The following is a 57,671-nucleotide window of genomic DNA, read 5'->3' as shown; positions in this document are numbered from 1 at the left end:
CTAAGGTCGACCAAGAAACGGTTTATTATTCCTGTGTTGGAAATACATCTTAACGAACGTCCAGTTGGCCCGAGTTCTGTTGTGGGACGAAACGTGGTTTGGGTTTTGGCAGATTGCCAAAGATGACCCATGCATATGGAACAAACCTTGCCGTCAATCCAACGACGATCCACGAAGCGATTAGAGCTACACCGAATCCTCCGGCATACCATAGATGCACTAACCAGGAGACTCCTGTTTGCGGTGGAAATTCACGATACACCAGCAGGAAGAAGGGATGGATCAGATAGATCCCAAACGACAGAGCTCCAAGCCGGTTTAGCGGCTTCACGATCAGTGATGGTCCTTTGCGATAGAGCAGATAAGCGACCTGGATCAGGACCAACGCACAAGCGAAGGTATGAACATTCCAGAAGAATTCATACCATAGTGTGTTATACGTTGCGATCTTCAGACGCAGCAGATAATAGATATACACATGGCCAAGTCCAGCAATAATCCATACCGCCCAGAGCAGAATCCATGAAGCTACGTGTCCTTTGGTTGCATTGGCCCGACTGATGACAAACCATTGCTTGATTTTAGGGAAATATACCCCGATAAAAGCACCCAGCATGAAATAAGAGAAGTACGAGAAAGCCCAGCTTCCCTTGTTGGGTACCTGGAATCCATATTTATTACTTACGATGAATGCCCATTGAATCAATAGCCCAATCGGAACAGACCATTTCACCACAGAAGGATATTTCTTAAGCAACCATAACACCAACGGGAATAACAGATAAAATTGCATGTTAATAAACACAAAGTACAGATGTGTATAGGCCTTACCTGTAAACAATTTCGTGATAAAACTTACTGCCGATTCGCCGAAAGGTCGGCCCTGATAATGCGTGAAATGCAGCAACACAAAATACATTAATGAAAACAGGAAATACGGGAGCAAAATATACACAAATCTTTTCTTGTAAAAATTACTTACGAGTTTCTTATCCAGCGGACGGGAATAATAGTTATAGAACAGTACAAAACTGCTCATAAAAATAAAGGTTGGCGTACCATATTTCATAAAGATATTAATAAAGTTGTACAGCCAGTAGTAGCCTGAACCCGTCATGTCCACCGTCGCATAGGACGTGGAATGCACGCACAGTACGCCGATAATTGCCATGGCACGCACCAGATTCAGCTCTGGGATTCGCTCTCTTTTCAGTGTTTCACTCATGTTTACGTTTCTCCTTAATGTGTTCGTCAATATGTCAGATATGACTTAATACAATAAAGCTCTCTATCTATTAAAAGCCATAATGCTTAAGATGGATAGTCCATTTTCTTAACAATTCCTAAATTTTCAACACATTTCACACTATTTTCATGTCTATATATGTAAAAAAGACCGCGAGTACGCGGTCTGTAGAACATCCTGCTCTCAACCAAATGAATATTGGATCAACCGGATGAGAATGGTAAATTTGGGTTTGGGCATGATCACGCCCCTGACTGAGTCTACTTTCCACGACTCGCCAGAATCTGTTTATACACGTCAATAGCTGCCTGTCTCGATGCCTTCAGATCAACAATGGCATCCTTGCGCGGCTGATGGATGTCCTTGCTGTGCAGATCCTTCAATTCGGGTAACCACTTGCGAATATAATCACCTTGCGGATCATATTTCTCGGATTGCGTTACTGGATTGTTCACCCGAAAATATGGAGCCGCATTCTCACCAAGCGAAGCACACCATAACCAGTTACCACGGTTTTGAATGTTATCATAGTCACTCAGCTTGCGCCTGAAATAAGCTTCACCCAAGGTGAATGGGCATTGCAGGTTTTTGGTGAGAAACATCGCCGTGAGAATCCGCAGCCGGTTTGGCATATGTCCGGTTTCATTCAGTTCCGTCATCGCTGCATCAATAATCGGAATGCCTGTCTCCGCCTTGCACCACCGTTCAAAGTGATCATTATGGAGAGCCGAGAGATCGTACACCTTTTCATATGTAAAATAGTGACTCTCATAAACTGCACGATACAGATAGAAGTCGCGGAAGCACAACTGCCTGATCCATTCCCCCGCTTCTGCCGTGCGACTCGCCGCATCATACATTTTGCGAATGGATACAGCCCCCACAGCCACGTAAGAACTGAGATGACTTGGCTCGTAAGCCTCATATTCGTCCCGATGATCCCCATATTCAGCAATTCGATCCGACAAAAATTGATCCAATAGCAGATGCGGGTCCTCGTCACTCGAACCACTGCCCTCCAGCAACTCCGGAGGTACCTCCATTGCATTCGGCCATTCAATCTGACGATCACTCACCTTCAGCTCTGCAACCGTTGTTGCCGAAGGAGGGTTGGGATGTTCATTCATGAAGTCCACCCACCGCCGATGAAAAGCCGCAAATACCTTATATGGCTCCGACTTGCCTGTAAAATTGGCAAATCCATTTAGATCCATCAGCAGATGATCCGTCAGTTTTGTGAACGCAATCTCGCGTGCCTCACTGACTTTGCGTATGGCCCTATCCCGCTCGATTGCATATGGCGTCATGTCCCGATGGACCACAATCTCGTCAATCTCACCTTTGAATTCGTTCAGGATGAATTCAACCACTTCAGCCGGATTGCCATAAGCAACATGCAGTTTTCGTTTGGCTTCAAGATAACGTCTGCCTAATTCCGCTGCATGCTGCCTGAAATTCACACCGCTGTGTTCCTTATCTCGGCCTTGCCGCAGGAGGAATGGATCATAGATGAGAACATGTACACTCTCTTCTTGGTGTTCCCGCAAATAATCGAATGCGGCCAGATCATCCGTACGCAAGTCTTTGCGGTGTATGAATAGCTTCATGCCTCACCCTCCTGTCTGAGCTTACGTTACATACATTTATTTGTCCGTCAGGTTCTGATATAACCTGCTTGTTTCGGGCTCCGGCTGATACCCCAGATCCTCATTTAATGTCAATGTAAATGAATGATACAAACGAAGTATGCCTTGCTGATCATCCATGGATGCATACACTTCCATCATGAGTCGGCAGATTTCTTCCGAATAAGGCTCCCGTTCCTGCAATATCGTTAATTGCTCAATCGCTTCCTTGCCACGCCCAAGTTCCATGTCCCATCTCGCGATATCCATAACCAGCGCTGTATACTTGCGTCTGAGTTCCCTTGCTTTGGCCTGTGCCCAACGATAGTCATGCTCTTCCAGATAATCGCCACGATAAAGCGGAATCATATGTCTCAAGTCTTCGATATTGTCTGATGTGATGACGTTGTAGACCATGGATTTTTCAAATTGATCCACATCACTTACCAGATTGCCTGATAACAGACGATAACGGTTCATATTGTACTCCAGCTTGCCTGTCATGTTCCATTCCCTAAGCAGCTTTCGAATCTGGTACACGGAAGTATGTAGATGGGTTAATCCCTTTTCCTGGGAAACATCACCCCATAGCTTATCCAGCAGAATCTCCTTGCTTACCCATTCTTCCCTGTGATGAAACAAAAAAGCAAACAATTCCTGTGATTTGGTTGTGCGCCACTTATGTTTCTTGGCACCCAGATCCAAACTTCTGTAGATATCCAGATGTTTGAACGTTAGCAGACCCGGAACTTCAGTATCCAACTCCACAGGTACAGGTTCCGATCCCTGTACCTCGGCGGTGGCTGCAACTTGGGAATTATGCGACATTATGCCCGCGATTTGATCAAAGGGCCATTCATCTCCGACATTCCAATGTCCAAAAATACAACATCTGTCGCCTTCGTCTTTCCTGGCAGGCCTTTGCCGCCAATCTCTTTACCATCGATAAATACCCGGTGAGCCATGCGTATATTCTTCGTGCGTATGCCATAATCGTTTTTCGTCGTTCGGGGTGTAAGCTGGACTTGCACATGATAGGTTCCATACCCATGTGCTTGCCCGAGAGATTTGTTCCATCGGGCCGGAACCTGAGTGCCAGACGTAGCCAGCAATGGCTTGCGACCAGATACACTTGCTTCAATATCTGCCGGGCTCAGTAACTGCCCAGGGTAGAAATCCCAGACTCCCTTTAAAGAAGCTGCACCTTTGCGATCAAAGTCCCATTCGGTCAGGTTAATTTTCCCATCCATAGCTTGGGGGTTACCCCGCTCGCTAATTAACGTCTGGGCAAGCCAGCCCAGCGGAACAATGACAATGCATATGAAACTTATGGTCAGCATAATCCAGTGTTTTCTCATCTATGTATTCCTTCCATCCACAATGGCGAGAGACGTCTAATTTTGTCGATTTATCACTATAATTCATGTTACACGTTTCTGGTGCTCACGGAAATAGTTTCCGTATCATAATCGGTCAACTTCTTTATAATTTGAAGGATTTCTATCTGTTTCCGCCAGCTCTTGGTACACCAAGAAACCCCAGGCCGAATTTCACCGGAATGAACGGGCGAAATGGCCTGGGGTTGATTGAATGAAGATTTATTTAACAACTTGGGCAAGCTTCTGAACGATTCCGGTCCATCCCTGTTCCATACGTTCGCGTACGATAGCGTGGGCCTGTCCAAACTCGGTCAGTTTATCCGCATCCCAACCGCTGTGAATCAGTGTGAAATCCGTACCTTCGGGCTGTTCATTCAGTTGGAACGTCAACGTCCAGTCCTTACCCCAGCGAAATGACAGCTTGTGCAGCGGTAGAACTTCCATCACCTGACATGGTGATTGACCGAAGGGGCCTGCTTCCAATATAAACTCGTGCCCTTCCACGGGTTCCAGATTGCCTGGCATGAACCAAGCCTCCAGTCCTTGCGCGGTCGAGACCATCTCCCATACCTTCTCTACAGGTGCATGGAGCACAAGTTCCTGCCGGATATCCGGCAGTGCACTTGATGAACTTGATGATGAATCCATTCGAATCACCTCCTTATACATTTCATTTCGTATAACTACCCGGATAGAAGTTGACCTCCGCTTTATACCCACCCTATAATTGGAACATATTACATAAAAGGTGCGTGATTCCTATGATAGTCTGCTCTGAAAATTCCAATTCCAACCGTTGCCGGAAGGGATAATCTTAACGAGTTCCCTTCCACGTTTGCAATTCATTATATCAAAATGTGGGGGACACCTATACTATGTCATTCAGTTATTACGGTCCATTATGCACCGCCGTTTATGATCTAACGAAACCTGTGGGTCACTCCTTGGGAGGAGACATTGAATTCTATCGCCATTATCTTCAGCGCTGCAAAGGACGTATCCTTGAAGCCATGTCGGGATCAGGCCGAGTGCTCATTCCTTTGCTTGAAGCAGGCTTGAAGGTGGATGGAATTGATTATTCAACCGATATGATCAACTCTTGCCGTTCTCGTTGTATGGAGCGGGCATTACCCATGCCTGAACTGTTCGTTGCCGATCTGGAGAAGCTTGACCTTCCATATCGATACGAGGCAATTATCATTCCCGGAGGTTCTTTGCTCCTCATCCAAGACAGACAGGCGTCGATTAACGTATTACGTAATCTATTTCAGCATTTAGAACCTGGCGGCAGGCTCGTTTTTGATCTGTTTCTGCCCGATGTGACACAACCCTCTTCTGTGGAAACATCAACCGTTTCATTACCCGATGGCGATACAATCACGGTAGAAGTGAAAACCATTGAAGTGAACCTTCTTCAACAGTACAAAGTGAGTCTGATCCGCTACGAACAATGGCATCAGGGTTCTCTTGTTGCTACGGAGCTGCAACAACTCACTCTACGTTGGTACGGCATAGAAGAGTTACGCCTAATTCTTGAAAACATTGGTTTCTCTGACATTAAAGTGTACGCCGACTTTAACCCTGATCAGCCACCCACACAGTCGAATCAAAAATTCGTATATGAAGCAACTCGAAGAGCGTAGCCATCCAAAATCAGGCCACAGCATGAGGTTTACCCCATGCTGTGGCCTTTTTTTACTTTATAAAATTTGCAATAACATTTACACGAAAACGAAGAGGACAGAAATAACATGAAGAAGCGAAGAGTTCGCCTTTATCCTCAGATTTTCACCTTTGAAAAAGTGAATCCAAAAATCTGGGGATAACAGCGATCGGAAGGTTATTCTGTCATCGGAGTGGTAAGTGTAAATATAAATTTAGAGCAAATTAGTATCCACGAGAATATTGCTCCGCAATGGCAGCTTGATCCTTGCTGACACCCAGTTCCAGAGCGGCATGGTTCGCCCAGTACGGATCACGCAGCATGCCTCTGCCCACGGCAACCAGATCCGCGTCGCCGTTTCCAATCACCGCCTGAGCCAATGCTGCATCCTCCAGCATACCCACTGCGATGACAGGAACGTTAAGTTCTTCACGGAAGCGACGGGCAAATGGTACCTGATACCCTGGATAGTTCCCCGGTTTCCGCTGTCCGGAAGGTCCTTCGCCACCTGAACTGATATGGAACATGTCCACGCCTGCCTCTTGGTAGGCACGAGCGATATTGATGGTGTGGTCGATATCATACCCGCCATCCGCGTATTCGACAGCTGAAACCCGCATAATCAGTGGCATGTCTGCTGGCATTTCTTTTTTCACTGCCCGAATGACTTCAACGCCGAAACGGGACAGATCCTGCCCATATACATCCTCACGATGGTTCATCAGCGGGGAATGGAACTGGTGGATCAGGTATCCGTGTGCGCCATGCAGCTCAATGGTATCCACTCCAGCCTGTACTGCGCGGCGAACACCGTCTGCGAACTTCTGCACCATAGCTTCTACCTCTTCCGTGCTTAACGCACGCGGCTCCTTGTACTTTTCTCCCGGGAATGTGACTACCGAAGGAGCAACCGGCTGCGCTGCATCCTCTGCTTTTCGTCCCGCATGTGCGATCTGAATGGCTACTTTGGAGCCGTAGGCATGAATTCCATCTACAAGTTTGGTGAAGGCAGGCACATGCTCATCTGACCATATACCCAAGTCATTATCCGTAATACGACCATCCGGATCTACATCGGTCATCTCGATCACGATGAGTCCTGTTCCTCCAACCGCACGGCTCACATAGTGAACCTGATGCCAATCGTTTGGAATACCATCCTTCGCAGTGACAGAATATTGGCACATCGGTGCCATGACGACACGGTTATTTAATTGCAGACTCTTGAATTGATAAGGGGAAAATAATTGTTCAGTCATTAATGTTACATCTCCTGTTCCATGATCATGATATATATAAAACCTTACTTATTTGTCTAAGTCCGAAAACAGTTTTCCGTTCTTGCCGTAATTGTCCTTCTCCAAATCCTCAATGAAGATAAAGACCTTGCTCGGATCAACATCCAGTGTCTCACAAGCCACCTGAGTCATACGTTCAATCAACTGACGTTTCTGCTCAGTCGACTTGCCTTCCAATACCTTAACAGTGATAAATGGCATGCCTAGAACCCATCCTTTCTTCATCATTTATTATGAACCTGACGTATGGAAACACAAGTACGTACATTTTTGTGCCTTGGTACCCTTTTTGATACCTAATCATCCTCATATTTCGGTTCTGCCCCATTCTGGAAATGACTGCAAAACATGATATGATAACCATAGAGAACCACAATAATTACTATACCCAATTTACATAAGTTGTGACTAACGGTTACACGATAACGGAGAGGGCAGAAATAACCTGTAGAAGCGGAGCGTTCGCCTTTATCCTCAGATTTTCACCTTTGTAAAAGTGGATCAAAAAATCTGGGGATAACAGGGATCAGAAGGTTATTCTGGCCTCGTAGTGGATCAGTGTAAAACAAGTAGTTCAACTTATATACTACTCAAGCTAGGGAGAGATTATAGATGAAAGATATATTAATTCAAAGACTGAGTACTTATGTTCAGATGGACACCCAATCCGATGAAAATAGTGAGACATGCCCTTCCACATCCGGCCAGCTGGAATTGGGCAAACTACTCGTGGAAGAATGTAACTCCATTGGTCTACAGGAAGTAACAATGGATGAGAACGGTTATGTCATGGCTACATTGCCGTCCAATACCGACAAGGATGTTCCCGTGATCGGTTTCCTGGCTCACCTTGATACAGCTACTGACTTTACAGGTAAAGATGTTAAACCGCAGGTTATCGATAACTATGACGGTGGTGACATTGTTCTGAATTCGGAACTGGAGGTTGTGCTGTCCAACAAGGATTTCCCGGAACTCCACGAATATAAAGGCCACACGCTGATTACAACGGACGGTACAACGCTGCTTGGGGCAGACAATAAAGCTGGCATTGCCGAGATTATGACGGCGATGGCCTATCTGATTGAGCACCCGGAAGTGAAACACGGTAAGATTCGGGTTGCATTCACCCCGGATGAAGAGATTGGCCGTGGACCCCACAAATTCGACGTAGCTGCTTTTGGAGCCAAATATGCTTACACGGTCGACGGTGGACCCCTTGGCGAGCTGGAATACGAAAGCTTTAACGCAGCTGCCGCTAAAATTACAGTACAAGGCACTAATGTGCATCCCGGAACAGCGAAGGACAAAATGGTGAACTCTCTGAAAATCGCGATGGAATTGAACCGACGCCTGCCTGCAGAGGAAGCTCCCGAATTCACGGATGGTTATGATGGGTTCTACCATCTGTTGTCCATGGAGGGTGACGTTGAGCTGACGAAGATGAGCTACATCATCCGTGATTTTGACCGGGAAAAGTTTGAAGAGCGCAAAACAAATCTATTGAATATCGCGAACGAACTGAAGACCAAGTATGGAGAGAAAAGCATCACGGTTGAATTGAATGACCAGTACTATAACATGCGTGAAAAAATTGAACCCGTACGCCAGATCGTCGACATTGCCCATGAAGCCATGACACGACTGGACATCGAACCTGTTATCCGCCCCATCCGGGGAGGAACAGACGGTTCCCAACTATCCTATATGGGCATGCCAACACCAAATATCTTCACTGGTGGTGAGAACTACCACGGCAAATTTGAATATGTATCGGTAGACAATATGGTGAAGGCCACCCGTGTCATTGTAGAGATCGCTCAATTGTTCGAGCAACGCGGAGATATCTAATTCACTTAAAGTGCAGAGCAAAAAGAGCACCCCTTGGTATATTCGGGAGGGTGCTCTTTGTTGTGCCGTATTGTATTTTGTTGTGTTGCGTTATGTCGCATAGATATGCAGGCTTGGTCTTTATTTTAAAATGCCATCACTCATATATATTGCCTCCTGCGATGACACGCAACTGTTCCAGATCACAGATCACTAGCTTTCGCTGCACTTTGCGAATAATATTTCGATTACACAGATCTTGAACAACTCTATTAAGATGTCTATAGCTGGTGCCCAGCATATCGGCCAGTTCGGTGAGCTTGGAAGTCTGGATCTCTTCCGAAGAAGACTCGTCCTGGCCCATTGTGGACAACAGATAGCTGGCAAATCGGCTCTCGACCGGATATAACATATTCAGACTCGACAGGTTGGAAAAGGTATACAATTTGTGCGTAACTTGACTCAGCATAAAGTGGAGAAATTTAGGGTTCTCTGCATACGAATTCTGGAGAGAGCGGTAGCTGATACCCAGCAGCAGGCTTTTGCTCACAGACTCTACCGTATTCATAGCCTCCTTGCCATTCACCAATTCCAAATCTCCCACAAGCGCAAGTGGTGTACTGAAACGAAGCAACAGAGACTTCCCGTTAGGCAAGGTGGTATAGATCTTGAGCTTGCCCTGCACGAGAAAATACAACCGCTCGGGTCGTTCACCTTTGGCACATATCATCTCGCCCTTCGCAGCCTCAAGCAGTCGCAACTCAGCGAGTGCAGGCTCGTCCAGCACCTGATCCAACCCATTCTCACGGGCGAGTTGCCGCACAAGTCCAAAGTCCATGATTTCTTTCATTCCGACTTCCCCTCCGTTGTCGTATATAACGTATGTAAAAGGACATATGTCCCATAATTAATATACATTCGTACAAATATCTTGATATAAAAATAGTTACAACTAACACTTATATCCAGTAAAACAGTTCAACTGGGAAATATTTTAAAATCTAATCATAAAATGTTCATTCTTTCATGCAAAATGCCGTTCACGAATAGCCATTTCCGTCCGATGAAAGATAGAGCATTCCATAGATCGTTTAAAATAATACATTCAAATATTGAAAGGATGGTCCTCTTCCATGAACGTTGTAGATGCCCTGCTTAAAGTAATGCCTTATATCAGCAAGATCCTTAGAGAACCAGCTAGTTTAACTGTATATGATCACGAAAAGGTATTGGAGGTTATTACCACCGACAAGTTTGACCTTGGTTTTGAAAAAGGAATGCCACTCTTGGAATCGTATCAAAACTTTGCCATCTTAAAAAACGGAAGAGAAGCTACCCTCGCTACTCTCTCTAAGGACGTTTATGGTATCGAACTGGATATTCTGAACATTCCGATCTTTGATGATCACCAGAAAGTTGTTGCTGTTTTCTGTGTATCTTACGACCAATCTAACCAGAACCAACTTGAGGATATTATACAAGAAAATCAAACCATCAATGGTAACCTCGTTGATATGGTGCAGCATGTCGCTGCTCATGCCGAAGAATTGCAAGCAACCAGTGAACAGATCTTGCAGAACACAAGACTTGCTGTTCAGAACTCTTCCCAAATCAACAAAGTAGCCGGGTTCATTCGTGAAATCTCTGAGCAAACCAACTTGCTTGGCCTGAATGCCGCTATTGAAGCCGCTCGTGTTGGTGAAGCTGGTGCCGGCTTCGGTGTGGTTGCTTCCGAAGTACGCAAACTCTCTGTGGATGCCAAACAAGCTACAAGTGATATCGATACCAGTCTGAGAGATGTACAACAGGTCATCAAACAAATGGAAGTTGAAGTCTCCCAGATTGCAGCCTCTTCACAGGAACAAGCAACGCTTGTATCCTCCTTTACGGATGTGATTGAGCAGCTTAATGAAACAGGCGAGCGAATGAAAGCTCTGTCCGAGCAACTGATTAGCTATTCGGTTAATAAATAAATTATATGTATATCCAGATGGACTTCAACTCGTGTGAAGATACATCTTATATGCAACAAACAGGACTCGGGTTGCCCATGATGGATAATCCAAGTCCTGTTTTTTTGTTATGTCCATTGTATATAACCAACGGTATTCAGATGAAATCTTAATTGGCTACATGTATTGATTTATCTCCAATAACTTCTTCTTCCGACTGCCAGCATTCCACTTCACCCGGAATATGAATCCGGTCACGCGTAAAGACGGGGTCACGTCCTTCAGCCTTCTGTTTCTTGTAGTCCTTCAGCGCTTCAAAGGTTACCTTGGATAACATCAGGATGGCAATCAGGTTCACTACAACCATCAGCCCCATGAACAAGTCAGCCAAATCCCACACTAGCTGAACTTTGGCAACTGCGCCAAACACCACCATCGCGATGACGCAAATGCGGTATACCCACAGCCAAACTTTGTTGGATTTGATAAACTCAATGTTGGTTTCTCCGTAGTAATAATTTCCGATTAGTGTACTGAAGGCAAACAGGAATACCATAACCGCTAGGAATCCCGATGCCCATGAACCAATATGTACACTTAATGCAGCCTGAGTTAACTCAATACCACCCAGACTGGAGCCTTTATACACTCCTGATAGCAAAATAATCATGGCGGTGCTTGTACATATCACCAAGGTATCTGTCAGCACGCCAAACGCCTGAATAAGTCCCTGTTTCACCGGATGTGTCGTATCCGCTGTTGCAGCAGCATTCGGGGCACTACCCATGCCTGCCTCATTGGAGAACAATCCGCGTTTCACACCGTTCATCAGTGCAGCGCCCAACGTTCCGCCAGCCACTTGTTCGATGCCGAAGGCACTTTTCACAATTAACGCAATCATGGCCGGAAACTGGGTAATGTTTGCCAGCACCACAAAAGCCGCCACCCCAATGTACAATACAGCAAGCACAACGACGATGTATTCCGACGCTTTTGCAATACGTTTGACACCGCCCATAATAATTCCTGCAAATACCACAGCCATAATGATACCCACCGTTAACCGATCCGTGCCAAATGAGTTCTCAAATGCAACGGTAATCGTGTTAGACTGCACCGCATTAAAGACCAAACCAAATGAAAGCGTAATGAGAACGGCAAATAAAATCCCCATCCAGCGTTTGCCCAACCCACGTTCCATATAATACGCCGGACCCCCACGGAATCCACCTTTATCCTTCACTTTATAGATCTGGGCCAACGTACTCTCCACAAAACTGGAGGCTGACCCGATAATTGCAATGATCCACATCCAGAATATAGCACCAGGTCCCCCCAGTGCGATAGCCAGTGCAATACCGGTAATATTCCCTGTACCTACACGGGCCGCCATACTAATACAGAACGCCTGAAAAGGTGAAATTTTGCCTGGTTCCTTGCTTTTCGGCTCTAGAAGCACCTTCACCATATCTCCAATCATGCGGAATTGCATGAACCGGGTCTTGGTGGTGAAGTATATACCACATACTACCAATAGTATAATTAACACTTTGGACCATAGAAAATCATTGAAAATGCCGACAATATCTTGTATTGTTTGCTCCATCGGTATGCCCCTTTTTATGATGAATTTCAAGTACAGAGATGAGTCACGTGAAAAGTTTGTACCATTCTGCACAACACTAGCCCCAGACTTCGGGATGTTACTTATACTACAAGGGCATCTACGGAAATCGACAGATACCTACATGCAATTTATACATTTATTTTAAAAATGGGCTTTGATCGCCCAATCATTGTCATTTAACCTGACATGTCAGGTTCTATGCAAGAAGGAAAGGAACGATTACACTGGAACGAGAGTTCATGGCGGACTTAACCGCCTTTACCATAGATTTATCAATCACACCATTCGCAGAGAAAGGGAATGACTGACATGCGTTATTTTATCGTGGATGATGATCCTGGCGTTCGTTCCATGTTGATGGATATTATTGAGGATGAAGGCCTTGGCGATATTGCCGGGGAAGCTGAGGACGGAGCACATATTCACGCGGAACTGTTGGAACTGCATAAGGTGGATGTACTGCTGATTGATCTGCTGATGCCCCAACGAGACGGGATTCAGACTGTGCGAGCGCTTGAAGGAAGGTTCGAGGGCAAGATCGTCATGATCTCCCAGATCGAGTCGAAAAATATGATCGGAGAAGCCTATTCACTAGGCATTGAATATTATATTACGAAGCCGATTAACCGGTTAGAGATTCTATCTGTTCTGCGGCTGGTGAGCGAAAGGCTTCGAATGCAGCAATCCATCGCAGATATTCAGCGGACGTTACAGGGCTTGTCCGGTTTGCATCCTAACGAGCGCACTGCTGCTCCGGTTCCGGACAAAACAATTACGACAGCAGGACACTTCCTGCTGTCTGAGATGGGCATGATCGGCGAAGCGGGCAGCAGGGATCTGCTGGACATGCTGGAATATCTGGAGCAGGTAGAGACAGATGAGCATAAGCTGTCCCCCTATACGTTCCCGTCTCTCAAAGACATCTTTCAGAACGTAGCGATACGCAAGCTGGGAGAGAACGCCACACTTGCAGAGATTAACAAGGAGATCAAGGCATCGGAACAACGTGTTCGCAGGGCCATCTTCCAGACGCTGAGCCATGTGGTTTCTCTGGGATTAACAGATTATACACATCCCAAGTTCGAGAACTATGCATCCAAATTTTTCGATTTTACCGAAATTCGCAAGAAAATGCTGGAGCTGCAAAACAATGTGGAGCCTTCCTTGTCCCAGACACGCATTAATACAAAAAAGTTCGTACAGGTATTATATTTGGAAGCCAAACGGTTGCTGCATTAAACAGATGCATGATGGATACGATGCAAAAACAAACGGGCATGAATATTACGCCGGTAGGATACCGCCTCTTTAACTGAGGCTGTCCATACCGGCTATATTCATGCCCGTCTGTACGATCAAGCGTTACAATCTATGTGATTTGTTCCATGTATAAAATTAAAATCGCTTTGGGTTCAGGCCCGTGAATGGTTTCGGCTAATTCGGTTATACTCATTAATCAATTCGTCCAATGCCATAGACTGCCGAATCACATCGGGATGCCCAAGACCACCCTTGTTATGCTCTACCAGCATATGAAGGTTATGTCTGGCCTTTTCTATTTTAATTTTCAAATCCAAACTCATAACCATGACCCCTGATACCTCCTTATTCTGTGAACCATTTTAGTTTTTCCTGTCAATCTATAGTTGGATTAACATATGGCATAGGAGACAAGGATGTTTTGTATTCTTCTCCAAATTTTGATAAAGATTATTTTATCACACAAGAGCTTATCCGAAAATGGCTGATATGACGCAATTTTAGTGGTATTATCGAGGGTTGGATTTTAGCGTCTGGCCCCATCATTCACTGCCAGAACGGATTGTGTCGTAAATGTGTATATTGAAAAAACCAAAAGTCTATTGGTTCAAAAGGTAATAAAATCCCTTTCCATAATGGGGTCATTCAGGTACAATAGGGCGATGTGTGTGTCCGGACCCGGCGGATACAAATGATGTAATTTAGAGGACGGCCAACGACGGCCATTGATCCTGATTTGATATTATTGGAGGCTTATCATCACCATGCAGACCGATTCACAGACTAAAGTCAAAATTGTTAACGCCGATCCCAGCGCAATGGGATTATTTGGGTTGGCTATCGTAACCCTGGTCGCTTCTTCCCAAAAGCTTGGCATTACAGAAGGACTTAGCTACGCTATTCCTTGGGCGATCTTCCTGGGTGCTTTTGCCCAGCTATTCGCATGTATTCAAGATTCCAAACGCAACAATACCTTTGGCACAACGGCTTTTGGCGCGTACGCATTCTTCTGGTTTGCCATGGCTGCCAACTGGATGATCAAAATGGGCGTATTTGGCTCCACTCTTGCTGAACAGGCCGATGGCAAGCAGCTCGGGTTTGCTTTTGCCGGATACCTTGTATTCACCCTGTTCATGACGATCGGTGCTATTGAAGCGAATAAAGTATTGCTTATCATCTTCATTCTGATAGACTTCCTGTTCCTTGGTTTGACCTTTGACGCTTTCGGCGTAGCTCCTCACTTTTTCCACACCATTGCAGCATACGCTGAAATGGCTATCGGAATTGTGTCCCTGTATGGTACAGGTGCTTCGGTACTGAACGCTCACTTCGGTTATGCGTTCTTGCCGATCGGCAAACCGTCCGGCATTTTCAAACCCAAGGCTTAATATACAGCAGTAAACCGCCAGCGCGCCGGTCCGCGCCTGGCGGTTTTTTTGCAGTCCAACTTCATTTGAATATGTATCTGACCGACACCTATACTAGGGATAATAGATCAGAAATAGACCCTGCAACACCTGAAATGAAATGTCACAGCAGCCATACTGTAAGGAGGAAAAAAGCATGAGAGAGATACCGAAACCAACGGAGATGGATCAGGTGGAGAAAAAATATGTACGCGAAACACGTTGTTTCAAGACGGCAAGGGTGTTCCCAACCGATGTCAACAATCATAATACGCTATTCGGCGGGAAGCTGATGTCCTACATCGATGATATTGCATCCATCGCCGCTTCCAAGCTATGCCGGGTCAATACTGTAACAGCTTCAACCGACTCGGTCGATTTCCTGTATCCGATTAACCCAACAGATTCCGTTACGCTTGAATCGTTCGCGTCCTGGACAGGACGAAGTTCCATGGAGATTTTTGTGAAAGTGATTCGAGAGGATCTGAAGACCGGAGAGAAGAAAATTGCAGCGACTGCATTTCTGACCTTTGTGGCCTTGGACGAAAATAATCGCAAACTGATCGTACCCCGCATTATCCCGGAGACGGAAGAAGAGAAGAAACTATACGAGACCGCTCCGGATCGGGCGGCCATGCGGAAAAGGCGGCGGGAAGAGAGCAAGAAATTCGCTGACTTCCTGACCGTTACTTATCCTTGGGAATAAAAACACGCTTAACCATAGCAAGATTGAACACCAGCATTACATTATCTGGACGATGCCGGATAGATGGACACTGCTCTGCTATCCGGCAGTTCACCACCCATGGAGACACACCACTGTTGATAGATGCGATACGCTGCACCACTCTCCAGCAAGCCCTGACACGTGTATATGCCCTCTTCGATGGAATTGACACGCCCCGCCGCATACAAGCGGAAACCTCCATTTAACAAGACCTGATTCACAAAAGCAATATGACCATCACCGCTTAACACACTTTCCGCCACTTCAAGCTGCTTCGCAGCCGTCCAGACCAGTTCCGGCACGGGCATATCCAGTTCATAGGCTGCCGGATCAACCAATTCCAGCTTCATATCGCCGTCTTCCACAGCGTATACGCGGGTTGGCCGATCAATATACAGGTCCTCAGAACCTTCCGTCCCTTGTACAACATAAGCACGACGATAGTTAAACCGGGTGAGCAACTTCGCAATCCGATCCAGAAAGGTATTATGAAACACACCAAACACCAAATACGGTGAATGGTTATAATCAATCAGTTTCTCTGCTGTGTTAAACACCGTTCGAAAACCCAACTCTTCCCGTAACGGACGAAGCTTACGAAGAGGTGCGCACCAATCCTCGGAGGACACGTACATGACACCCGAACGCAATGCAGCGCTCCGGGCATCTTCCCGATCCATCTTGTGTGTATCAATACCCACTTCCTTCAAAAGTACCGACAACGTGACGCCCCACTTGGGTGGTAAAGGATCACTCCCGTGCAAAGTCACCGGCAACCCGGCCGCCGCGAGTACAAATGCAACCGGAAACGTGGCCATGAACGACTTTGTCCGTCCATCATAAGGCCCCGCGCAGTCCAATCCATCCTGAAATATGGAGAAACGTTCCGCACTGTTACGACATGCATGAACAAAAGCTTCCAGTTCCTCAACGTTTTCCATTTTCATTCGTTCAGCCATTAGAAACGCAGCCGTCTGGGCAGGGGAAACCTCCTGTTTCAGGATTTTCTCTGCAACGGTCAGTGCTTCTGTATAATTCAGATCACGCGAGCCTCGTTTCCCACGTCCGACCTCTCGGAGTATCTGAGACATATCCATGGAGAATCCTCCTTCCAATTAAGACTGGAGCAGTTGATGGGCCTTCACAATCGCTGTGGCTACATCGACCATCCGTTTGCGTTCATCCATCGCTCTCTTGCGTAACAGGTCATAGGCTTCGGCCTCCGAGATCTGCTTCAGATCACTAAGGATAGCCTTCGCCATATCAATCCACTTCCGATCCTCCAGCCTGGATTGCAACTGCTTCCGTTCCTGCTCCCACTGTTTGCGTTCCATGTAGCGCCGGGCTGCAAAGTGAAGAGTCCAGTGAATCTCGGGCCCAGTCATGGATGGTGTAAGTATTCCATCAAATGAAGTTTCGACCTCGCAGGATTCTACGGAGGAAGAGGCTGTATCTGGCGCGCACCACCAAAGCAGCGGTGAATCCGACTTCCCCTTTCCCAGGCAGTTCACCCAGTACTCCACATCATCCAGCGACAGATGCAAGATGGACGCTTCGGCCGCACGAGCTAGCTTCACCGCTTCCGCTTCACTGCCCGCCACCTGTACATGGTACCCGTTTGCTCCCAGCAGCCTCTCCGGTGTCAGAGGGATTGCATCGGATGAGGCGGCTATCGTTGGTTGAACACGGATGACCAATAAAGATCGCATGACGGATCAATCCCTCCCTATTGCGTATAATCAGAGTTCACAAAATTCAATACGTTAATACATGAAAGCAATAAACATGTTATATTACCTAACAAAAATTAAGTAGTGACGATTATGCGTCTTATTTTTAACATTAGAATGATCTTTTCATGCCTCATCATGTTGCAATAAAAAAGGGTGAAGCACTATACATGGCACCTTTTCTACAATATTTATTGTATCTAGCGCGCTAAGTTTATCTAAATCCTTCAAACTAAGAAGATATACTCGTAAAACTTCGTCGTCTATTCGATATTCCAATAAACTCATGTAAACATAATTAACTTTAAATTTCAAATACTTTTTTATGTTAACTATCTTGACATGGTTAGATCGATCTTTTATAGTTAAGCCATAACAACTCCATATTTGAATCGATCACAGTTACAACGGCGTAGCTGGTTGAAACGGCAATGAAGCCTGTTTTGCAATCTCGGAGCAAGGGATGCGTATGTATATGCGCAGTCCTCCGAGGCATAACAGGCTTTTTCGATTTTAGAGACAAGGTTTTGAGACAGTTTGCAGAATGGACCTAAGGGGGCTAATCATAATGAGTACAACGAAAAAACTGGTGCTGGTCGGCAATGGCATGGCGGGAATCCGCACAATCGAACATATCCTTAAGCTTGCTCCACACGCTTATGAAATTACAGTCTTCGGCGCAGAGCCGCATCCCAACTACAACCGGATCATGTTATCTTCTGTACTGGCTGGCGGAACATCCATCGAAGATATCGTAATCAATGAGTGGAGCTGGTACGAAGATAACGGCATTCGGGTGTACCCGGGTGACCCGGTCGTTCAGATCGATCCCAAGCGCAAAGAAGTTGTATCTCAAAATGGTGTACGCGCAACCTATGATGAGCTGATTATGGCAACCGGTTCACAAGCGTTCATCCTCCCTCTTCCCGGCGCTAACAAGGAAGGCGTTATCGGATTCCGCGATATTAAAGACTGCGAGACCATGATGGCAGCATCACAAAAGTATCGCAAAGCTGCCGTTATTGGAGGCGGATTGCTAGGACTGGAAGCAGCGCGGGGGCTGCTCAATCTGGGCATGGATGTCACGGTCATCCATATTAACGGTCATCTGATGGACCGGAACCTGGATCTCCCGGCAGGACTGATGCTCCAGCGTGAGCTTGAAGAGCAAGGTATGAAGTTCCTTTTGAACAAACATACCGAAGAAATCACAGGCAAACATCGAGTAAAAGCCATTCGTTTCACTGATCAAACGGTACTTGAAGCGGATTTGGTTGTCATGGCTGTCGGGATTCGCCCTCAGATTGAACTGGCTCGCAATACCGGCCTCGATGTGAATCGTGGAGTCATTGTAGATGATTATATGCATACCAGCATCCCTAGTATATCTGCCGTCGGCGAATGTGCAGAACACCGCGGTATTGCCTACGGACTGGTTGCTCCATTATATGAACAAGGTATGGTGCTCGCAAAACGCCTGGCTGGTGCGGCAACCGAAGGATACGCAGGTTCGGTCACGTCCACGAAGCTCAAAGTATCTGGTGTGGACGTATTCTCTGCCGGACAATTCAAAGACGCTGCAGACACTCGCAGCATTCGCATTCAGGATGACGTTGATGGTGTGTACAAAAAGATGGTGATTAAGGATGGGCAACTCATTGGAGCTGTACTGTTCGGGGATACCACAGATGGCGCTTCTCTATTTTCCCTCATTAAGAGTGGAGAGAACATCAGCGGTCGGGAGAAAGAAATTTTGCTCGGTGTACCTTCCGGTGGTTCAGGCTCGGGTCCATCTGTCGCAGAACGCATGGCAAGTATGCCAGATGACGAGATCGTCTGTGGGTGTAACGGTGTTACCAAAGCTTCCATCGGGGACGCTGTTCTGAATAAAGGCTGTAATACACTCGGTGCAATCAAATCCTGTACCAAAGCTTCCGCTTCTTGCGGTGGATGTAAACCGATTATCGAAAACCTGCTCACGTATTATGCCGGTGATAATGTAGGTGAACAGACCAAAGAAGGCATATGTGGTTGTACATCCTATGATCGGGATGAGATTGTTGCACAGATCAAGGAAATGGGACTCAAAAGCGTCAAGGAAGTTATGAACGTTCTCGGTTGGGATGAGCCGGAAGGCTGCTCCAAGTGTCGCCCTTCCCTCAACTATTATCTCGGTATGATCTGGCCGGCAGAATACACGGATGAGCGTGTATCCAAATTCACCAATGAACGTTATCACGCCAATATCCAGAAGGACGGTACCTACTCCGTTATTCCACGGATCTATGGTGGTGTCACTTCCCCGGCGGAATTGATCAAGATTGCAACTGTCGCAGAGAAATATGATGTGCCGTTGGTGAAATTCACGGGTGGACAACGACTGGATCTGCTCGGTGTACAGAAGGAGAACCTGCCGAAGATCTGGGAGGAACTCGATATGCCTTCCGGTTTTGGTTATGGCAAGGCGCTTCGTACAGTGAAGACTTGTGTTGGTAATACATTCTGCCGATTCGGCACACAGGATTCCATTGAGATGGGTATTCGTCTGGAGAAAAAACTCGACAAGATGGTAGCTCCAGCCAAAGTGAAACTCGCTGTCTCCGGATGCCCGCGGAACTGTGCTGAAGCGACCATCAAGGATCTCGGTGTTGTTGCCATTGATGGTGCTTGGGAGATTCATGTTGGCGGTAACGCGGGAGTCAAGGTTCGTGCAGCCGAGTTGCTCTGTACGGTGAAGACCGATGCGGAAGTGGAAGAGTGGACTTACTCTTACCTGCAATATTATAGAGAGAATGCAAAATGGAATGAGAGAACAGCGGCATGGATTGAACGGGTAGGTCTGGATCATGTGAAGGAAGCATTGGCGGATCGGGATGTACGTCTCGCTCTGGTTGAACGTCTGGAAGTTACACTGGGTCACACGGTTGATCCTTGGAAAGAAATCATTCAAGACGAGAAATTGCGTAAAAACTTCACCCCACTGTCCGGTGCCGAGCCGGTAACCCACTAGAAGAGGAGGAACAGCGATGAACAAATTCCGGATTGGACACCTTACAGATATTGATGAAAAGGGAGCACGGACCTTCCTGATACAAGATACCGAAATTGCAGTCTTCAAACTGAGCGACGGAAGTCTGCACGCCGTCGAGAATCGCTGCCCTCACAAGGGCGGCAAGCTGTCGGAAGGCATGGTGTGCGGGACAGCGGTTCATTGTCCTTTGCATGATTGGAAGATTGATCTGCGTAACGGTAAGGTACAAGAGCCGGATGAAGGCTGCTTGAATACCTACAAAACAGAAGTGGACTGCAACAGCGGAGAAATCTACATCACAATTGCGGGTTAAAGGCTACAGATACCCTGACATCAAGGAGGCGTGCGCTATGGATTTTGTTAAACCTGCAGAAGTGCTGCAATCGATGGTCGAAGCTGGTGAGAGCAAAGCCAGAATGAATCGGGTACAGATGCTGATCCGCGGTTTTCTGGCGGGGGCTATCCTTGCCTTTGCAACCACACTGGCATATACCGCTGTATCTCAAACTTCCGTTGGTTTGGCAGGTGCACTGATATTCCCGGCTGGATTTGTCATCATTATTCTGCTGGGTCTCGAATTGGTGACAGGAAACTTTGCGATGCTTCCACTCGCAGTGTTGAAACGCAGAATTACATGGATGGATATGCTCCGAAATTATTTCTGGGTGATCACAGGACATCTGCTCGGATGTGCATTCTATGCTCTGTTATACGGCTTGACCATTACCAAGATGGGTACGGATATGAACAACCCTCTAATTCAAACGCTAATCCAGACCAGTGAAACCAAAACATTGGGATATCAGCACTTGGGCGGGGCTGGCATTGTACTGGTCATCATCAAAGCCATTCTATGTAACTGGATGGTCACACTCGGGGCAGTGATGGCAATGACGTCCACTTCTACACTGGGTAAAATCGTAGCGATGTGGCTGCCCATTACGATATTTTTCGCTCAGGGATTTGAGCATGCTGTGGTAAATATGTTCGTCATTCCGGCAGGCATGATGCTCGGCGCACAGGTGAGTGTGGCTGACTGGTGGCTGTGGAATCAGATCCCGGTGTTGGTGGGTAACCTCATTGGCGGAGCTATATTCACAGGTCTCGGTTTATATGCTGCCCACCACTGGGGAAATCCGGTAAAGCTCTCGTCCAAACTGGCAGCCATTCAGGGTGGTCGTTCAGGATTGGCAAGTACTGATGCTGCACCGAAATTGGGGACACGATCATGAGCCGGGGCCTGGTTAGTATTGTTGGCGCTGGTCCTGGAGACCCGGATCTGATTACGGTAAAAGCCCTGAAACGTATTCAGTCCGCAGATGTCATTATGTATGATCGGCTTGTGAATGATCAATTGCTCGCTGAGGCTCGCGAAGGAGCACTCCGCATCTACTGCGGCAAGGCCCCCGGCCTGCACTCCATGAGTCAGGAGATGATTGGACGGATGCTGGCTGCACATGCAGCGGAAGGCAAACAAGTTGTACGACTCAAGGGTGGTGATCCGTTTATCTTTGGCCGTGGTGGTGAGGAAGCGCTTGTGCTGGCGGAAGCAGGGATTGCATTTGAGATTATTCCTGGCATCACTTCAGCTGTAGGTACATCCGCTTCATCCCTTATTCCGTTAACCCATCGCGGGGTTGCTTCATCCTTCGCATGTGTCACTGGAACTGGCAGTGATGGAAGTGTATCTTCGGTCCGCTGGGACCTGCTCGCCCATAGCGTGGATACACTGGTCATCTACATGGGCATTAGCCAGCTCCCCCAGATACAACATGAATTGCTTCACCATGGCAAAAGTGGACACACCCCTGCGGCTCTAATCGAACGGGGAACCACTTCGGAGGAACGGATTATTACCGGCACACTTTCCGAACTCCATTCCCTCGCCCTGTCACATCAAGTGAATAACCCGGCATTAATTATGGTCGGCGAGTCCGTCCTGATCCGTGAACAGTTGCTTCAGATGCAACAGGCCGCGAACGCCTCCATGACCGGATAATCCGGGACTTTAATCCAACAGCATACGCTCGTGAATAGTCCGACCCTTCTGCCCTGGTTCAATCAGCAGACGGGTCGGTTTGATGTTAATCAGCGCCGTAAGTTGCTCTCCCATATAATGCGCAGAATATTTGAATCCAATCTCCGCCCAATGCATGATTACGCCTACCGTTGCAGATACCAGATAACTTAACATGATGTCGTAATTAATCGTCCACTCACTATCCTCGGTCACCAATACAAAATCTTCGGTTAGATACGTTCTAAACATATTGCACAGCCGGGAACCCATATCCGAGTGCATCGTTATTAATGCACGAAAGATATCCTGATGGGCTTCAATATATTCGAATACAGGCATCGTGGATGGCAGCAACACAGTCATGTCCACTTCCTTGAGCTGTGCGTATGGTTCTGCATAAGCTCGCCCCACTCCCTGCATGAAATCATCCAGAATGAACTGCAATAACTCCGGTTTGCCGGGAAAATGTAAATAGAAGGTTCCACGGTTGTAATCCGCCCGCTCCGTAATGTCCCGAATGGTTAAAGCGTCTGCTCCCTTCTCCAATATCAAAGAAACCGCCGCAGCGATGATCGCATCCTGTGTTCTTCGTGCTCTCCGGTCCTGAGGATGTTCAATGATCAACATTCTCGCCTCCTTTGTTCATTATTGTAATATAAATAAACACCGCTTACACCTCTGTCCGATAGCTGACATATGCGCTGTCAATGATTATTGTCACATTGCTATGTATATCTTAACATTGAGACAGGAAAGATAGACGACAGGTTGAAACTTTTTTTGAGAAATACCTGCCAATAATGAATAAGGAGCGAATATATCATGAGTACAACGTATACACATACAGCCGTAATTACAGGAGCAGCCGGAGGCATTGGTAAAGAATTGGCACGCCGCCTTGCTGAGCGCAAAATCAATCTGGTACTGGTCGACCTGAATGAAGAAGCCATTCAACAGACGATTACTGATCTGAACCTCGACAAAGAGCACGTAATCGCCGTAAAAGCGAACGTATCCCAAGAAGCAGACGTGAAAAACTATGTGCAAAAAGCATTGGATGCTTTTGGCCGAATCGATTATTTTGCCAACAATGCCGGAATTGAAGGTCCAACAGGACTAATCGAAGACCTGAGTGTTGAAGCACTCGACACCGTATATAACGTCAACATTCGCGGGGTATTCCTGGGTCTGCAAAATGTCATTCCAGTGATGAAAAAACAAAAATCCGGTGCAATTCTCAATACCTCTTCCCTCGCGGGTCTGATGGGCGCACCTGCCGTATCTCCATATATTATGTCCAAACATGCCGTAGTTGGTCTCACGCGTACCGCTGCGAATGAACTCGCACCTTATAATATTCGAGTTAACGCTGTATTGCCAGGCACAATCAACACACGTATGATGCGCCAGATCGAAGCTAATTCCGGCAACGTGGAAGATTATCAATCTGCTACGGTATCTGCCATTCCAATGGGCCGTTACGGTGAACCGGAAGAAGTCGCTGCGGTAATGAACTTCCTGTTGTCCGAAGAAGCATCCTATGTAACAGCTTCCCTCTACACTGTAGATGGCGGTATGATGGGTCAATAAGAAGCTAGTCGCTACAATCTAAAAAAGGCCTCAACACCACAGTATTGTGGAGTTGAGGTCTTTTTTATAATACAACACTTGCCATGCATAAGGCTGCATCTATGAGATTTCACTTTTAGAACAGCCATTTAATCCCTCGTTGCACTCTGTCATACTCTAACGAACCTAGGACACCTTATTTCGGCAAAAAGCGCTTATTTCCCGGACTAACGGATCTCAGACACGCTAATTCCGCGGAAATGCTTTAACTGCATGGGAAAGTCCTAAAATTCAGAGAATAACACGTCTCAGATTCGTTACATTCCCAAACGAGCGAGAAATACCCGTATAAGGCGTGTCAGGTTCGTTAGATTTTGCCTACGCTTAACTTAATCGACGTATCCCGCGTGACCCTTGTCCATCAAGTAGTCCATCTCAGCATCCAAAATGCTTTCCACGGTCAGCTCATCCAGCTTCACATCTTTGCGACTAAGGATGTAGTCAGCCAGATCATCGCCGTCAATATCCACATCGTTACCTTTGGCATTTTCGTGCGCCTTGTTGATGTACGCTTGCTCATGCTTCAACACAAGAGCGATGTTCGCTTGGCTTGCCTTCGTTTTATCTGCAATATATTGCATCATTTCTTGTTCATTAATTGCGTTTGCTTCTGTCACGTTCAGTCATCTCCTTGATTCATACATACTGTTGCCATTGTAGCATAGGTTAACCCATTACAGGCAGAACTTATGCCTGAAGAACGATTATATAGCGGTATTGAAGGTTAGTGAGGAGCCGGTTCATCGCTCTGCCCCTACGACAACCGCACGTAAAATGTAGCACCCTCTCCGACTACACTTCGAGCGTAAACCTCTCCTTTGTGCTGATCCACAATGGAACGAGCAATCGCCAGCCCCAGACCATGCCCACCATGTTTGCGTGCTCTTGACGAATCGGTACGGTAGAATCGATCGAAGATCCGATCCAGATGTTCCGGTGCAATGCCTTCCCCTGTGTTGGACACGGCCAGCATGACATCATTATTTTGTCTCTGGAGCGTAACGTTAACGGACCCTTTGGGACCGGAATACTTCACAGCATTATCGAGCAGGATCAGAATGACCTGTTTGATCTGCTCACTGTTCCCATGAACCGTAAGATTCGGCTCAATGTTGTAGTCGAGGGAAATGTTTTTCTCAAAAATAACGGCTTCCATCGGCAAAATAATACTCTCTACCGCATCGCTCATATTAAACTTCGCATGAATCATCGTGGAGCGTGAGTCATCCATCTGTGTCAGATAGAGCAGATCATTCGTAAGTCCGGTCATACGCTCGGTTTCCGACTTGATATAGTGAAGCCACTTCGCCTGGTTTGCTATGGTATCCTCCTGATTCGCAAGCAGTACGTCGGCATTGGTATTGATGATCGCCAGAGGTGTCTTCAGCTCATGTGAAGCATCACCGATGAATTGTTTTTGCTTCTCAAACGCTTCTCTGACTGGTGCAATGGAACGATTGGCAAAATAACGGCTCAGGAAGTAGATCACAATCAACATGACCAGTCCGACAATAGCAAATGTATAGATCAGATTCGTCAGAATACCCTGTTGTGCCGTCACATCAATAAATACGATCATGTGCCCGTCACCGCTCGGATCAACTACATAGGCCCAGTCCGTTCCATCCAGCGCAAATTGTCCAGTCTGCCGTTCCGAATCACCAACTTTATTCTGGTTAACCTTTTGCAACGCCTCGGTGTAGAACGTATCTTCCATATCAAATCGGGAATGCGTATCCGTAATCTTCCACTGGTCATCCGTCTTAATCATGAACGACACGGAACGGGCCGGAGGTGAGTTGGGATCACCTCCCGGGCCTCCATTATCACCATTCATGGCATCAGAGGGAAACGAATCTGAACCGGAACTAGAACCTGAGCCTGTACTACCACCTGTATTGGAACCCTGCCCTTCCCCGCGCGGCATTTTGGATGAATTATAAGGACTGTGATAGAAATCAGACACCTTGTACAACTCCATATTTGTCTCACGTTGCACATTCTGATACGTAATTGTATAGATCGTCGCAAATGCCACCAGCATCATAATAGATATGGACACCAGATTCACGATCAGGAATCGATTTCGGAGTCTCTTGAACATCAGGGCGTCACCTCAAGCACATACCCCACACCCCGAATCGTGTTAATGCGGACGGCAGAGTTCAGGAAAGTTAATTTTTTGCGTAAAAAAGAGATATATACTTCCACATTGTTATACTCCACTTCCGAATCAAATCCCCATAACTTTTCAATAATCTGCTCTTTGGAGGTAATCGCCTGTTTGCGGGCAATCAACAGCTCCAGCAGTTCATTCTCCTTCAGATTCAGCTTGATCTCCTTCCCCTGTACGCTCAGCTTCAACTGAGTTGTATTCAGCTCAATATCACCAAACTTCAGCCCATCCTCGGGAACCACTTCGCCCTTCCGCCTTAAGGCTGCACGAATACGGGCCAGCAGTTCCTCTGTGGCAAAAGGCTTGGCGATATAATCGTCGGCACCATAATCGAGGCCTGTGACTTTGTCCGATAGTTCACCCTTGGCAGTAAGCAGAATGACAGGCGTATGATTGCCTTCACTGCGAAGTTTCTTCAGGACGGTGATCCCGTCCATTTCCGGCATCATGATGTCGAGTAGTAACAGGTCGTAGATACCGCTCTGCGCATAATCGAGTCCTGATCTGCCGTCGTGGACCATGTCCACGGAGTAGTTGTTTTTTTTCAAAATCTGAGATACTGCCTCTGCCAAATGAACCTCATCTTCCGCAATTAATATTCTCATGCTCTATTCATTCCTCTGCTTGAATTATTCGTCTTCATGAACGCTGTATGGTATCACCCATTCTATCAATTAAACCTTGAATCAATCTTAATTCATTTTGTGTATGCCCACTATTATAGGAAGGTAAAAAAATGTTAACGCAATGTAAAACCATTTAAGATTCATTCAAGGTTGGCCCTCTAAGATACAGACATGGAAGCAATACACGATGCAACAAAACATACAACCCACAGACGAAAGGACTGAATTCCACATGGCAATTGAAGTATTCAACCGATATGAGAGCAAGTATCTTCTGACGGATGAGCAATACGCACACTTCTACAATGACCTGCTGAAATATATGGAGCTGGATGCCTACAACAAGAAACACGAGTACTACTCCATCAGCAACCTGTACTTCGACACTCCACAAGATTCGCTGATTCGCGCCAGTCTCTCCAAACCAAAATACAAGGAGAAGCTGAGACTGCGGGCTTATGGAATCCCTGAAGAGAATGCCAAAGTGTATCTGGAGATCAAAAAGAAAGTATTTGGCCTGGTGAACAAACGCAGAACAGCCTTGAAGCTGGATGAAGCTTACGAATTCGTTCGTTCGGGACAAGCACCGGAGCTCGCGGATTACATGAACAAACAGGTTGTCGAAGAGATCAAATATTTCCTCCGGGTATACGATCTGGAACCGAAAGTGTATCTGGCGTATGAGCGCAAAGCACTCTTTGACAAGAACAGCCGCGATCTCCGCATTACCTTTGACACCAACATCCGCAGCCGCAGAACCGATCTGAAGCTGGAACAGGGAGATTACGGTGAACCGCTGGTGAAGGACGGTCGATGGCTGATGGAAGTGAAAGCCGAGAAAACCGTTCCGATGTGGCTGTCACAACTGCTGTCCGAACATGGACTGTACCGTACCGGATTCTCCAAATACGGCAACGAGTACAGACATCTGGCGAGAACAACGAACCTGAATTACCAGACGGAACGCATTCTTGTACCAGGTACCGATTTCAACCCATCCATAGAACAAGATAAAACGATCATAGAAAGAGAGCGTGTCCTGTATGCTTGATTCCCTTTTCAGTTCAGCCCTAACCGATACCAACCTGACGTTTAACAACGCAGTCATTACCATTGGTCTTGCCATCATTCTGGGGTTGATCATCAGCCTCACCTATATGAAGACTAACCAAAGCACATACTCGCAAAGCTTTACCTTAACGATGGTTGTCCTGCCCGTCATTGTCGCCATCATCATCCTGCTTATCGGCAGCAACATCGCTCGAGCATTCAGCTTGGCAGGTGCCTTCTCGATCATCCGATTCCGAAGTGCCCCTGGTGATCCAAAGGACATTGCTTATGTATTGTTCACGATGGCTTCCGGTCTTGCCTGTGGTGTAGGCGCTTTTGGATACGCGGTGTTGTTCACCATTATCCTGTGTGTGCTGATGTTTGTCCTGAGTCGCTTCAACTTCGGTGGCAAGAAAAGTCAGCTGAAAACGCTGAAAGTCACCATCCCTGAGAACTTGAGCTATGAAGAAGCCCTTAATGAAGTGTTCCATACATTCAACGTACCTTTTGATCTAAAAAAAATCAGAACCACCGAACTCGGCAGTCTGTATGAGCTGGTCTACAGTGTAACCATTCACGAAAGTGTTAGCCAAAAGGAATTCCTCGATGCAATCCGTACCCGGAACGGCAACCTGGATATCTCATTAACCATGAGTCCAACAACGGAATATTAATTTTTAATTCGAAGGGAACGATCTAATATGAAGAAAAACATGATAACAGGCAGCAAACTGTGGTCCATCGCCATGATTACCAGCCTACTTGCAGCATGCAGTTCACCAGCAACGACAAGCACAACCGCCAATGCTGCAACGTCAACGACAGGAACAACCAAAACGGTATCTGTCAGCGAGCAAACCTCTGTGAAATATGCAGATCTGGTCTCTCTGGATGCGGACGATACCAACATTAGCTGGAGTGAGACAGATTCCACAGCGATTAAGTTGAACGGCACAACTGCAACGGTAACCGGTTCGGGAGCCAAAGCAGCCAATGGCTCAGTAACAATTACTGAAGCAGGTACTTATGTACTTAGCGGTGAGCTAACCGACGGTCAGATCGTGGTCAACGTTGCCGATAAAGGCACCGTACATCTCGTATTAAACGGAGCTACCATCCATGATAATGACAGTGCAGCGATTTATATTCAGAAGGCCGGTAAAGCGGTGATTACACTCGAAAAAGGAACCCAAAATACCGTTTCCGATGGTAAAACGTATGTGTACGCTGACGCTACAACAGACGAGCCGGATGCTGCGATCTTCAGCAAAGCGGATCTTACGTTCAACGGCGCAGGTCAATTGACCGTCACAGGTAACTATAATGAAGGGATTACGAGCAAGGATGATCTGAAAATCATTAGTGGTAACATCAGTGTCAAAGCAGCAGATGACGGCATCAAAGGTAAAGATATGGTCGCAATTCAAGCGGGTACGATTACCATTGAAGCCGAAGGTGACGGCATTAACTCGACCAATGACACGGATACCACTAAAGGCTACGTTGCTATCGCAGGAGGTACCTTCGATATCCAAAGTGGCAACGACGGTATTCAAGCCGAAACCGCACTTGTTACAGATGGCGGCACATACAACATTGTGACTGCTGGCGGTAGCGCCAATGCTCCAGCCAAAGTAGAAGAAGGTCCATTGGGTGGCGGTGGATGGGGTGGCGGAACACCTCTAACCGATATGGGCACACCACCAGATGGCGAGCCTCCTTCAGATATGCCGGAGATGCCTAATAACAACGATACGAATGCCGGAACTAACACGAACGGCGCAGCAGCATCCAGCTCTGCTAACACAACAACAACGGATAACAATGCTGATGCGGACACTGCAACAACAGCAACCGAGTCCACAAGTGCCAAAGCACTCAAAGCAGGTACAGACCTGACGGTTAATGGCGGTACGTATACCATTGATTCCATGGATGATTCCCTGCACAGCAACAATAACGTGACCGTCAACGATGGAACATTCAGCATTGAATCCGGTGATGACGGCATCCATGCCGATCAGGCCCTGACGTTTAACGGCGGAACCATCACGATTGCGAAGAGCTATGAAGGACTTGAAGGTGCAATCATCACCCTGAACGATGGGGATGTGGATGTAACTGCATCCGATGATGGCGTAAATGCTGCAGGTGGCGAGACAGAAACAGCTGCAAATACAACGGCAAGTACAGATAGCCCTACTACAGCAACCGACACCGACACGACTTCCAACATCTCTGTAACTGAAGCAACAGGTACAACATCAACTACCGATCAGGCATCCCAAGGTACAGCTGCTAATCAGCAAGGACGTGGACCAGGCGGTATGGGCGGTGCAGCAGCAAGCAATAACGAGTTCCACATTAACGGCGGCTCCCTCACGGTGAACGCAGGTGGTGACGGACTGGATTCCAATGGTTCCATTAACATGACTGGTGGAACGGTTATTGTGAACGGACCGACGGATAGCGGCAACGGAGCATTGGATTATGACGGCACATTTGAAATCAGCGGTGGGTACCTCGTGGCTGCCGGAAGCTCTGGCATGGCACAAGGAACATCCGATGCTTCTATGCAAAATACCATTGTGATGACATTCCCTGCAACGCAAAAAGCTGGAACACTTGTACATGTACAAGATAGCAAAGGCAACAATATTCTGACATTTGCTCCGGCAAAAGATTATCAAACCGTGGTTGTCAGCTCCCCGAATCTTGCGAAAGATGGTTCATACGTGATCTACTCTGGTGGTACGTCTACAGGTAAAGCCGTGGATGGACTCTATACAGACGGTACCTATAGTGGCGGAACTCAAGTGGTTGCCTTCCAATCGACTAGTAATGTAACTTGGGTCAATGAATCTGGTGTAACTACAGCCAATTCAGGTATGGGTGGTCCAGGAGGAGGTGGTCGACAAGGCGGATTCGGAGGCGGCAGAAACAGATCCCAATCCGGTACAACCACGGACACAGGCACTACGGATTCTGCAAAGTAATACGTGCGGTAAGCAATAATCAAGCAATCTCTTGCCCTAACTAAAGGCGAGACAAAAAGGCTCCGAATCACTTCATAGTGAGTTCGGGGCCTTTTTCGCATCCTCGTTCTTACGTGGTACCTGCATTACTATGATATGGAGCACACTCTTTCATCCATTAACGTTTATGGCAGAAGTTTTACAGCACTCCATCTGAGCAAAAACCTGGTGATCACTTTCCTGTTCTTTTCTTTAAAAGGAATACACATACACCTTGGTTCGCAAGGCATCCCTGCATGTAATGGTGCGTAGCGGTTCCTTGCCCGGCAGGGCAAAACAGACGCTAATCACCTTGGCACCCGGCGGAAGCTCCCGACTGAACTTGTCCAGAAGCCGGGTCATGGCTCCAGGGTACAGATAACAGATTACGCAGTCTGTATGTTCATAGGAACTGGTGTAGATATCCCCACGCATGAAGCGCAGCCTGCCCTTGAGAGAGTACTTGTTTCCCTTGGCTCGACGTAAGCGAACACTGAGATAGGCAATCAGTTGGGAAGACCATAAGGGAATGATAGAATTCTCAATCCCGGTCAGCCTTTTGCCAGGGCAATGCCTTACAACATCCAACCCCAGTGTGCCCCATCCGGAACCTGCTTCAAGCACATCCCCGTACCCGGGAATCCGGTTCACCTCTTGAATGACCACCTGCCTGACGCGGCCGGATGTGGGCATCGGGGAAATCCCGTTTTTCCAACTAACAAGTACGATGGATATGACACCTAGCAATGTCACCACGGCAATCAGCCATGGAATCAGGTAAATGATGATCATGAACTCATCCCTTTGTTATCACTCATTCATTCCGGCACATGAGACTTCATATATACACCCTTTTTATAAACGGACTTGATGGTAAAGTGTACACCCAGCTTGCGATTCGTCCGATAGATCAGCGAGTTAATCTCGTCGATCCCTACCGCTTCACTCTCCAGCATGCTCCGCTCCGGCCACACCTGAGCCACAATTTGCTCTCGGGTCACAAAATGGTCCAGTTGACTATACAGCAACTTGAACAGCTGATACTCCTTCTTGGACAGCGGAATCTCCACTTCACCGATCTGCACGGTTTGCAGGTGATCCTGCAAGCGTACGCCCTCACCCAGCAGATCCGACACCCGATATTCCCTGGTCTCTCCAAGATCTCCTTCAGCGCGAAGCTGGATCAAGCCGTTGACGAGCGTCAGGCTGTCTCCTTCACCAAACGGATATTTCTCATAGGGAACGAGGCGCTGCCCGTTCAGTTCGGTTCCATTTTTGCTATCCAGATCTTCGATCCATAGCTGTTGTTGTACATCATAATGAATGCGGCAATGCCGCTTCGATATCATCTGATTATAAACAGACAAGTCCAATTCACTACCGCCTGTGTAACGTCCCACCGTAATGGAGCGACCCTGGCTTACGTAAGCGAACGAGCCGTCACTTTCCTGCCCTGGCGTACGAATGACGATTTTTGCCGTCTCCCGCATATTATTCTCCCACCTTCAAACTCGGTCTCTATATACATCTCGTTAACAATAATGATAAATTCATCAGATTTGTTCCATTGTTTGCACCGCTATAGTTCAATATAGTGGTATACAGGAACGATTTATGTTCGGTTCTACTAACTCTACTATACCAGACGTTGTGCTTTTTTTCTCATGACGGCCGGATGTCTACTTTAGATCATTCAACAAGAGAGGTACCTTCCCATGAACAAAAAAAACATTTTCATATACGTATTGCTCGCCTTCGCTCTGTCCTTGACATTAACCGTGCTCTCCCGTATGAATGATGATGGCGGAGAACCACTGAAAGGTACCTCGGCTGCCGAAACCTCGTGGTTACAAATGAAGATCCAGCCCTAAGTCTACTCTATTATAACGTGATCTCCACGCAAAACGTTTCACGAATGTCATATTAGGCTAAGCCATAGACTCACATCAATAAGGCCCCAGATTGCTGATAACAGCAGCCCGGAGCCTCATTTTAATACAAAAAATCTATATTACACGACTTATTTCCCAAAGCGAAGTGAATTGGACAGCGGACATTCCCACCATCTCACCCACGGCAATGCCGTTTCTTTCTGGCACCCAATTTCCTCCACCCATATACAATGAGAGCTACAGGGCCAGCGAACCATAACAACTGCCAAAGCATAATTTTCAGGTCGAATCCCATTTCAAGAATCCCTCCTCCGATAATCGCAAAGGTAAATACAGTCGTTCAAAACCCAAATCAATCATGGTCTTCCTCCGGCACAGTCGGCTCATCGTCAAGCTTCACTGTCTCTCTGGACTGTATTTCCTCCATCCGACTCGACACCTTCTGATACAGGTAAGAGATGCCAAGCAGCAACACACCAAAGCTGAAGTAGGCAAAGATTTTGCTGCCCGAGGTAAGCATACCCACATCGTAGAACACCATTTTACCGGTGGCGAACAACGTTAGGCCAAGGCCCAAACGCCGAATCATGACATATTTTCTACGGAATCCATAGGCAATATAGAGAATCGCCAGCAGCAGATAGATCAGGCTGAACATCAGCCCCACATCACCCCACTGGAACTGGATCGTCAGGAATACGGTAATGACCCCTAGCAGATATACCCCTGCGATAACCGGGTACCATTCAATGCTCTTGAACTGCCCGCGGATGCCTGCAATCAGCAGATCCCTTCCTGCAAAGAATACCCCTACGTTAAAGATAATTAGTACCAGCAAACCCACAATCTCTGCCGCTGTATGCTGCTGAACTTCCGGCTGAAGCGCTGGCATGGTTAAGGTGACAGCCAGTGCAATACAGCAACCAATGGCATGCAGGAAAGTGGTGTACATCTGTACGTATTGATCACGCAACAACTTCACTTTGCTCAATCCATAGGCCAATGCAATGGTCAGCGCTGCAGACATGAGCATCTTGTAGAACATGTATAACAGGAACGTCCCATCCACAGCTCTGGTATATAATTCATTCGATTCATACAGCACGTATAACCACAGATTGGCGAGTGTCACATACTTGAATCCGTTCAGTAAGCCCAGCTCCAGCGGGCTGTAGTTGAATCTCTCCCTGGCAGATGAGCTGCTGTGAACTGCCCAGGCATAATACAGTGTAATCAGCAGGGTCCCCAGCGTGATGCTGGAGTATTTTAACATGAAGTAAGAACGTTCCCCGATGAAGAATAGCGCCAGCAGGTCATAGTACACGAAAGTGATTAGACATAGAAGCACAATACCCCATCCGGCACGTTCCACCGACTTGAACCGTTTCAGATGTCCAAGCGTAACCAGCAGAACCCCTTCAATTAACCAGCCCATCGATAACCACTTGGCCCCGAACTGGAACGGAATAATCAGAATGGCAAAGGTCAGGGAAGTGATATAGAAGAGCAGAATGGTCTGTTTCTCCTGAGCCATATTGCGCTGAACGAATCGTGCGAGGCCCAGATACACCGCGCAGAAGATTAACGCCAGCAAACCCTGAGCATCATTCCAACCCGCCACATCAAATAACACGTATAACATAAGACAACTAATGCTCGTATTCATGGCGAGTAGAGCGAAATCCCACCAGGTTAACTTCATTCGGTGTTTGAACGGATATGCCAGTGTAATGCCCAGATATAATGCAAACGTCACAATGGAATACAACATGCCAATCTTCTCACTTGGCGACAGCCACAAGAGGATAAGCATGGATGGTGTGTTGAACAGGAAACTGATATAGTGCACTACCGGCCACCGTTTGCCGAATGATATGAACACAATAATGCCGTTTAAGAGCAGCAGATAGATCATGGCTACATATACGGCAGGGCCCTCAAGCCCAAACGAGAACATATAGGAGAATAGCGGAAGATACCCGCCTACCAGACCCAATGAACAGATGGTCTTCGACTGATACCTTAGGGACAACAATACGGAGATTGCCGATACCAATACAGACAGGGCAAGTCCCGTATATAACCCGATAATATGCAGTAAGAAGTAACTATAGAAGATGGACCCGAATAACACGGAGATCCCACCACCGAGCAGGCCCATTGCAAACGTCTGCTTTTTGCGCCGGAACAGCAACTCTCCTCCAGCAAGCATCAGAGCACCGAGCAGGAAAAAGGCTCCGCTCTTCATCTCGTCATTAAACCAGGTCGAGTACGAGTATTGGAACGCTGCTCCAACCCCCAGAATGAGGAGTAGGATGGCTACTTTGTTGATCCAGCTAAGCCCAATCTTCATCTCCATGCGATTCTGCTTGATCCGGCGTTGAATAGTCTCTTCGCTTAATCCCTCCTCCGCCATCTGCTCATATCCACGCTCCATGTGCCCACGCAGAGCCTCTTCTCTCTCCTGTACGGCCCGCTTGTGCGATTCAATGCGCTCATTCATCTCTGCCGCAAGGTAAGCAATCCTTTCCTTCACCTCGTGGGAATCCTCTTGCAACTCCTGTGCTGCCTGGTTGTACAGCGCGTTCAGATTGGATTTGGTTCGATGTTCATGGAATGCAATTCGATCATTATGTACTGCTGTTTTCCCTTGAAAATAGGTCTCCATCTTCTCCCGCGATACCCGGATCAGATTCAGCTTCTCATCCAGCATCTGTTCAGATAACGCCATACGAAGACGTGCATTCTCTTCTTCCATCTTGCGCGAGCGAAGTTCGAGCTGTTGCAGCTTGAGTTTGTGAGCTTCATACTGTTCCTGTAACTTTTCATTCTGAACGATCAGATCATCGGATTGGTATTCCTGGAGCAGGGCATGATACTCCTTCGCCAGTTGATTTTGTTGCTCCTGAACCTGTTGAAGCCGATCCTTAAACTCCTTCATGAGCTTCCTCCGTTGGTTGATGTTTAATCTTTTCCCTATATTTTACTATATGTATGCCATAAAAAGAGGTTTAAACATTAGATATATCTGTGCAATATTTCAATCGAAGGATCTCAAACGCAAAAAAAGCCGGGAAGCAACCGCTTCTCCCGACTTATATTCATATGAGCATTTTGCACAAGAATGGATCTTATGCCGCATCACTCGTCTCCGATTGGTCGGCTGACTCGGGCTCAATTATCTCAGTCGCATCCGGGTCCAGCCAACTGGCGATCATGCCACGCACATACTGCAGATCGTCCTCCGACAGATCGTAGTACCATGTGCCACTGCGCGTTGCACCCTCACCCTTCAGCATGTAATTGCTGATCGTGGGTACACTGTCTTTCATATATAAGGACTCGGCAAATTTCACGATAAAGTCCGAGGTCATGTTGGTTGTAAAATTCGATCCGGCAATCTGGATTACGTCCGGGATCTTGGTCAGATTTTTGACCTCCAGCGCACGATTCATGAAGGCACTTAGGAAAATCCGGTGACGCATCGTACGATTGAAATCGGAATCTTCCCGGTAACGCACATAACCAAGCGCTTCTTCGCCGTTATAGATCGGTTTATTCGCTTCAACAAACAGCTTCTCATGAATTTTGAGCTTGTTCTCAATATTTTTTTTGATCGGCAGTTCCACACCACCAACCGCATCAACAATATCCTTGAGCCCGTTAAAATTAATCGCGGCATAAAAATCCACTTTGTTCCCCAGCAAATTCTCCACCGTATCCATCGCCATCTTGGCTTCACCGTGGGCATACGCTGAGTTGATCTTCGACTTCACATCCCGGCCGACTATCTCGGTATAGGAATCACGTGGAATGGACAGCAACAGCACTTTATTGTCTTCTGGACGCACGACAGAATAGATGATGGTATCCGAACGGCTTGGTTCGTTATCCCGTTGGTCAATACCCAGCAGCAACAATGAGAACGGGTCCGTATGTTCCACGACAGGGGCATCCTTATCGCCAGCTGGTACAAAGGAGTCATCCAAGGCTTCCTTCACCGTAGCTGAAGCGAACAAATTAAAGGCAAACACGACGAGTTGCTTTTGATAGATAAATCCGAGTCCTCCCAACACAAGCAGCACACTTAGGGTGATGATCAATGGCTTCTTCCATTTCTTCTTCGGTTTCTTCGGCTTCCGTCTTGTTAAATGTGCGGCACTGTTTTCCATCATATCTCCTTTAATAACGGGTTCTTAGAATCATTTAACTATATTAATAACACGTTTTCAATAGATTACGTTATAATCTGCTATACAAATACGTGTTCAAAAAGTTTGGTTTTCAGTACCAAGAAGATGGAATGAAGCTAGAAATGGAGTAGCGGAGCGTAGGGAAAACTACGTGAGCAACTAAAATGTTTCCGAAGGAAACATACTTCGTAAGCATATGCTTATTCGGCTGAATTTCATATTCGATGCTGATGATGCCGCCAGGCATCATTCGTAATCAAAAGTGGACTTTTTGAACTACCTCTACAAAAATGAACATAAAGGGAGCGATAAAGGATGGAATATCGACGTTTGGGCAATAGTGGTTTGCGTGTGTCGGCACTGGGGCTTGGCACCAATGCGTTTGGCAAACGCGCGGATGAAGCAGCTTCTACCCGCATTATTCATGCAGCGATGGATCAGGGAATCAACTTTATCGATACCGCCAATATCTACGCAGGCACGGAATCGGAACGCATCATTGGACAGGCTCTCACCGGTCGACGGGAAAACGCGGTGCTTGCTACCAAGGCCGGATTACCCCGGCATGATGGTCCTCATGGGTGGGGTTCCTCCCGCTACCACCTGCAACAAGAGCTGGAACATAGCCTGCGGCGCCTGCAAACGGATTATGTGGATCTGTACCAGATCCATACTTTTGATCCGCATACACCGCTGGATGAGACACTGCGCACACTGGATGATATGGTCACTTCCGGCAAAGTCCGTTACATCGGAGCCTCCAACTACGCAGCCTGGGAGCTGATGAAATCTTTAGGCATCAGTGAACAGAAAGATTATGTGCGCTACATCTCCACCCAAACCAGCTACTCTCTGGCTGACCGTACACCTGAGCTGGAACTGGTACCAATGTGTCTGGATCAGGGTGTGGGTATTATCCCGTATTTCCCGCTGGCAGGTGGTATTCTGACCGGTAAATATAACGGACAGACTAGTGTGCCTTCTGGTTCCAGAGCAGACACCGATCCGTCCTTCAACCGTTTCCTGCTGGAGCATAATATCCAACTGAGTGAACAAGTAAGCGCAAAAGCTGCTGCATATGGATGCTCCCCGAGTGTGCTGTCGCTTGCATGGTTACTGACACGCCCGGCTGTATCCACAGTCATTGTTGGCGCTACACACACCGATCAGTTGGAACATAATCTGGCTAGTCTGGACATGTCACTACCCGATGATTTGTTGGCCGAACTGGATCAGATCAGTGACTCTTTCCGTCGCCGCGAGCCGTTTGCGTCCTATCGAATCGATTGAATAACCGAAATAGACCTCCCGACAAGATGAAGTCAGGAGGTCTATTTGTATTTTGCAGAGGTGCTATAATTATTAATATTTAGAAAAACTTCCAATTACACTACATTCTGTAGTTTAATACATTAAAAAAAGATATATTACGGATTAACTCTCTGTTTTTTGGCGAAGAAACTCTTGCATAATCACCATATACTCTTCCTTACGATCATCCAAAGTTTCGAAAAATGCCTTGTCCGATTCCTCGACCAGATGAATTCCCTCCACAGCCAATCGGGTTCCTTCTTCCGTTGTTGTGATAATATTGGCACGCGTATCTGTCTGATGACGAGCGCGGGTGATTAATCCCCTTTTTTCAAGCGCACGTAGAACCTGAGAAGTCACGTTAACATCCACCTTGGCAAACTGAGCAATTTGAACCTGAGTAACTCCTTTGCCTTCCTCATCGTGTTCATTGAGCCACAAACAGGCGTGCAACAATACAAATTGAGGTTGTGTCAGTTCGAGGGGCTCCAGCACCCTGCGTACTTCCTTTTGCCACATGGCTGTAACTTGCCATAACAGATATCCCGGGCTTTCTTGTGCGTTTTTATACCGTGAGCTTGTCATCTCATACCTCCATGATGTGCGACCTTATGCAACAGAATATGTACCCGTCAGTCAATGAAGTAAATCCATTATTCATATAACGATGATGGAAACATATCCGTTGCAACTCTGTGTGTTCTTTCTCAAAAAAATAATTAGCGCGCAGGGATAAACTGCTTCACCCATTGTCCGAATCCTTGCGGATTGCGGCTCTGTATAAGAATGGTTCCTTCTCCCCGGAACCGACATACCAGTCCTTCTCCACTTGTAACACTGGATAACCAGCCCTGTGAAGCTTTCTCAATACGGTAATCTACATAATGAGGCCATGCCACCAAATGGGCGTTATCCACGATCATTTCTTCACCTGCTGCCAGATTAATCGCATGGATGGCACCATAGGAAGACAGAAATACGGTTCCACGTCCGCTGATCTCAATAATGAAGAAACCTTCTCCCGAAAAGAGACCTTTTTTCAGGTTTTGCATTTTGGTATTCACCTGAATGCCCTCGGTTCCTGCCAGAAATCCGTCTTTCTGCACATAGAGTGAATAGGAACCGTCCAATTCAACAGCTTCTACATCGCCCATACTGGAAGGTGAGAGCAGAATCTCTGCCGACCCGCCCGCAGCCGTCAGTTCCTGAAAGAAAAACTTCTCCCCGCTCAGCATCCTACCGAACCCGGCAAACATCCCACCTTCTGCTGAACCCTTTAGTTCAACCGTAGGAGTCATAGATACCATCGCACCACTCTCGGCCTTGAACCGCTCTCCACGCTGCAAATGTACCTTGAGCATCGCAAAAGCACCATCATATAAAATCTCATAGTTCACGGTTGCACCAGCTCCCTATTGTCAGAGTTAAAATCATTGAGTCCATTATCTTCCAGAACTGCTGATTTGTCTCCGTATTCCTTCACAATATGTTGGTCTCCCCAATTACAGAGCGCATTGAGAATTGGTTCAAGACTTCTCCCGTAATCACTCAATTCGTATTCTACTTTGGGAGGGACCTGATTATATACGATTCGATTCACGATCCCGTCGTTTTCAAGCTCTCTCAGTTGCTGTGTTAACATTTTCTGTGTAATTGCGGGCATAATACGCTTGAGATCACTGGTTCGTCTTTTCCCATGTGTCAGATGACAGAGAATGACGCATTTCCACTTGCCACCGATCACTTCTAAGGTAGCTTCAACCGAGATGTTATATTTTTTTCTAACCATAACTTGCTTCCTCCCTGATGAATTGGATTACATCCGTCGCATGCTGTATAGGCACCAAAAAGTACGTAGGGTACTAAAAAGTACGTACTATTCAATCTATACCGAATAACTCATAATAGCATTTGCCGGTACGTAAATCTACATTCGGGGGAGTTGAGCAAGAAATGTTACAAGATTCAAAACGCAGCACGTGGGCACTGCTAGCACTAGCCATTAGTGCATTCGCGATCGGTACCACTGAATTTATCAGCGTTGGGCTACTGCCCCTCATTGCAGATGACCTGGGCATTTCCGTAACTTCAGCGGGATTGACCGTTACTTTATATGCATTAGGCGTTACCTTTGGGGCTCCTGTTCTGACCTCACTGACGTCTACCATATCACGCAAAACGCTATTGCTTGCCATCATGATTGTCTTCATTGCGGGTAACACGATGGCTGCACTATCAACGGGCATCACCATGTTACTCATTGCACGAGTAGTATCCGCTCTGGCACACGGGGTGTTCATGTCCATTGGCTCCACGATTGCAGCCGATCTGGTACCTGCCAACCGCAGAGCAAGTGCCATTGCCATCATGTTCTCCGGTCTAACCATTGCCACAGTAACCGGTGTACCTCTCGGTACACTCATTGGCCAACATTGGGGCTGGCGCGCTGCCTTTATCCTAATTGTTGTGGTTGGCATCGTTGCGATGATCGGTAACCTGATACTCGTGCCATCCACGTTGAAGCGAGGAACACGGACAGCATTTCGGGATCAGCTGAAGCTTGTTACAGGTGGACGCTTGCTGCTTGCTTTTGCCATCACTGCTGTTGGGTACGGAGGAACATTTGTTGTGTTTACGTATCTGTCCCCGTTGTTACATGATATTAGCGGTTATTCTGAGAAAACAGTAGCGTTCATTCTGTTGTTGTACGGAATAGCCATCGCTGTTGGCAACATCATCGGCGGCAGAGCAGCCAATCGCAACCCGCTCAAGGCGCTCTTCTACATGTTCATCATTCAGACCATCATTCTGGGCATCATGTACTTTACGGTCCCATTCAAGTTGGCAGCACTACTTACCATTATGGGTATGGGTCTGCTCGCCTTCATGAATGTGCCTGGTCTTCAGATGTACGTTGTAACCTTGGCTGAACGATATGCACCACAGGCCAAGGATGTAGCCTCAGCCTTTAACATCGCCGCATTTAATGCAGGGATCGCTATAGGTGCCTATTTGGGTGGCGTGATCAATGACTCCATTGGTTTGATTCACACGACATGGGTCGGAGCCTTGATGGTTCTCGTAGCTGTAATCCTGACCGCATGGGCTAAAATGCTGGAAAGCAAGGATCAACATGCATCAGTCGAAATGGAGAAAGCTTCGTTCTAATTCCCATCCAACCATAGGTCCACTCTATATTTATCAGTTCCAGCCTTCAAGGGGAACCGGTTTCACATGGTATTTAATTATACTATATACTTTGAACCCAATTTGATCTACTATGATTTAATTTTGTATGATAAAACAACAAAAATTCAGCTTAATATGACTGATTTTTACACAATTTAAGGAGGAAATCTCATGACAACAGCTCAAACCGCACAACATTTACAATCCACAGTAACTCTGCATAACGGTGTTTCTATGCCTTGGTTCGGACTTGGTGTATTTAAGGTAGAAGAAGGATCTGAACTGATTGGAGCCGTGAAAAATGCGATTAAACATGGATACCGTAGCATTGATACTGCTGCAATATACGGCAATGAAGCCGGTGTGGGCCAAGCGATTGCAGAAGCTTTGCAAGAAAACAACCTGAAACGCGAAGAACTGTTTGTTACATCTAAAGTATGGAATGCAGACCTCGGATATGAAGAGACCCTTGCCGCTTTTGATACCACATTAAACAAACTGGGATTGGAATACCTGGATCTATATCTGATTCACTGGCCTAAGGCAGGCAAATACAAAGCAGCCTGGAAAGCAATCGAGGAGCTGTACACGGCAGGCCGCATTAAGGCCATTGGCGTAAGTAATTTCCAGATTCATCATCTCGAAGACCTGATGCAGGATGCCAAAGTGAAACCGATGGTCAATCAGGTGGAGTATCACCCTCGCCTGACTCAGGTTGAGCTTAAGGCTTTCTGTGAAAAGCATGGTATCCAGCTTGAAGCTTGGTCACCTCTGATGCAAGGTCAGCTGTTGGACAACCCAGTGCTCACGGCGATTGCTTCAGCCAAAGGCAAATCGGTTGCACAAGTCATCCTGCGTTGGGATCTGCAAAATGGAGTCATTACCATTCCAAAGTCCACCAAGGAAAACCGGATTATTGAGAATTCCTCCATCTTCGACTTTGAACTTTCAAATGAAGAGATGGATCAGATCAGTGCTCTGAACGAAAATGTACGCGTTGGACCTGATCCGGACAACTTCGATTTCTAATGAATAACCTTTTTGGAGCCTGCTTTGTTTGACATAGCATAACGAAAAACCACCGGACCAGGAGCCGGTGGTTTTTCGTTATATTCTCTTCCCTATAGCCAAGCCTCGCTAAAACTGCACGTTTCAATTCAAAATGTGGTAATCCATTTTTTAACTATTGGACCTGCCACAATGCAGGGACATTGGATGGTTCCCACCCAGGCAAGGAGGTGTGGGACTGCAAACATTTATACGTCTTGCCGCTATAGGTGACCAACTGTCCTACAGTATAGGCTGTATTCGCCTGCCAGGCGGAAACGCCCGGATTTGTCGTTCCTGCTGTTGTTTTCACGGTCACCGCATTGCTCGCAGCAGATACATTCCCCGCCGCATCCTTTGCTTTTACCGTAAATGTATACGAGGTATCCGCTTCAAGCCCGCTGATCGTTGCTGTTGTTCCAGTCACGGATGTCGCCAGAGCCGTTCCGTTGTACACATCATAACCCGTTACACCCACGTTATCCGTGGATGCCGCCCAGCTCAGCGTTATGCTGGATGTTGTTTGCGCCGTTGATGCCAGGTTCGTCGGTGCAGTTGGCGCTTGCGTATCACCTCCCGGTTGAGTCGTAGTGCTCACGGTTACAACATTACTGGCTGCAGACAGATTGCCTGCCGCATCTTTTGCTTTGATCGTGAAAGTATAAGAAGTACCTGCGGTAAGTCCACTGATCGTTGCTGTTGTTCCTGTGACGGATGTTGCAAGATTACTACCATGATAGACGTTATAACCGGTAACCCCTACATTATCCGTTGAAGCATTCCAAGCCAGTGTCACCGAGTTTGCCGTCACGCCTGTCGAACGGGCATTACCGGGTACGCTTGGCGCCGTCGTATCTGCTGGAGGCACTGTACCTCCGGTAGGCAGATCGGCTTTCAGTTTATTTTGGAGTGTTTTGTTCCGGTCACCGCTAAGTTCCCAGAACATCGCTCCGCCAAGTCCTTTGCTCTTGATATAAGCGGTTTTATATCCAATAGACTCCGCATCGTCATAGCTAATAAAACGCTTGTTGGTCGCATTATAGAGATATGGCACCTTAGCCGTGTCATTCCAGTAACGCGTATACCCGTTTTTGTTAATGTAATTGGTCTCCAGATCGTAGAAATCAAAGGAGCCTGCTTCCCAAGTTCCAACGGAAGAACCTCCCGCGCAGGTCTGATACTGGCCATTTCCCGTCTGTGCGCATCCATCCCAGCCGCGGCCGTAGAATGGAACACCAAGCACAAGTTTGGCGGCTGGTACGCCAGCATTCAAATGCCCTTGTGCTCCGGCAGCCACATTAAATGTATTGGCATCTGGCACCCCAGCAGCCGAAGCCGCTGGGTCATAGTTCAACGGCGCGTTATGCGCGCTGACTTTTTGCCAGGCCCCGTTAAAATCGTATGTCATAATATTAATCCAGTCGACGATGGCAGCTATATTGGCAAGCTCAGTATTCGCAGCATAGGTCGTCGATGCACCGCTTGCAATCGTAAGCAGATACTTCTTGCCGTCCACAGCTCCGGCAGCATCCAGCTTCTCACGGATTTTGCTCAGAAGCAGTGTGTAATTTTGCTTATCCTCAGGACGTTTGCTGTTACCATCAAGTCCGCCTGATACCGGATACTCCCAGTCCAGATCTACCCCGTCAAAATTGTATTTCCGCAGGAAGTCGACGGCAGAGTTTGCAAATACCTCTCGCGTTGCAGCAGTCGCAGCTACATCGGAGAAGCGGTTGGACCATGTCCATCCTCCCACGGAGATGATTGTCTTCAGACTAGGATTGATCTGTTTCAGCTTGTTAAGCTGATTGATATTGCCTGCAATGGGTTGATCCCATGTATCCCCTGCAAATGTCTTCCCCGTATCGATCCAAGGATCGCCAAGCACAATTGTTCCGTTGGGCACATTAATTGTCTGGCTCTTCTCATTCTGACACGTCCAGGTCACCGGGTTAGGGCCCGAAGGGTCCGGATTTCCATGCACACCATTCCAGCAAATATCGGCAAAAGCATAGTTGATATGCGTGACTTTGGTTGGGTCGATATCCGTTACATTATAGTTTCTCCCATACGCAGCCCAGGACGGGTAGTAACCAACAATTTTATAAGAATCTGCAGCTGCTGCCGTAGTTGGTTGGAGCACAAAAGAAGGAATAATGACGGATAAGAGCAGGGATAGACCCAAGAGAAACTTTGCGGTTTTCTTCAAAATAGTGTGTTTATTTACATTTGGCATTTAGTACACAACCTCCTTTGTTGTTTGCGTGCTAAAACCATTCAGGAATGAACGATGTGCATTTGAGAACTGGTTGTTTGTGTATGCATCCCAGTTGATGGACCAGGTCATAATCCCTTTTATCCCCGCATAGCCCGCAGGCTGGCGCAAAGTATAGGAACCGCCGTATGACACACCTTTGATTAGGTAATTCAACGCCTTCTGCAGATCGGCTGGCGTTGTATAACCGCCCCCGGCAGCCTGCTGGGAAGCCGGTACACCGATGGCAATCTGATCCGGTCGCAAGGGACTAAAGAAAGTGCCCGTGCTGCCGCCTACATGAAAGCCTTGAAGCAGCATCTCCGCCATGGCCACATGGAAATCAGCTGTCCCTTGGGCGTAAGAGCGTCCATCCAGCCCCACCATGGAGCCCGTGTTATAGTGCTGCACATGAAGCAGGGTCAGGTCATTACGCAAAGCATGGATGACTGGCAGGTAAGCTCCCCAAGGGCCGCCGTAGCTCAGATATCCACCCTGTACATAGGCCGTCTCCGGCGCAGCCGTCAGGATGAAATTGGCGCCGAAGTGTGACTTAACCGCTTTCACGCCTTGGATGAGGTTAACAATTTTCGGTGTAGTTGGACTACGGAAATCGGTATCCCCTGCATTCAGAGACAGGGAGCTTCCTTCCAGATCGATATCTAGACCATTGAAACCATACGTGGAAATGATTGATTTTAACGAATCTTCGAACTGCTGTCTCTTGGTCGCGTCGGTGAGCTCAATGGTACCGTTGGCTCCCCCCATGGAAAGCAGTACTTTTTTCCCCTGGCTTTGCAGATAGGCAATATCGGATTTGAATTCGGCTACCGTTGCATTGTATGGAGTAAAAGCAAGTGTTCCGCTGCCATGTGAAATCGGTTCGGCAAAGGAGACATTAATGACGTCATAGGCTGTTGATACATTACGAAGTCTGATATTCGTTGAACCATTATCGAAGTTGTGCCAGTAGCCGATCAGCCATTTGCTGCCGGTTGGCCCAGGATTGGAAGATCCGTTGGAAGTTGTTACACTGAGGGAGGTGCTCGCAGCGGATACATTGCCTGCGGCATCTTTGGCTTTTACCGTAAAAGCATAAGTCGTGCTGGCTGTCAGTCCAGTGACTACAGCTGTTGTAGTTGAAGTACTTGTCACAAGAACGCCGTTCCGGTACACCTCATACCCCGCTACGCCCACATTATCCGTGGATGCATTCCAGGAAAGACTCACGGAGGTGTTCGTGATGGAGGATGAAGTCAGACCCGCAGGAACAGAAGGTGGTGCCGTATCTGGCGTTGGCGTTTCCCCTCCCGAACCTTCCCCGACGTATTTCCACAACGCGGGCACAACAGAGGGCTCCCATCCGGTCAACGCCGTGTGGGCCTGAATACACTCATAATCTTTATTCTGATATGTTACGAGGTCTCCTTTCTTGTATGCAGTGCCTGCCTGCCACTGGACGGCGGCATCGGCTCTCGGTGCAAACCACGTAATAAGTAGAAGAAATGCCAAAGCAAATGTAATGACCGGGCGGAATCGAACAGCTTGATTCAAGCAAAATCCCTCCTGTACTAAGGATACGTTCACCTTGCAAACAAAAACTTTAATAGTCCACCTGCATCTGATCTGTGATCGATTAGAGCCAGCCTCGTTCAGCCATCTGATGTTGAGTGTCACTTCACTCCCTTCCCTTACCAAAATGGACCTTCCCTCTCGTGTTCTTTTTTTGCAGGCACCATCCAAATTTTACAGGGAATTTACAGATCCTCACCCTGTATTTAATCAGTAAAATGCAAAAGAGATAAGGGATAAAATAGTTCTATTGGGGGCGAAAAATGTAATATAGCGCAAAAAAAAGGTTTTCGTTCAAGTCCTTAGGAGACTTGAACGAAAACCTGTGTTAGATATTGCGCAGAGAAGAGGGCATATCTTACTGCCGCTGCTCCCCTCTCCCTTCAAAAGGCTGCCATCCATCCACGCCGGACAGAATCAGAGGTACAGTGTACTCGGCCGCTTCCTGTTCGGTCAGTATTTTGGCCCAAGGCACACGATCAGAAGCACATCCGGCACCAGGCCCGGCGCTGTTGTATTCCGCATACTGAACGGTCTGCTCTGCATCTGTCTTGTTCCAGTTGTGCCATCCCTCCCGCTTCACATGAGCGCCGATCCAGCAGTTCAGAAAACAGACTTTGGCATGATGACGCCACGGTCTGCCCAGATACACCGACTGCGGCGGAGCATTGCTGGTCAGATCACAGTCCAGAAACACATAGCCGTAACGCACATCCTCCGGCGTAGAGGCTGCGGTAATCCAACCGTTCACTTGTCCATCCGCAGCCTCCGCTTCAGTCAGACGATTCTTCGTAAAGATCTCGCAGCCCTTAAATACCACCGTAGCCGAGCCAAAAATAAAATCGATATCACCTTCGATGTAACAGTCCTCGAAATACTGCCGCAGTTTACGCCGCTCGGCACCATCGCGTGGCCCGCCAAAGTAACTGCGATCCATGGGCTGCTCCGGCAGCGGGCCGGTGAAGATCGTATCCTGGTGACCGATCAAACGACAGCGGCGAAAGGCCGCCCGGTCTCCATCCACATAAACGGCCAGCGCCTGACCAACCTGCTTGCCCGGCCCGGCAGCATTTACGAAGGAAATCCCCTCTGCCGTGAAATCATCAGCACCAATGAAAGCCGTATAGGAATGAAACGTATGAAATGGCGACCCATCCGGGAACTTCTTGAGTGCATGATCATCATACGTAATGATAGTCTGCTCCGCCCCCTCACCAATCAGGTGGATGCCCGGCTTCTCCATATGCAGCTTCTCATGATACACACCAGCCTTCACGCGAATCGGGACGTTTCCGATGCCATTCTCCGGCAGCGCATCAACTGCAGCCTGGATCGTCACATAATCCCCTGTCCCGTCTGAAGCAACAGTCAGACAGGGAGCTGATGATTCCATTGCTGTATTCGGCAATCTCTGCTGCGTCATGGCAATCGCTCCATTTCCAGCGCTGCCAGCAGAAGCGGAGCCACACCCATAAAGGAATCGCTTACAACTGCTTCGCTTACATAGTAGTTGTACGAGCCATCCCGATCCAGGCTTAGTCCTGCGCCACGACAGATCCCGTTTAACCGAACGCCGTCAGCCGTCTCCTCCACCAATCTGGAGGACAGTCCCTGCCATCCCTTCTCCGCCGCAGCTCTGAAATGCGGCTCCAGATATCTCAGCCGTACACCCTTCGCAAGTGCATATACAAACATGCTTGACCCGGATGCTTCCAGATAGTTGCCTTTGCGGAAGCCCTGATCCAGCACCTGAAACCATAACCCGCTCTCCTGCTGCTGCACACGTACCAAAGCATGACACATCCGTTCGAAGATACCGATGATGGTTCCGCGCTTTGGATGATTCACGGGAAAATGCTCCACGCTGTCTACAATCGCCATGGCATACCAGCCCATCGCCCGGCTCCAGAAGTGTGGCGAACACCCTGTCGATGAATCTGCCCAGACCTGTTCCTTCGATTCATCCCAGCCATGATAGAGCAGTCCGGTCCGCGGATCACGGGTCTGGCGTTCGATCAGCAGAATCTGATGTGCTACTTCATCCCATAAATCGGGATGATGAAATGTCTTCGCATACTCGGACAAAAAGGGAGAGGACATATACAGGCCGTCCAGCCACATCTGGAATGGATAAATTTTTTTGTGCCAGAAACCGCCCTCCGACGTGCGGGGTTGCCCTGCAAGTTGTGCTGCCAGGAGATGAGCCGCTTCTGCGTAACGCTGATCTTCAGCACCATCCAGTAATGCAAACAGGTTTTTCCCCTGATTAATCTGATCCAGATTATATTCTTCCAAAGTATAAGTGCCAATAGCGCCGTCCGGCTGGATATACAGGTCCATATGTTTTTTCATAAAATCAACATACTCTTGTTTGCCATAATACTGCCCGGTTCGTGCCATCGCCATCAAGGTCATGCCTTCCACGTATGCCCATCGTCCCGAAGGGAACGCATGATAACCGTCCCCGTCACATCGCTGGATAATTGTTGCTGCAATTCGCTCAGACCAGGATAACTGCGTCTGTACCTGCATAAGCAATTCCTCCTTGAATGTTGTACTTACCTAATACATGTATGACTAACGGATAACCGCTTCACTCTTGCTTATTGTCGGCACATTGCCGTTGAATTGCGAAGGTTCAACTTGGGCTGGATGACTACCGGAACGTCGACCTGTTCATCACGGATTAACGATACAATCAGCTCCGCTGCCTGCACGGCCAGTTCATCCAGAGACGGGCCAATTGTCGTCAAGGCCACTTCGGCATATTGCATATCCGGCAGATCATCATACCCGATTAACGAGATATCGCGTGGAACGCTGTAACCTGCCTCAAGCAAAGCCCGAAGTGCACCTCGGGTGACCAGGTTGTTCAGCCCAATAAAAGCTGTCGGGGACTCCGGCCCAAACGCATGATTACGTATGGCAAAATACCCGTCTTCCCAGGAGGAATACGCTGGCAGCACATGGTCTTCATTAAAAGCCAGACCCGTACGCTGCAACGCTTCCCGGTATCCCTCCAGTTTAATATTCTGCGAGTTGCCGATGAACCCGATTCGGCTGTGCCCCAGCGATTTCAGATGCTCCACTGCTTTGAACAGTCCTTCTTTGCGGTCAATCTTGATATAAGGAGAGTTCGGCGCTTCATCTGTACCCAGCACAAAACATGGCATGTTGAGTGTTGCAAACTTTTTCCAGAACATCTCCCGATTGTCCAGTGCATAGTCCCACAGAATACATCCGTCCACGCGCAGCTGGCTGAAGACATCCACGCCATCATCCGCTACAACCAGGATCATCTGATATCCCCGCTTCTTCAGCTCGGTGTGCAGACGGCCGGAGATGTTCGAGAATAACGGATTGCTCAGCTCATCCAGCACAAAACCGATGATGTTGCTCCTGCCGGTGGAGAGCTGCCGAGCCAACATATTTTTCCGATACTGGTGTTTCTCCGCGACCGCAAGTACCTTCTGCTTTGTTGCCGGTTTGATTCGGGGATCATCATTCAGCGCCTTCGATACCGTGCTATAGCTCACCCCCGCCAGTTTGGCAATGTCTTTAATGGTTATCAAAATCAATCAACACCTCTCATACGCCTGAAACCCTAATTTCCTATTTCTGTGCAGCCTTATAACGATCATATTGTGCCTGTCTGCCCGCAATAACCTGCTCTATATTCATCTTTTTCAACGTCTCAATATAACTGTCAAACTGATCCAGACTGGCATCACCGCTAATAAACTTGAAGTTCATCTCTTCCACATATGTGGTAATGTCAGGCATCGCCATGCTCTCCACGCTCGCTTCATCCGGCAGGGCATAGACAAACGGGAACGGTTCACGGACATACGGCTCCAGTTCCTTATCCATCTTCGCATGCCAAGGGGCCACGACGGAATCAGCAGAGTCGGTGGATTGGATGTTCGGCAGATTCACCGGACCAATGCCAAGCTTCTGGATGTATTCATTGTCCTTGCCTTTGTCCGTGAATGTCTTCACGCCATTCTCTTCCGTATACGTGTCATCCTTGATGCCCCACGTATAATACGTCTGTGCTTCCTCACTTACGGCATAGTCCAGGAAACGGAAAGCAAGTTCCGGATTTTTGCTATCGCGTGTGATGCCAAAGATGCCACTCACTGGTGTACGTCCTACATAGAACTGATCCCCATGCGGTCCTTTCAGTGGTAAAATGCCTTTGATGATTGGCTCTTCCGGATTGTAATCCTTGAACAGCGGGCTGTAGACCATCGACATGTACCAGCTAAAATTAAATGTTGCGCCGGTCACATCCTGAGAGATCCGCGATGTGACCTGATCACTCGTGGTACTCGCATAATCTACCCCAAGCAGACCTTCCTTGTACAGTCCATTTAAATAGGTCAGGTATTCCTTGTATGCCGGCTCATAATAGCTGAAATGCACCTTGCCCTGATCGTCTGCATAGAATTGATTGGACAGATCAAGTCCAAATGCAGGGCCAAAGGCCATGGACACAAATTTCGCTTCCATGGACAGCGGAATCTCATCGGCTTTTCCGTTGCCGTTCGGGTCGTCTGTCTTGAACTTGCGCAGCATCGCCGTAAATTCATCCAACGTGGTCGGCTCGCTTAATCCAAGCTTATCAAGCCAGCGCACATTGACCATAAATACCGGCATGTAGTTGCGGGTTAACGTCTGCTGCGGGACATAATACATTTTACCATCTGGCGTTGTTAAACTGGCTTTGACCGAAGGCGACTTTTCATATATTTTTTTGAGATTCACGCCGTATTTCTCCACCAGATCATTAATCGGAATGAATAGACCGCTGTTGATGTACTTCATCAGTTGATCCTGATCCGGCAGGTACACGATATCGGGCAAGCCGGTACCGGCAGCCAGCCTCGGATTTACGGCATCCGCATAGTTCTGCGGCGGTATGAGATCCCAATCGACCGTAACACCGGCGTTGCTCTCAATTTTCTTAACGATAGCTGCGGTGGAGAGATCCACGTTGGTCGTCCAGGCGTTAGTGCCGAGAATGGACAGCTTGGCATCCGGTTGATCCGTTACCGGTCCTGCCCCGGTATAATTGAAGGCCGGCTCCGAACTGGACGGAGTGCTCCCCGCATCGGTTCCTGCCCCTGTTCCACCGCTACATCCCGCCAGGCTGATTGCCAGTATCGCTGCGATTACACTTTTTCTTCCTGCCCCTTTAAATCTCATCCATCATTCCTCCTTGGTATGAACCATTTTGAACTCCCTTGAATGACATGACACTTAAGTAATAAAAGCTATCCTTTCACGGCTCCGAGGGTAATCCCCTTAACGAAGTACCGTTGGATAAACGGGTAGATCGTAACAATAGGCAGAATGCTGACCACAATGGATACATAACGGACCTGAAGCGTCGATACCGCAAGCGCACCGGATGTCATCGTACCGCCCATCTTCTGCATCACTTCCGGCGAAGCCATGATCAGCACTCTTCGCAGGAACATCTGTAAGGGCTGCATATCCTGTTTGCCCAGATATAATAGGGCCGAGAAAAAGTTGTTCCAGTGGAATACCGCATAGTACAGCGTGAGCACAGCCAGTGTTGGCTTGATGATCGGAACCGCCAGACGATACAGCATCGTCATCTCGTTAGCCCCGTCTATACTGGCACTTTCGAAAATTTCATTCGGAATGCCTTCGAACGCCGAGCGGCAGATCATGACGTTAAACGTAATCACCAGCACAGGCAGCACCATGACCCAGCGGGTGTTGTACAGCCCAAGCGAGGTAATCAGCATGTAGACCGGAATGAGTCCACCCGAGAAATACATGGTAAAGGCGATGAAAAAATTCAGCTTGCGACGTAAGAAAAACTGCTGTCTGGATAATGGAAACGCGGCAAGACATGTTGCCACAATGTTCAACAGTGTGCCTACCACGGTATACCAGAGGGTGTTGTAGAACGAAACCCACAATTCCTTGTATTGCAGTACCATTTGGTAGCCTGACAGGGTAAATCCAACGGGCCACAATACAACTTTTTGTTTGTCGATGGCATCCACCGAGCTGAATGAAATGCTAATGACGTACAGAAAGGGATACAGCGTGACAACAACCGCCAGTATGGTCAGCAGGTAGACACATCCGTAAAACAAACGGTCACTTCTCGATTTTTGCATACAGGTCTCCTTTGGTCCGGGTTATAGTCTTACCAGAGTGACATCTTGGTTAGGCGGCGGGTCATGGAATTGGCAGCAAAAACAAGGATAAAGGTGATGATGGAGTTGAACAGGCCAACCGCTGTGGCGAAGCCGTAATTCTGGCCCTCAATCCCCATCCGGTATACATAGGTGGACAAGACATCAGCCGTTTCGTAGGTGGCTCCGTTGTAGAGCAGATATACCTTCTCGAAGCCTACACTCATAATGCCGCCAAGCGACAGAAGCAGAAGAATGACAATGGTTGGTTTGATACTGGGAAGGGTCAGGTGCCATAGCTCCTGGAATTTGTTGACGCCGTCGATTTTGCCGGAATCATACATCTCGGGGTCGATCCCCATAATGGCTGCAATGTAGATGATGGAGCTGAAGCCAAAGCTCTGCCAAATGTCGGAACTTGTGAAGATGGTACGGAACCAGCTCGCATCCATCATGAAGTTCACTTTTTCCAAACCAAGACTGGCGATGAGGGTGTTCACAATACCGTCTGTTGGTGATAGGAAGTTAATGATCATGCCGGCTACAACAACAGTGGAGATGAAGTGAGGAAGGTAGGTAACCGTCTGGGCAAATCGTTTGAATGTCCGATTCTTGATCTCTACGATGCAGACCGCGAACAGAATGGGGATCGAGAAGCCAAACAGGAGCGGCAGAAATGCGAGCAAAAACGTGTTACGCAGCAGCCGCCAGAAGTAAATGGAATTCACGAACTGTTCGAACCAGCGCAGTCCCACCCACTCCCCGCTGAGCATCCCCTGCCCCGGCAGGAAATTGCGAAATGCCAACAGCACGCCAGGCATCGGAAGATACATGAAAATGAGGTAATACAGAAAAATAGGTGAAAACATCAGCAGCAAATATTTATCCCGTCTGATCAGGCTGAACAGCGTGGACATGCGTTTTTTCAACGTGAAACACTCCCCTTCGCTGCATAATTACAACGTTTGAATTTTTTAATAAAAAAAGAATTGTTATTTCACCGACGTATTTGTTATTCATTTCATTCACATTTTGTAACAACCTATATTATTCTGCATAATAAAAAGATATTAGCTTGGATTGGTCCTCCTCACACCATATTTCTTTCTTTTTAATACTTGCCATAAACATAATTACAACGTTGTAATTTTAACTTAAATGTATACGCTTACATAAACTTTTTCCCATCTTAGCAAAGTCTTCAATGTTTGGCAACACCAAAAATCAGTGGCATGCTGAAATGTAACAAAAAACAGTCTCGCACACGCGAGACTGCCCGTTAAAATCTACACGTGATTCCGATATTCCATCGGTGTCATAACATACACTCGCTGAAAGGCTCTGTAAAACTGACTGACGCTGGAAAATCCCAGTTCATAACTGATTGTGGTCACTGAATCCGTTGTATGGCGGAGCCTCCTGGACGCTTCTTCTACGCGCAAATTCAGCAAATATTGATACGGTGTTGTTCCCGTAAGAGCCTTGAAAGAACGCATAAAATGATACCGGCTCTGATGCGCGACCATCGCCATCGAATCAATATCCATTGGACCTGTGTAGGCACTGTGAATGTAATCCAGCACTCGTTGGAGATGGGGGTCAATGAATGTACCGGGATTTACAGTCCTTTTTCCATTTTCCTGCCCCGTCAACATACGTTTTAGATACGTCTCGATCGCCATTTCTGTTTCCTGCACTTGCAGCATTTCGGGCACATCATCTAACAAAATGGAATTCCAGCCACGAAACAGACTGCTGATCTCAGCAGGATCAAATGTCTGGGTAGGTCGAAAATCAGCTCGCCCCCCACTTAACTCCGCCCCTTCGAAACTGCCTAATGGCGGTTTACGGAACTTGATCACAATGACAGCCGAATCCGACCCTATCTCAAAATAATGCTCAGTCTGGGGATGAGCAATAATCCCTATGCCTGCTTTTAGCGGGTATGCATGCCGTTCCTGTACCAGATGACATTGGCCTCTAACCGGCAGCGTTAGCTGATACCAGTCGTCATGTACATGCGGCTCATTCGCAAACCCTCCGGTAGCTTTCCATAATTCCAACCCATTTAACGTCATGTTTAATTCCATCGTTTGCTCACCTGCTGACATTATAACAAATCGTGCTCACTTTCCAAGCACTTTTCACAAAGACATGATCTGCCCCCATCTTTTATCATAGAAAAAAATAATTCGAGGTGATCTCCCATGGCTCAGGCCACTTTAAGCAAAATGCAAATCAACTCCTCCGCCAATTGGGCGCTTGCCGGAGTCAGCTTCGCCCATCTGCTGAATGATGCGATGCAGACAGTTGTTCCGTCTGCATTCCCGCTATTCCAGCAGACCATGCAGCTCAGTTTCGCCCAGATGGGCTGGATTGCCTTCACCCTGAATATTACCGCATCCGTCCTTCAGCCACTGGTCGGTTATATGTCAGACCGCAAGCCCATGCCGATCCTGCTTCCCGGAGGCATGTTATTCTCCCTGATCGGTGTTCTCGGCTTAGCTTTGTCTTCCGAGTTATGGATGCTGCTTGTTGCGGCAGCATTGATTGGCATAGGCTCGTCCATCCTCCACCCCGAATCCTCACGCGTGGCCCATATGGCAGCTGGCCGCGGACGTGGAATGGCGCAGTCCATATTCCAGGTGGGAGGCAACACAGGGCAGGCCATTGCTCCATTACTGGTCGCCTTCATCCTGTTGCCACATGGGCAGCGTAGTTTTCTATGGCTGATGGGCTTTGCCCTGATCGGCATCTTCATTCAGTCTTTTGTCAGTCGTTGGTACAGAGATAAGCTTGCCGAGACTCGCATTCGTCAGCAACGCCCTCTAAAATCAAGCGGCGCAGAGCCAGCAGCTCGGCCTGTGAGCAGGGGATTCATCGCTTTTACAATGGGAATTCTCATCCTGCTGCTGTTTTCCAAATTCGTATATATTGCAGGCATGACCGGGTACTACGCCTTCTATTATGCCGATGCATATGACTTGCCTCTCTCCCAGGCACAGATCTGTCTGTTTATTTTGCAATTTGCAGGTATGGTCGGAACCTTGCTCGGCGGCCCACTCGCTGACCGCTACGGACGCAAACCGATGATCTGGTTCTCCATTGCAGGCACTGCACCGTTTTCCCTGATGCTACCTTATGCGGGCCCCGTCTTGTCCATGGTATTATGCGGGATGATTGGACTAATCCTGATGTCCGGCTTCAGCGTCATCATTGTTTATGCACAGGAATTGCTTCCTCGTCATATTGGAACGGTATCCGGATTGTTTTTTGGTCTGTCGTTCGGCATGGCTGGACTTGGCTCGGTTGTGTTAGGTTCCTTAATTGACGTGACCAGCATTTCGTTTGTTATCAAGTTATGTTCGTTTTTGCCACTGCTTGGTGTGTGTGCTGTATTTCTGCGCAAGGACCAACCAAGAACAGCGTGATAACCGTTGAAACCTCACTGATTTTGTGACTACAATACACCTAGGACACTCGAGGATAACAGAAGGAAGGAATAACGCATGATTATTGATGTACAGCATGTCACTTGGAAAAGGGGACCACTTACCCTGCTGAACGATGTGAGCTGGCAGGTTAATGATGGTGAACACTGGGCGTTGCTTGGCCTGAATGGCTCCGGCAAAACAACACTCCTGAACATGATCACCGGTTATCTCTGGCCGACCGAAGGCAAGATATCCGTGCTAGGCCATGAATATGGTGATGTGGATCTGCGACAGCTTCGCAAATCCATCGGCTGGGTCAGTTCATCTCTGCAAGAGAAACTGCATGGCACAGACCGCACGCAGTATGTCGTGATCAGCGGCAAACATGCCACCATTGGCCTGTATGACAAGCTGTCAGATGATGATCTGGATCAGGCACAGGAATTGATGCAGACGCTGGGCTGTCAGCACCTGTGGGATCGCGAATATCGCACCTGTTCTCAAGGGGAGAAACAGAAACTTCTCATTGCCCGAGCACTCATGGCCAATCCACGCGTACTCATTCTGGACGAGCCTTGCAATGGACTGGATCTGTTCTCAAGAGAGCGATTGCTGGATAGCATCCGTGAATTGTCCCAGCGACCGGATACCCCTTCGCTCATCTATGTCACCCATCACACGGAGGAAATATTGCCCGTATTCAGTCACAGCCTTTTGCTGCGCCGGGGCGAAGTCGTCCGTAGTGGATTAACTGGCGATCTGATGAATATGGAAGTGCTGAGCAACTTCTTCGAGGCACCTGTGGAAGTTGATCGGCACGGGGAACGTGTCTATGTCAGAGCTGCGGCGGATTCATAATTACGTGGTTATACACAGCACACGCAGCATAGGTGCAGAAACTTAACAGTAAAAGCCCAATATCTTATCCACATGTGGATAGATTTTGGGCTTTTCAATGCTATATCTAGTGTTATCCACCGTTTTCTGTGTAGAACTTTCTAATTTATGAGTATAACTTTACGGTTTCATCTATTTATCTATACGCTTTATCACTATCTACTTCCGGGCACTTAAAAACAGAAACAATGGAATACGCTGCCTTCGTAGATAGGTTTCCTCGTTTACAAAATAAGCACGTTGTGGTGCTGACTCGCGCAAATGTTCTACACGGAATCCTGCCCGCTGCAATGCTATAAAGTATGATTCAATGGAACGATGCATCTTTTTAACAGAACCGCCCAGCCACTGCTGCTCACGATATCCTTCTACAAAATACTGATCAACCACCCAATCCGTTCGAGTCCCGGAGGGTTG

53 protein-coding genes (1 of these 53 cut by a window edge) are annotated in these 57,671 nt (G+C 47.6%); 20 read left to right on the top strand and 33 right to left on the bottom strand.

Annotation, left to right across the window (positions count from 1 at the left end; genetic code table 11):
• Positions 1-49 precede the first annotated feature (49 nt).
• The 5 genes from QF049_RS24670 to QF049_RS24650 form a co-directional block, all read right to left on the bottom strand.
• On the bottom strand, positions 50-1,225 hold the full coding sequence (locus tag QF049_RS24670) for an acyltransferase (protein ID WP_307541318.1): 1,176 nt from the start codon (positions 1,223-1,225) through the stop codon (positions 50-52).
• A gap of 281 nt (positions 1,226-1,506) precedes the next feature.
• On the bottom strand, positions 1,507-2,853 hold the full coding sequence (locus QF049_RS24665; RefSeq protein ID WP_307541316.1) for a cryptochrome/photolyase family protein: 1,347 nt from the start codon (positions 2,851-2,853) through the stop codon (positions 1,507-1,509).
• A 36-nt stretch (positions 2,854-2,889) separates the two neighbouring features.
• Positions 2,890-3,699 (bottom strand): AfsR/SARP family transcriptional regulator, encoded by an 810-nt coding sequence (locus QF049_RS24660; RefSeq protein WP_307541314.1) that lies wholly within the window; start codon positions 3,697-3,699, stop codon positions 2,890-2,892.
• Positions 3,699-4,229: a hypothetical protein gene (locus tag QF049_RS24655; RefSeq protein WP_307541313.1), complete on the bottom strand. Its 531-nt coding sequence runs from the start codon at positions 4,227-4,229 to the stop codon at positions 3,699-3,701. Before QF049_RS24655 ends, QF049_RS24660 begins: the two co-directional genes overlap by 1 nt.
• A gap of 240 nt (positions 4,230-4,469) precedes the next feature.
• Positions 4,470-4,898: an SRPBCC family protein gene (locus tag QF049_RS24650; RefSeq protein ID WP_307541311.1), complete on the bottom strand. Its 429-nt coding sequence runs from the start codon at positions 4,896-4,898 to the stop codon at positions 4,470-4,472.
• A gap of 227 nt (positions 4,899-5,125) precedes the next feature.
• On the opposite strand from QF049_RS24650, the gene QF049_RS24645 reads away from it, so the two are divergent.
• Positions 5,126-5,893 (top strand): class I SAM-dependent methyltransferase, encoded by a 768-nt coding sequence (locus QF049_RS24645; RefSeq protein ID WP_307541309.1) that lies wholly within the window; start codon positions 5,126-5,128, stop codon positions 5,891-5,893.
• A 244-nt stretch (positions 5,894-6,137) separates the two neighbouring features.
• Here QF049_RS24645 and QF049_RS24640 read toward each other — a convergent pair whose 3' ends face one another.
• Both QF049_RS24640 and QF049_RS24635 read right to left on the bottom strand, forming a co-directional pair.
• On the bottom strand, positions 6,138-7,172 hold the full coding sequence (locus tag QF049_RS24640; protein ID WP_307541307.1) for an NADH:flavin oxidoreductase/NADH oxidase: 1,035 nt from the start codon (positions 7,170-7,172) through the stop codon (positions 6,138-6,140).
• A 48-nt stretch (positions 7,173-7,220) separates the two neighbouring features.
• Positions 7,221-7,412, bottom strand: a complete 192-nt coding sequence (locus QF049_RS24635; protein WP_307541305.1) for a tautomerase family protein — start codon at positions 7,410-7,412, stop codon at positions 7,221-7,223.
• Between the two features lie 411 nt (positions 7,413-7,823).
• Here QF049_RS24635 and pepT point away from each other — a divergent pair, with 411 nt between their 5' ends.
• Entirely contained in the window at positions 7,824-9,062 is a 1,239-nt protein-coding gene (gene pepT, locus QF049_RS24630) for a peptidase T (protein ID WP_307541303.1), read from the top strand.
• A gap of 136 nt (positions 9,063-9,198) precedes the next feature.
• Here the strand turns inward: pepT and QF049_RS24625 are convergent, their stop codons facing one another.
• Complete coding sequence (locus QF049_RS24625; protein ID WP_307541301.1) at positions 9,199-9,891, bottom strand: Crp/Fnr family transcriptional regulator; 693 nt, start codon at positions 9,889-9,891, stop codon at positions 9,199-9,201.
• Between the two features lie 283 nt (positions 9,892-10,174).
• Here QF049_RS24625 and QF049_RS24620 point away from each other — a divergent pair, with 283 nt between their 5' ends.
• Positions 10,175-11,014, top strand: coding sequence for a methyl-accepting chemotaxis protein (locus tag QF049_RS24620; protein WP_307541298.1), 840 nt, complete (start codon positions 10,175-10,177; stop codon positions 11,012-11,014).
• Positions 11,015-11,162: 148 nt separating this feature from the next.
• Here QF049_RS24620 and QF049_RS24615 read toward each other — a convergent pair whose 3' ends face one another.
• Positions 11,163-12,599 carry an alanine/glycine:cation symporter family protein gene (locus tag QF049_RS24615; protein WP_307541296.1) on the bottom strand — a complete coding sequence of 479 codons (1,437 nt, stop codon included), beginning with the start codon at positions 12,597-12,599 and terminating at the stop codon, positions 11,163-11,165.
• 330 nt (positions 12,600-12,929) lie between these two features.
• Here QF049_RS24615 and QF049_RS24610 point away from each other — a divergent pair, with 330 nt between their 5' ends.
• Positions 12,930-13,859 (top strand): response regulator, encoded by a 930-nt coding sequence (locus tag QF049_RS24610; protein ID WP_307543409.1) that lies wholly within the window; start codon positions 12,930-12,932, stop codon positions 13,857-13,859.
• 173 nt (positions 13,860-14,032) lie between these two features.
• Here the strand turns inward: QF049_RS24610 and QF049_RS24605 are convergent, their stop codons facing one another.
• The gene (locus tag QF049_RS24605; protein ID WP_091012492.1) at positions 14,033-14,209 is read right to left on the bottom strand and encodes an aspartyl-phosphate phosphatase Spo0E family protein; all 177 of its coding nucleotides are present in this window, start codon (positions 14,207-14,209) and stop codon (positions 14,033-14,035) included.
• Positions 14,210-14,644: 435 nt separating this feature from the next.
• On the opposite strand from QF049_RS24605, the gene QF049_RS24600 reads away from it, so the two are divergent.
• A complete protein-coding gene (locus QF049_RS24600; RefSeq protein WP_307541295.1) occupies positions 14,645-15,268 on the top strand; it encodes an acetate uptake transporter in 624 nt (207 codons plus the stop codon).
• 211 nt (positions 15,269-15,479) lie between these two features.
• Positions 15,480-15,992, top strand: coding sequence for an acyl-CoA thioesterase (locus QF049_RS24595; RefSeq protein ID WP_124116913.1), 513 nt, complete (start codon positions 15,480-15,482; stop codon positions 15,990-15,992).
• A 41-nt stretch (positions 15,993-16,033) separates the two neighbouring features.
• On the opposite strand, the gene QF049_RS24590 is transcribed toward QF049_RS24595, so the two are convergent.
• Together QF049_RS24590 and QF049_RS24585 are read right to left on the bottom strand one after the other, a co-directional pair.
• A complete protein-coding gene (locus QF049_RS24590) occupies positions 16,034-17,110 on the bottom strand; it encodes an anthranilate phosphoribosyltransferase (RefSeq protein ID WP_307541293.1) in 1,077 nt (358 codons plus the stop codon).
• Between the two features lie 18 nt (positions 17,111-17,128).
• A complete protein-coding gene (locus QF049_RS24585; RefSeq protein WP_307541291.1) occupies positions 17,129-17,722 on the bottom strand; it encodes an ANTAR domain-containing response regulator in 594 nt (197 codons plus the stop codon).
• Between the two features lie 589 nt (positions 17,723-18,311).
• Here QF049_RS24585 and nirB point away from each other — a divergent pair.
• From nirB to cobA, 4 genes are read left to right on the top strand one after another with little or no spacing between them, the layout of a single operon-like run.
• Positions 18,312-20,753: a nitrite reductase large subunit NirB gene (gene nirB / locus QF049_RS24580; protein WP_307541289.1), complete on the top strand. Its 2,442-nt coding sequence runs from the start codon at positions 18,312-18,314 to the stop codon at positions 20,751-20,753.
• A gap of 16 nt (positions 20,754-20,769) precedes the next feature.
• Positions 20,770-21,087 (top strand): nitrite reductase small subunit NirD, encoded by a 318-nt coding sequence (nirD, locus tag QF049_RS24575; protein WP_307541287.1) that lies wholly within the window; start codon positions 20,770-20,772, stop codon positions 21,085-21,087.
• 37 nt (positions 21,088-21,124) lie between these two features.
• Complete coding sequence (locus QF049_RS24570; RefSeq protein ID WP_307541285.1) at positions 21,125-22,006, top strand: formate/nitrite transporter family protein; 882 nt, start codon at positions 21,125-21,127, stop codon at positions 22,004-22,006.
• A complete protein-coding gene (cobA, locus tag QF049_RS24565) occupies positions 22,003-22,773 on the top strand; it encodes a uroporphyrinogen-III C-methyltransferase (protein ID WP_307541283.1) in 771 nt (256 codons plus the stop codon). The genes QF049_RS24570 and cobA overlap by 4 nt, the downstream gene beginning before the upstream one ends.
• Before the next feature lie 9 nt (positions 22,774-22,782).
• On the opposite strand, the gene QF049_RS24560 is transcribed toward cobA, so the two are convergent.
• On the bottom strand, positions 22,783-23,421 hold the full coding sequence (locus QF049_RS24560) for a TetR/AcrR family transcriptional regulator (RefSeq protein ID WP_091012478.1): 639 nt from the start codon (positions 23,419-23,421) through the stop codon (positions 22,783-22,785).
• A 195-nt stretch (positions 23,422-23,616) separates the two neighbouring features.
• On the opposite strand from QF049_RS24560, the gene QF049_RS24555 reads away from it, so the two are divergent.
• Complete coding sequence (locus QF049_RS24555; RefSeq protein ID WP_091012476.1) at positions 23,617-24,384, top strand: SDR family NAD(P)-dependent oxidoreductase; 768 nt, start codon at positions 23,617-23,619, stop codon at positions 24,382-24,384.
• Between the two features lie 368 nt (positions 24,385-24,752).
• Here the strand turns inward: QF049_RS24555 and QF049_RS24550 are convergent, their stop codons facing one another.
• From QF049_RS24550 to QF049_RS24540, 3 genes are all read right to left on the bottom strand, one after another.
• Positions 24,753-25,007 carry a hypothetical protein gene (locus QF049_RS24550; protein WP_124116914.1) on the bottom strand — a complete coding sequence of 85 codons (255 nt, stop codon included), beginning with the start codon at positions 25,005-25,007 and terminating at the stop codon, positions 24,753-24,755.
• A 170-nt stretch (positions 25,008-25,177) separates the two neighbouring features.
• On the bottom strand, positions 25,178-26,527 hold the full coding sequence (locus tag QF049_RS24545; protein ID WP_307541279.1) for a sensor histidine kinase: 1,350 nt from the start codon (positions 26,525-26,527) through the stop codon (positions 25,178-25,180).
• On the bottom strand, positions 26,527-27,204 hold the full coding sequence (locus QF049_RS24540; RefSeq protein WP_307541277.1) for a response regulator transcription factor: 678 nt from the start codon (positions 27,202-27,204) through the stop codon (positions 26,527-26,529). The genes QF049_RS24545 and QF049_RS24540 overlap by 1 nt, the downstream gene beginning before the upstream one ends.
• Before the next feature lie 253 nt (positions 27,205-27,457).
• Between QF049_RS24540 and QF049_RS24535 the strand changes: the two genes are divergently transcribed.
• The 3 genes from QF049_RS24535 to QF049_RS24525 are packed head-to-tail and all read left to right on the top strand — an operon-like array spanning position 27,458 to position 31,271.
• Positions 27,458-28,276 carry a polyphosphate polymerase domain-containing protein gene (locus QF049_RS24535; RefSeq protein WP_307541276.1) on the top strand — a complete coding sequence of 273 codons (819 nt, stop codon included), beginning with the start codon at positions 27,458-27,460 and terminating at the stop codon, positions 28,274-28,276.
• Positions 28,269-28,949: a DUF4956 domain-containing protein gene (locus QF049_RS24530; protein WP_100528189.1), complete on the top strand. Its 681-nt coding sequence runs from the start codon at positions 28,269-28,271 to the stop codon at positions 28,947-28,949. The genes QF049_RS24535 and QF049_RS24530 overlap by 8 nt, the downstream gene beginning before the upstream one ends.
• Positions 28,950-28,976: 27 nt before the next feature.
• Positions 28,977-31,271 (top strand): carbohydrate-binding domain-containing protein, encoded by a 2,295-nt coding sequence (locus tag QF049_RS24525; protein ID WP_307541273.1) that lies wholly within the window; start codon positions 28,977-28,979, stop codon positions 31,269-31,271.
• Positions 31,272-31,502: 231 nt separating this feature from the next.
• Here the strand turns inward: QF049_RS24525 and QF049_RS24520 are convergent, their stop codons facing one another.
• On the bottom strand, positions 31,503-32,081 hold the full coding sequence (locus tag QF049_RS24520; RefSeq protein WP_307541271.1) for a class I SAM-dependent methyltransferase: 579 nt from the start codon (positions 32,079-32,081) through the stop codon (positions 31,503-31,505).
• Positions 32,082-32,107: 26 nt separating this feature from the next.
• The gene (locus QF049_RS24515; RefSeq protein ID WP_062836698.1) at positions 32,108-32,779 is read right to left on the bottom strand and encodes an FHA domain-containing protein; all 672 of its coding nucleotides are present in this window, start codon (positions 32,777-32,779) and stop codon (positions 32,108-32,110) included.
• Positions 32,780-33,004: 225 nt separating this feature from the next.
• Here QF049_RS24515 and QF049_RS24510 point away from each other — a divergent pair, with 225 nt between their 5' ends.
• Entirely contained in the window at positions 33,005-33,160 is a 156-nt protein-coding gene (locus QF049_RS24510; protein ID WP_307541268.1) for a hypothetical protein, read from the top strand.
• A 373-nt stretch (positions 33,161-33,533) separates the two neighbouring features.
• On the opposite strand, the gene QF049_RS24505 is transcribed toward QF049_RS24510, so the two are convergent.
• Positions 33,534-36,122 (bottom strand): DUF2339 domain-containing protein, encoded by a 2,589-nt coding sequence (locus QF049_RS24505; protein WP_307541265.1) that lies wholly within the window; start codon positions 36,120-36,122, stop codon positions 33,534-33,536.
• 190 nt (positions 36,123-36,312) lie between these two features.
• Positions 36,313-37,356: an LCP family protein gene (locus QF049_RS24500; RefSeq protein ID WP_307541263.1), complete on the bottom strand. Its 1,044-nt coding sequence runs from the start codon at positions 37,354-37,356 to the stop codon at positions 36,313-36,315.
• 333 nt (positions 37,357-37,689) lie between these two features.
• Between QF049_RS24500 and QF049_RS24495 the strand changes: the two genes are divergently transcribed.
• The gene (locus QF049_RS24495; RefSeq protein WP_307541261.1) at positions 37,690-38,664 is read left to right on the top strand and encodes an aldo/keto reductase; all 975 of its coding nucleotides are present in this window, start codon (positions 37,690-37,692) and stop codon (positions 38,662-38,664) included.
• 144 nt (positions 38,665-38,808) lie between these two features.
• On the opposite strand, the gene QF049_RS24490 is transcribed toward QF049_RS24495, so the two are convergent.
• The 3 genes from QF049_RS24490 to QF049_RS24480 form a co-directional block, all read right to left on the bottom strand.
• Positions 38,809-39,270, bottom strand: a complete 462-nt coding sequence (locus tag QF049_RS24490) for a MarR family winged helix-turn-helix transcriptional regulator (RefSeq protein WP_307541259.1) — start codon at positions 39,268-39,270, stop codon at positions 38,809-38,811.
• Positions 39,271-39,404: 134 nt separating this feature from the next.
• Complete coding sequence (locus QF049_RS24485; RefSeq protein ID WP_017691614.1) at positions 39,405-40,082, bottom strand: TIGR00266 family protein; 678 nt, start codon at positions 40,080-40,082, stop codon at positions 39,405-39,407.
• Positions 40,079-40,474: a winged helix-turn-helix transcriptional regulator gene (locus QF049_RS24480; RefSeq protein WP_017691613.1), complete on the bottom strand. Its 396-nt coding sequence runs from the start codon at positions 40,472-40,474 to the stop codon at positions 40,079-40,081. The genes QF049_RS24485 and QF049_RS24480 overlap by 4 nt, the downstream gene beginning before the upstream one ends.
• Positions 40,475-40,638: 164 nt before the next feature.
• Here QF049_RS24480 and QF049_RS24475 point away from each other — a divergent pair, with 164 nt between their 5' ends.
• Entirely contained in the window at positions 40,639-41,853 is a 1,215-nt protein-coding gene (locus QF049_RS24475; RefSeq protein WP_307541257.1) for an MFS transporter, read from the top strand.
• A gap of 192 nt (positions 41,854-42,045) precedes the next feature.
• The gene (locus QF049_RS24470; protein WP_307541255.1) at positions 42,046-42,903 is read left to right on the top strand and encodes an aldo/keto reductase; all 858 of its coding nucleotides are present in this window, start codon (positions 42,046-42,048) and stop codon (positions 42,901-42,903) included.
• Between the two features lie 154 nt (positions 42,904-43,057).
• On the opposite strand, the gene QF049_RS24465 is transcribed toward QF049_RS24470, so the two are convergent.
• The 9 genes from QF049_RS24465 to QF049_RS24425 all read right to left on the bottom strand — a co-directional run bounded on the left by QF049_RS24465 (position 43,058) and on the right by QF049_RS24425 (position 55,013).
• Positions 43,058-45,157: a glycosyl hydrolase family 18 protein gene (locus QF049_RS24465; RefSeq protein WP_307541253.1), complete on the bottom strand. Its 2,100-nt coding sequence runs from the start codon at positions 45,155-45,157 to the stop codon at positions 43,058-43,060.
• Positions 45,158-46,729, bottom strand: a complete 1,572-nt coding sequence (locus QF049_RS24460) for a chitinase (RefSeq protein WP_373428294.1) — start codon at positions 46,727-46,729, stop codon at positions 45,158-45,160. It abuts the gene before it with no gap.
• Between the two features lie 376 nt (positions 46,730-47,105).
• Complete coding sequence (locus QF049_RS24455; protein ID WP_307541251.1) at positions 47,106-48,170, bottom strand: pectinesterase family protein; 1,065 nt, start codon at positions 48,168-48,170, stop codon at positions 47,106-47,108.
• Positions 48,167-49,279, bottom strand: a complete 1,113-nt coding sequence (locus tag QF049_RS24450; RefSeq protein WP_307541248.1) for a glycoside hydrolase family 88/105 protein — start codon at positions 49,277-49,279, stop codon at positions 48,167-48,169. The genes QF049_RS24455 and QF049_RS24450 overlap by 4 nt, the downstream gene beginning before the upstream one ends.
• A gap of 71 nt (positions 49,280-49,350) precedes the next feature.
• Positions 49,351-50,319, bottom strand: a complete 969-nt coding sequence (locus QF049_RS24445) for a LacI family DNA-binding transcriptional regulator (RefSeq protein ID WP_167483728.1) — start codon at positions 50,317-50,319, stop codon at positions 49,351-49,353.
• A 40-nt stretch (positions 50,320-50,359) separates the two neighbouring features.
• Positions 50,360-51,955 carry an extracellular solute-binding protein gene (locus QF049_RS24440; RefSeq protein WP_307541246.1) on the bottom strand — a complete coding sequence of 532 codons (1,596 nt, stop codon included), beginning with the start codon at positions 51,953-51,955 and terminating at the stop codon, positions 50,360-50,362.
• Positions 51,956-52,023: 68 nt separating this feature from the next.
• Positions 52,024-52,905 carry a carbohydrate ABC transporter permease gene (locus QF049_RS24435; protein ID WP_124116782.1) on the bottom strand — a complete coding sequence of 294 codons (882 nt, stop codon included), beginning with the start codon at positions 52,903-52,905 and terminating at the stop codon, positions 52,024-52,026.
• 29 nt (positions 52,906-52,934) lie between these two features.
• Positions 52,935-53,840 (bottom strand): ABC transporter permease, encoded by a 906-nt coding sequence (locus QF049_RS24430; protein ID WP_307543404.1) that lies wholly within the window; start codon positions 53,838-53,840, stop codon positions 52,935-52,937.
• A 369-nt stretch (positions 53,841-54,209) separates the two neighbouring features.
• Positions 54,210-55,013, bottom strand: coding sequence for an AraC family transcriptional regulator (locus QF049_RS24425; RefSeq protein WP_307541244.1), 804 nt, complete (start codon positions 55,011-55,013; stop codon positions 54,210-54,212).
• Between the two features lie 141 nt (positions 55,014-55,154).
• Between QF049_RS24425 and QF049_RS24420 the strand changes: the two genes are divergently transcribed.
• The gene (locus QF049_RS24420) at positions 55,155-56,354 is read left to right on the top strand and encodes an MFS transporter (RefSeq protein WP_307541242.1); all 1,200 of its coding nucleotides are present in this window, start codon (positions 55,155-55,157) and stop codon (positions 56,352-56,354) included.
• A 78-nt stretch (positions 56,355-56,432) separates the two neighbouring features.
• Positions 56,433-57,215 carry an ABC transporter ATP-binding protein gene (locus QF049_RS24415; protein WP_307541240.1) on the top strand — a complete coding sequence of 261 codons (783 nt, stop codon included), beginning with the start codon at positions 56,433-56,435 and terminating at the stop codon, positions 57,213-57,215.
• A gap of 198 nt (positions 57,216-57,413) precedes the next feature.
• On the opposite strand, the gene QF049_RS24410 is transcribed toward QF049_RS24415, so the two are convergent.
• Positions 57,414-57,671 carry the final stretch of a class I SAM-dependent methyltransferase gene (locus QF049_RS24410; RefSeq protein WP_307541238.1) on the bottom strand. It continues 471 nt past the right edge of the window, so only the last 258 of its 729 coding nucleotides appear in the window; its start codon lies beyond the right edge, outside the window — the gene reads right to left on this strand; the stop codon is at positions 57,414-57,416.

The organism is Paenibacillus sp. W4I10 (genome assembly GCF_030816325.1).
Lineage (GTDB): Bacteria > Bacillota > Bacilli > Paenibacillales > Paenibacillaceae > Paenibacillus > Paenibacillus amylolyticus_B.
Note: the sequence above shows the minus strand (reverse complement) of the source record. Positions and strands in the feature narration are given on the sequence as shown.

Coding starts and splice junctions, on each gene's coding strand:
- QF049_RS24670 (WP_307541318.1), bottom strand. CDS start 1,225: ATGAGTGAAACACTGAAAAGAGAGCGAATCCCAGAGCTGAATCTGGTG.
- QF049_RS24665 (WP_307541316.1), bottom strand. CDS start 2,853: ATGAAGCTATTCATACACCGCAAAGACTTGCGTACGGATGATCTGGCC.
- QF049_RS24660 (WP_307541314.1), bottom strand. CDS start 3,699: ATGTCGCATAATTCCCAAGTTGCAGCCACCGCCGAGGTACAGGGATCG.
- QF049_RS24655 (WP_307541313.1), bottom strand. CDS start 4,229: ATGAGAAAACACTGGATTATGCTGACCATAAGTTTCATATGCATTGTC.
- QF049_RS24650 (WP_307541311.1), bottom strand. CDS start 4,898: ATGGATTCATCATCAAGTTCATCAAGTGCACTGCCGGATATCCGGCAG.
- QF049_RS24645 (WP_307541309.1), top strand. CDS start 5,126: ATGTCATTCAGTTATTACGGTCCATTATGCACCGCCGTTTATGATCTA.
- QF049_RS24640 (WP_307541307.1), bottom strand. CDS start 7,172: ATGACTGAACAATTATTTTCCCCTTATCAATTCAAGAGTCTGCAATTA.
- QF049_RS24635 (WP_307541305.1), bottom strand. CDS start 7,412: ATGCCATTTATCACTGTTAAGGTATTGGAAGGCAAGTCGACTGAGCAG.
- pepT (WP_307541303.1), top strand. CDS start 7,824: ATGAAAGATATATTAATTCAAAGACTGAGTACTTATGTTCAGATGGAC.
- QF049_RS24625 (WP_307541301.1), bottom strand. CDS start 9,891: ATGAAAGAAATCATGGACTTTGGACTTGTGCGGCAACTCGCCCGTGAG.
- QF049_RS24620 (WP_307541298.1), top strand. CDS start 10,175: ATGAACGTTGTAGATGCCCTGCTTAAAGTAATGCCTTATATCAGCAAG.
- QF049_RS24615 (WP_307541296.1), bottom strand. CDS start 12,599: ATGGAGCAAACAATACAAGATATTGTCGGCATTTTCAATGATTTTCTA.
- QF049_RS24610 (WP_307543409.1), top strand. CDS start 12,930: ATGCGTTATTTTATCGTGGATGATGATCCTGGCGTTCGTTCCATGTTG.
- QF049_RS24605 (WP_091012492.1), bottom strand. CDS start 14,209: ATGGTTATGAGTTTGGATTTGAAAATTAAAATAGAAAAGGCCAGACAT.
- QF049_RS24600 (WP_307541295.1), top strand. CDS start 14,645: ATGCAGACCGATTCACAGACTAAAGTCAAAATTGTTAACGCCGATCCC.
- QF049_RS24590 (WP_307541293.1), bottom strand. CDS start 17,110: ATGGATATGTCTCAGATACTCCGAGAGGTCGGACGTGGGAAACGAGGC.
- QF049_RS24585 (WP_307541291.1), bottom strand. CDS start 17,722: ATGCGATCTTTATTGGTCATCCGTGTTCAACCAACGATAGCCGCCTCA.
- nirB (WP_307541289.1), top strand. CDS start 18,312: ATGAGTACAACGAAAAAACTGGTGCTGGTCGGCAATGGCATGGCGGGA.
- nirD (WP_307541287.1), top strand. CDS start 20,770: ATGAACAAATTCCGGATTGGACACCTTACAGATATTGATGAAAAGGGA.
- QF049_RS24570 (WP_307541285.1), top strand. CDS start 21,125: ATGGATTTTGTTAAACCTGCAGAAGTGCTGCAATCGATGGTCGAAGCT.
- cobA (WP_307541283.1), top strand. CDS start 22,003: ATGAGCCGGGGCCTGGTTAGTATTGTTGGCGCTGGTCCTGGAGACCCG.
- QF049_RS24560 (WP_091012478.1), bottom strand. CDS start 23,421: ATGTTGATCATTGAACATCCTCAGGACCGGAGAGCACGAAGAACACAG.
- QF049_RS24555 (WP_091012476.1), top strand. CDS start 23,617: ATGAGTACAACGTATACACATACAGCCGTAATTACAGGAGCAGCCGGA.
- QF049_RS24550 (WP_124116914.1), bottom strand. CDS start 25,007: ATGATGCAATATATTGCAGATAAAACGAAGGCAAGCCAAGCGAACATC.
- QF049_RS24545 (WP_307541279.1), bottom strand. CDS start 26,527: ATGTTCAAGAGACTCCGAAATCGATTCCTGATCGTGAATCTGGTGTCC.
- QF049_RS24540 (WP_307541277.1), bottom strand. CDS start 27,204: ATGAGAATATTAATTGCGGAAGATGAGGTTCATTTGGCAGAGGCAGTA.
- QF049_RS24535 (WP_307541276.1), top strand. CDS start 27,458: ATGGCAATTGAAGTATTCAACCGATATGAGAGCAAGTATCTTCTGACG.
- QF049_RS24530 (WP_100528189.1), top strand. CDS start 28,269: ATGCTTGATTCCCTTTTCAGTTCAGCCCTAACCGATACCAACCTGACG.
- QF049_RS24525 (WP_307541273.1), top strand. CDS start 28,977: ATGAAGAAAAACATGATAACAGGCAGCAAACTGTGGTCCATCGCCATG.
- QF049_RS24520 (WP_307541271.1), bottom strand. CDS start 32,081: ATGATCATCATTTACCTGATTCCATGGCTGATTGCCGTGGTGACATTG.
- QF049_RS24515 (WP_062836698.1), bottom strand. CDS start 32,779: ATGCGGGAGACGGCAAAAATCGTCATTCGTACGCCAGGGCAGGAAAGT.
- QF049_RS24510 (WP_307541268.1), top strand. CDS start 33,005: ATGAACAAAAAAAACATTTTCATATACGTATTGCTCGCCTTCGCTCTG.
- QF049_RS24505 (WP_307541265.1), bottom strand. CDS start 36,122: ATGAAGGAGTTTAAGGATCGGCTTCAACAGGTTCAGGAGCAACAAAAT.
- QF049_RS24500 (WP_307541263.1), bottom strand. CDS start 37,356: ATGATGGAAAACAGTGCCGCACATTTAACAAGACGGAAGCCGAAGAAA.
- QF049_RS24495 (WP_307541261.1), top strand. CDS start 37,690: ATGGAATATCGACGTTTGGGCAATAGTGGTTTGCGTGTGTCGGCACTG.
- QF049_RS24490 (WP_307541259.1), bottom strand. CDS start 39,270: ATGACAAGCTCACGGTATAAAAACGCACAAGAAAGCCCGGGATATCTG.
- QF049_RS24480 (WP_017691613.1), bottom strand. CDS start 40,474: ATGGTTAGAAAAAAATATAACATCTCGGTTGAAGCTACCTTAGAAGTG.
- QF049_RS24475 (WP_307541257.1), top strand. CDS start 40,639: ATGTTACAAGATTCAAAACGCAGCACGTGGGCACTGCTAGCACTAGCC.
- QF049_RS24470 (WP_307541255.1), top strand. CDS start 42,046: ATGACAACAGCTCAAACCGCACAACATTTACAATCCACAGTAACTCTG.
- QF049_RS24465 (WP_307541253.1), bottom strand. CDS start 45,157: ATGCCAAATGTAAATAAACACACTATTTTGAAGAAAACCGCAAAGTTT.
- QF049_RS24455 (WP_307541251.1), bottom strand. CDS start 48,170: ATGACGCAGCAGAGATTGCCGAATACAGCAATGGAATCATCAGCTCCC.
- QF049_RS24450 (WP_307541248.1), bottom strand. CDS start 49,279: ATGCAGGTACAGACGCAGTTATCCTGGTCTGAGCGAATTGCAGCAACA.
- QF049_RS24440 (WP_307541246.1), bottom strand. CDS start 51,955: ATGAGATTTAAAGGGGCAGGAAGAAAAAGTGTAATCGCAGCGATACTG.
- QF049_RS24435 (WP_124116782.1), bottom strand. CDS start 52,905: ATGCAAAAATCGAGAAGTGACCGTTTGTTTTACGGATGTGTCTACCTG.
- QF049_RS24430 (WP_307543404.1), bottom strand. CDS start 53,840: ATGTCCACGCTGTTCAGCCTGATCAGACGGGATAAATATTTGCTGCTG.
- QF049_RS24425 (WP_307541244.1), bottom strand. CDS start 55,013: ATGGAATTAAACATGACGTTAAATGGGTTGGAATTATGGAAAGCTACC.
- QF049_RS24420 (WP_307541242.1), top strand. CDS start 55,155: ATGCAAATCAACTCCTCCGCCAATTGGGCGCTTGCCGGAGTCAGCTTC.
- QF049_RS24415 (WP_307541240.1), top strand. CDS start 56,433: ATGATTATTGATGTACAGCATGTCACTTGGAAAAGGGGACCACTTACC.